The organism is Streptomyces yatensis (assembly GCF_018069625.1).
Taxonomy (GTDB): Bacteria; Actinomycetota; Actinomycetes; order Streptomycetales; family Streptomycetaceae; genus Streptomyces; species Streptomyces yatensis.
The window spans coordinates 4,129,054-4,185,568 of the sequence record NZ_CP072941.1 but is presented as its reverse complement, the minus strand read 5'-3'; the positions used below and the strand labels follow the sequence as shown (position 1 = coordinate 4,185,568).

47 protein-coding genes and 3 pseudogenes (2 of these 50 running past the window's edge) are annotated in these 56,515 nt (G+C 71.1%); 21 read left to right on the top strand and 29 right to left on the bottom strand.

Translation table 11 applies throughout. The features are described 5' to 3' along the window. Positions 1-134, bottom strand: partial view of a TetR/AcrR family transcriptional regulator gene (locus J8403_RS17070; protein WP_211123942.1) — the beginning only. 466 nt of this gene lie to the left of the window's left edge; 134 of the gene's 600 nt are visible here — the first part of the coding sequence; it begins with the start codon at positions 132-134; its stop codon lies off the left edge, out of view. A 71-nt stretch (positions 135-205) separates the two neighbouring features. Between J8403_RS17070 and J8403_RS17065 the strand changes: the two genes are divergently transcribed. Next, positions 206-1,045 carry a class I SAM-dependent methyltransferase gene (locus tag J8403_RS17065; protein WP_425519800.1) on the top strand — a complete coding sequence of 280 codons (840 nt, stop codon included), beginning with the start codon at positions 206-208 and terminating at the stop codon, positions 1,043-1,045. 28 nt (positions 1,046-1,073) lie between these two features. On the opposite strand, the gene J8403_RS17060 is transcribed toward J8403_RS17065, so the two are convergent. The 6 genes and pseudogenes from J8403_RS17060 to J8403_RS43680 form a co-directional block, all read right to left on the bottom strand. Then, the gene (locus J8403_RS17060; protein WP_211123941.1) at positions 1,074-1,565 is read right to left on the bottom strand and encodes a GNAT family N-acetyltransferase; all 492 of its coding nucleotides are present in this window, start codon (positions 1,563-1,565) and stop codon (positions 1,074-1,076) included. A gap of 89 nt (positions 1,566-1,654) precedes the next feature. Further along, complete coding sequence (locus J8403_RS17055) at positions 1,655-2,731, bottom strand: cobalamin B12-binding domain-containing protein (RefSeq protein ID WP_211123940.1); 1,077 nt, start codon at positions 2,729-2,731, stop codon at positions 1,655-1,657. Then, positions 2,728-4,362 (bottom strand): PP2C family protein-serine/threonine phosphatase, encoded by a 1,635-nt coding sequence (locus J8403_RS17050; protein ID WP_211123939.1) that lies wholly within the window; start codon positions 4,360-4,362, stop codon positions 2,728-2,730. The genes J8403_RS17055 and J8403_RS17050 overlap by 4 nt, the downstream gene beginning before the upstream one ends. 238 nt (positions 4,363-4,600) lie before the next feature. After that, the gene (locus J8403_RS17045) at positions 4,601-4,873 is read right to left on the bottom strand and encodes a hypothetical protein (RefSeq protein ID WP_211123938.1); all 273 of its coding nucleotides are present in this window, start codon (positions 4,871-4,873) and stop codon (positions 4,601-4,603) included. Then, positions 4,870-5,223 (bottom strand): DUF6247 family protein, encoded by a 354-nt coding sequence (locus tag J8403_RS17040; RefSeq protein WP_211123937.1) that lies wholly within the window; start codon positions 5,221-5,223, stop codon positions 4,870-4,872. The genes J8403_RS17045 and J8403_RS17040 overlap by 4 nt, the downstream gene beginning before the upstream one ends. Before the next feature lie 97 nt (positions 5,224-5,320). Continuing rightward, positions 5,321-5,444 (bottom strand): annotated as a pseudogene (locus J8403_RS43680) (peptide-methionine (S)-S-oxide reductase MsrA); the annotation flags it as partial. A 48-nt stretch (positions 5,445-5,492) separates the two neighbouring features. Here J8403_RS43680 and J8403_RS17035 point away from each other — a divergent pair. Beyond that, the gene (locus J8403_RS17035; protein WP_211123936.1) at positions 5,493-6,980 is read left to right on the top strand and encodes a recombinase family protein; all 1,488 of its coding nucleotides are present in this window, start codon (positions 5,493-5,495) and stop codon (positions 6,978-6,980) included. Between the two features lie 662 nt (positions 6,981-7,642). Here the strand turns inward: J8403_RS17035 and J8403_RS17030 are convergent. After that, a complete protein-coding gene (locus J8403_RS17030; RefSeq protein ID WP_211123935.1) occupies positions 7,643-7,927 on the bottom strand; it encodes a hypothetical protein in 285 nt (94 codons plus the stop codon). Between the two features lie 236 nt (positions 7,928-8,163). Here J8403_RS17030 and J8403_RS17025 point away from each other — a divergent pair, with 236 nt between their 5' ends. Continuing rightward, complete coding sequence (locus J8403_RS17025) at positions 8,164-9,513, top strand: NsdA family TPR-like regulatory protein (RefSeq protein WP_211123934.1); 1,350 nt, start codon at positions 8,164-8,166, stop codon at positions 9,511-9,513. A gap of 76 nt (positions 9,514-9,589) precedes the next feature. Here the strand turns inward: J8403_RS17025 and J8403_RS17020 are convergent, their stop codons facing one another. The 3 genes from J8403_RS17020 to J8403_RS17010 form a co-directional block, all read right to left on the bottom strand. Next, positions 9,590-10,006: a hypothetical protein gene (locus tag J8403_RS17020; RefSeq protein ID WP_211123933.1), complete on the bottom strand. Its 417-nt coding sequence runs from the start codon at positions 10,004-10,006 to the stop codon at positions 9,590-9,592. 181 nt (positions 10,007-10,187) lie between these two features. Further along, the gene (gene msrA / locus J8403_RS17015; RefSeq protein WP_211123932.1) at positions 10,188-10,847 is read right to left on the bottom strand and encodes a peptide-methionine (S)-S-oxide reductase MsrA; all 660 of its coding nucleotides are present in this window, start codon (positions 10,845-10,847) and stop codon (positions 10,188-10,190) included. Between the two features lie 237 nt (positions 10,848-11,084). Continuing rightward, the gene (locus J8403_RS17010; RefSeq protein WP_211123931.1) at positions 11,085-12,182 is read right to left on the bottom strand and encodes a hypothetical protein; all 1,098 of its coding nucleotides are present in this window, start codon (positions 12,180-12,182) and stop codon (positions 11,085-11,087) included. A 154-nt stretch (positions 12,183-12,336) separates the two neighbouring features. On the opposite strand from J8403_RS17010, the gene J8403_RS17005 reads away from it, so the two are divergent. Continuing rightward, on the top strand, positions 12,337-13,500 hold the full coding sequence (locus J8403_RS17005; RefSeq protein ID WP_059147877.1) for a cystathionine gamma-synthase: 1,164 nt from the start codon (positions 12,337-12,339) through the stop codon (positions 13,498-13,500). A gap of 245 nt (positions 13,501-13,745) precedes the next feature. Here the strand turns inward: J8403_RS17005 and J8403_RS17000 are convergent, their stop codons facing one another. The 3 genes and pseudogenes from J8403_RS17000 to J8403_RS16990 form a co-directional block, all read right to left on the bottom strand. Beyond that, positions 13,746-14,000, bottom strand: coding sequence for a hypothetical protein (locus J8403_RS17000; RefSeq protein WP_211123930.1), 255 nt, complete (start codon positions 13,998-14,000; stop codon positions 13,746-13,748). A gap of 212 nt (positions 14,001-14,212) precedes the next feature. Next, positions 14,213-14,695, bottom strand: a pseudogene (locus J8403_RS16995) (sigma factor-like helix-turn-helix DNA-binding protein); the annotation flags it as partial. A 151-nt stretch (positions 14,696-14,846) separates the two neighbouring features. After that, the gene (locus tag J8403_RS16990) at positions 14,847-15,347 is read right to left on the bottom strand and encodes a MarR family winged helix-turn-helix transcriptional regulator (RefSeq protein ID WP_203348515.1); all 501 of its coding nucleotides are present in this window, start codon (positions 15,345-15,347) and stop codon (positions 14,847-14,849) included. A 271-nt stretch (positions 15,348-15,618) separates the two neighbouring features. Between J8403_RS16990 and ilvA the strand changes: the two genes are divergently transcribed. Beyond that, a complete protein-coding gene (ilvA, locus tag J8403_RS16985) occupies positions 15,619-17,061 on the top strand; it encodes a threonine ammonia-lyase (RefSeq protein WP_246585870.1) in 1,443 nt (480 codons plus the stop codon). Between the two features lie 18 nt (positions 17,062-17,079). On the opposite strand, the gene J8403_RS16980 is transcribed toward ilvA, so the two are convergent. Then, positions 17,080-18,036 carry a helix-turn-helix transcriptional regulator gene (locus J8403_RS16980; RefSeq protein ID WP_211123929.1) on the bottom strand — a complete coding sequence of 319 codons (957 nt, stop codon included), beginning with the start codon at positions 18,034-18,036 and terminating at the stop codon, positions 17,080-17,082. Between the two features lie 154 nt (positions 18,037-18,190). Here J8403_RS16980 and J8403_RS16975 point away from each other — a divergent pair, with 154 nt between their 5' ends. Then, positions 18,191-19,165 carry an aldo/keto reductase family protein gene (locus J8403_RS16975; protein WP_211123928.1) on the top strand — a complete coding sequence of 325 codons (975 nt, stop codon included), beginning with the start codon at positions 18,191-18,193 and terminating at the stop codon, positions 19,163-19,165. 16 nt (positions 19,166-19,181) lie between these two features. On the opposite strand, the gene J8403_RS16970 is transcribed toward J8403_RS16975, so the two are convergent. Beyond that, positions 19,182-20,198, bottom strand: a complete 1,017-nt coding sequence (locus tag J8403_RS16970; RefSeq protein WP_246585869.1) for an aldo/keto reductase — start codon at positions 20,196-20,198, stop codon at positions 19,182-19,184. 84 nt (positions 20,199-20,282) lie between these two features. Here J8403_RS16970 and J8403_RS16965 point away from each other — a divergent pair, with 84 nt between their 5' ends. The 3 genes from J8403_RS16965 to J8403_RS16955 all read left to right on the top strand — a co-directional run bounded on the left by J8403_RS16965 (position 20,283) and on the right by J8403_RS16955 (position 23,402). Further along, positions 20,283-21,188, top strand: coding sequence for an AraC family transcriptional regulator (locus tag J8403_RS16965; protein WP_211123926.1), 906 nt, complete (start codon positions 20,283-20,285; stop codon positions 21,186-21,188). Positions 21,189-21,552: 364 nt separating this feature from the next. Beyond that, a complete protein-coding gene (locus J8403_RS16960; protein ID WP_211123925.1) occupies positions 21,553-22,539 on the top strand; it encodes an ATP-binding cassette domain-containing protein in 987 nt (328 codons plus the stop codon). Continuing rightward, the gene (locus J8403_RS16955) at positions 22,539-23,402 is read left to right on the top strand and encodes an ABC transporter permease (RefSeq protein ID WP_211123924.1); all 864 of its coding nucleotides are present in this window, start codon (positions 22,539-22,541) and stop codon (positions 23,400-23,402) included. Before J8403_RS16960 ends, J8403_RS16955 begins: the two co-directional genes overlap by 1 nt. Positions 23,403-23,515: 113 nt before the next feature. On the opposite strand, the gene greA is transcribed toward J8403_RS16955, so the two are convergent. Next, positions 23,516-24,013 (bottom strand): transcription elongation factor GreA, encoded by a 498-nt coding sequence (greA, locus tag J8403_RS16950; RefSeq protein ID WP_211123923.1) that lies wholly within the window; start codon positions 24,011-24,013, stop codon positions 23,516-23,518. Positions 24,014-24,200: 187 nt separating this feature from the next. Beyond that, positions 24,201-24,605, bottom strand: coding sequence for a DUF4307 domain-containing protein (locus J8403_RS16945; RefSeq protein ID WP_211123922.1), 405 nt, complete (start codon positions 24,603-24,605; stop codon positions 24,201-24,203). A 97-nt stretch (positions 24,606-24,702) separates the two neighbouring features. On the opposite strand from J8403_RS16945, the gene mca reads away from it, so the two are divergent. Beyond that, positions 24,703-25,575: a mycothiol conjugate amidase Mca gene (gene mca / locus J8403_RS16940; RefSeq protein WP_211123921.1), complete on the top strand. Its 873-nt coding sequence runs from the start codon at positions 24,703-24,705 to the stop codon at positions 25,573-25,575. Positions 25,576-25,582: 7 nt separating this feature from the next. Beyond that, positions 25,583-25,831, top strand: coding sequence for a hypothetical protein (locus J8403_RS16935; RefSeq protein WP_059147898.1), 249 nt, complete (start codon positions 25,583-25,585; stop codon positions 25,829-25,831). Between the two features lie 164 nt (positions 25,832-25,995). Here the strand turns inward: J8403_RS16935 and J8403_RS16930 are convergent, their stop codons facing one another. Next, a complete protein-coding gene (locus tag J8403_RS16930; protein ID WP_211123920.1) occupies positions 25,996-29,280 on the bottom strand; it encodes a tetratricopeptide repeat protein in 3,285 nt (1,094 codons plus the stop codon). A 268-nt stretch (positions 29,281-29,548) separates the two neighbouring features. On the opposite strand from J8403_RS16930, the gene J8403_RS16925 reads away from it, so the two are divergent. Further along, the gene (locus J8403_RS16925) at positions 29,549-30,940 is read left to right on the top strand and encodes a mercuric reductase (RefSeq protein WP_211123919.1); all 1,392 of its coding nucleotides are present in this window, start codon (positions 29,549-29,551) and stop codon (positions 30,938-30,940) included. A 24-nt stretch (positions 30,941-30,964) separates the two neighbouring features. Here J8403_RS16925 and fumC read toward each other — a convergent pair whose 3' ends face one another. After that, on the bottom strand, positions 30,965-34,108 hold the full coding sequence (gene fumC / locus J8403_RS44590) for a class II fumarate hydratase (protein ID WP_343245301.1): 3,144 nt from the start codon (positions 34,106-34,108) through the stop codon (positions 30,965-30,967). 309 nt (positions 34,109-34,417) lie between these two features. On the opposite strand from fumC, the gene J8403_RS16915 reads away from it, so the two are divergent. Continuing rightward, complete coding sequence (locus J8403_RS16915) at positions 34,418-36,454, top strand: thioredoxin domain-containing protein (RefSeq protein WP_211123918.1); 2,037 nt, start codon at positions 34,418-34,420, stop codon at positions 36,452-36,454. Positions 36,455-36,929: 475 nt separating this feature from the next. Here J8403_RS16915 and J8403_RS16910 read toward each other — a convergent pair whose 3' ends face one another. Further along, a complete protein-coding gene (locus J8403_RS16910; protein WP_211123917.1) occupies positions 36,930-37,670 on the bottom strand; it encodes a TetR/AcrR family transcriptional regulator in 741 nt (246 codons plus the stop codon). 1 nt (position 37,671) lies between these two features. Then, positions 37,672-38,382, bottom strand: coding sequence for a PAQR family membrane homeostasis protein TrhA (gene trhA, locus J8403_RS16905; protein ID WP_211123916.1), 711 nt, complete (start codon positions 38,380-38,382; stop codon positions 37,672-37,674). A 246-nt stretch (positions 38,383-38,628) separates the two neighbouring features. Between trhA and J8403_RS16900 the strand changes: the two genes are divergently transcribed. After that, a complete protein-coding gene (locus tag J8403_RS16900; RefSeq protein WP_211123915.1) occupies positions 38,629-40,464 on the top strand; it encodes a phosphoenolpyruvate carboxykinase (GTP) in 1,836 nt (611 codons plus the stop codon). 78 nt (positions 40,465-40,542) lie between these two features. Here J8403_RS16900 and J8403_RS43670 read toward each other — a convergent pair. The 3 genes and pseudogenes from J8403_RS43670 to J8403_RS16890 form a co-directional block, all read right to left on the bottom strand. Continuing rightward, positions 40,543-40,793 (bottom strand): annotated as a pseudogene (locus J8403_RS43670) (hypothetical protein); the annotation flags it as partial. 104 nt (positions 40,794-40,897) lie between these two features. Next, positions 40,898-41,311, bottom strand: coding sequence for an SCO4983 family protein (locus tag J8403_RS16895; protein WP_211123914.1), 414 nt, complete (start codon positions 41,309-41,311; stop codon positions 40,898-40,900). Between the two features lie 72 nt (positions 41,312-41,383). Further along, the gene (locus J8403_RS16890; RefSeq protein ID WP_211128287.1) at positions 41,384-42,595 is read right to left on the bottom strand and encodes a pyridoxal phosphate-dependent aminotransferase; all 1,212 of its coding nucleotides are present in this window, start codon (positions 42,593-42,595) and stop codon (positions 41,384-41,386) included. 321 nt (positions 42,596-42,916) lie between these two features. Here J8403_RS16890 and J8403_RS16885 point away from each other — a divergent pair, with 321 nt between their 5' ends. From J8403_RS16885 to J8403_RS16860, 6 genes are all read left to right on the top strand, one after another. Further along, positions 42,917-44,545 carry an ABC transporter substrate-binding protein gene (locus tag J8403_RS16885; RefSeq protein ID WP_211123913.1) on the top strand — a complete coding sequence of 543 codons (1,629 nt, stop codon included), beginning with the start codon at positions 42,917-42,919 and terminating at the stop codon, positions 44,543-44,545. A 5-nt stretch (positions 44,546-44,550) separates the two neighbouring features. After that, positions 44,551-45,510: an ABC transporter permease gene (locus J8403_RS16880; protein ID WP_211128286.1), complete on the top strand. Its 960-nt coding sequence runs from the start codon at positions 44,551-44,553 to the stop codon at positions 45,508-45,510. Continuing rightward, complete coding sequence (locus tag J8403_RS16875) at positions 45,507-46,406, top strand: ABC transporter permease (protein ID WP_211123912.1); 900 nt, start codon at positions 45,507-45,509, stop codon at positions 46,404-46,406. Before J8403_RS16880 ends, J8403_RS16875 begins: the two co-directional genes overlap by 4 nt. Continuing rightward, positions 46,406-48,385: an ATP-binding cassette domain-containing protein gene (locus tag J8403_RS16870; protein WP_211123911.1), complete on the top strand. Its 1,980-nt coding sequence runs from the start codon at positions 46,406-46,408 to the stop codon at positions 48,383-48,385. The genes J8403_RS16875 and J8403_RS16870 overlap by 1 nt, the downstream gene beginning before the upstream one ends. A gap of 701 nt (positions 48,386-49,086) precedes the next feature. After that, on the top strand, positions 49,087-51,099 hold the full coding sequence (locus J8403_RS16865; RefSeq protein WP_211123910.1) for a CocE/NonD family hydrolase: 2,013 nt from the start codon (positions 49,087-49,089) through the stop codon (positions 51,097-51,099). Next, positions 51,066-51,734 (top strand): TetR/AcrR family transcriptional regulator, encoded by a 669-nt coding sequence (locus J8403_RS16860; RefSeq protein ID WP_211123909.1) that lies wholly within the window; start codon positions 51,066-51,068, stop codon positions 51,732-51,734. The genes J8403_RS16865 and J8403_RS16860 overlap by 34 nt, the downstream gene beginning before the upstream one ends. Positions 51,735-51,809: 75 nt before the next feature. Here the strand turns inward: J8403_RS16860 and J8403_RS16855 are convergent, their stop codons facing one another. From J8403_RS16855 to J8403_RS16840, 4 genes are all read right to left on the bottom strand, one after another. Further along, on the bottom strand, positions 51,810-52,451 hold the full coding sequence (locus J8403_RS16855) for a hypothetical protein (RefSeq protein ID WP_211123908.1): 642 nt from the start codon (positions 52,449-52,451) through the stop codon (positions 51,810-51,812). 99 nt (positions 52,452-52,550) lie between these two features. Beyond that, complete coding sequence (locus J8403_RS16850; protein ID WP_246585866.1) at positions 52,551-52,943, bottom strand: VOC family protein; 393 nt, start codon at positions 52,941-52,943, stop codon at positions 52,551-52,553. Positions 52,944-52,977: 34 nt separating this feature from the next. Next, positions 52,978-54,594, bottom strand: a complete 1,617-nt coding sequence (locus J8403_RS16845) for an N-acyl-D-amino-acid deacylase family protein (RefSeq protein ID WP_211123907.1) — start codon at positions 54,592-54,594, stop codon at positions 52,978-52,980. A gap of 46 nt (positions 54,595-54,640) precedes the next feature. Next, on the bottom strand, positions 54,641-55,930 hold the full coding sequence (locus J8403_RS16840; protein WP_211123906.1) for an amino acid deaminase: 1,290 nt from the start codon (positions 55,928-55,930) through the stop codon (positions 54,641-54,643). A gap of 147 nt (positions 55,931-56,077) precedes the next feature. On the opposite strand from J8403_RS16840, the gene J8403_RS16835 reads away from it, so the two are divergent. Further along, a protein-coding gene (locus J8403_RS16835) for a sugar kinase (RefSeq protein ID WP_211123905.1) crosses the window boundary here: on the top strand, positions 56,078-56,515 show its start. The gene runs 753 nt beyond the window's last position; 438 of the gene's 1,191 nt are visible here — the first part of the coding sequence; the start codon lies at positions 56,078-56,080; its stop codon lies beyond the right edge, outside the window.

Genomic DNA, 56,515 nt, shown 5'->3' with positions numbered 1-56,515 from the left:
ACGCCCTTGGCGCAGCCCGCCTCCGTGGTGACCGCCCGACTGGTCAGCGCGCTCGGCCCGTCCCGGAGCAGGACGCGCTCGGCGGCGTGGAACAGCTGCTCGCGTACGTCACGCATGGCCACCCCTGTCGGCACCGTGCGTCCCTCCTCACCTCGTCGGGCCCGCTCCGTTGACGAGTGGGCATGTGCCCACTCATAGTGGGCGCATGCCCACTCTACCGTTTTCCGAGAACGAGCCTCATCAACACCGGCAGATGGCGGAGTCGTTCGGCTCGGATGCCGAACGCTACGACCAGGCGCGGCCCCGCTATCCCCAGGCCATGGTGGACCGGATCGCCACCGGCGGCCCCGGCCACGACGTCTCCGACGTCCCCGACGTCCCCGCCATCCTCGACGTCGGCTGTGGCACCGGTATCGCGGCCCGGCAGTTCCAGGACGCGGGCCGCACGGTGCTCGGAGTCGAGCCGGACGCACGGATGGCCGAGGTGGCGCGGCGGCTCGGGACGGAGGTCGACGTCGCGACGTTCGAGGCCTGGGACCCGGCAGGTCGCCAATTCGATGCCGTGATCGCGGGCCAGGCATGGCACTGGATCGACCCGGTCGCGGGAGCGGCCAAGGCCGCCCAGGTGCTGCGGCCCCACGCCCGACTGGCCGCGTTCTGGAACGTCTTCCAGCTCCCGTCCGACCTGGCGGAAACCGTCGCCACGAGCTACCAACGGGCCGTACCCGACGCGCCGTTCGACTTCCGGGCGATGACGCGGGGCGGCCTGGACGCCAATCAGCCGATACTCACCAAGGCCGCCGACGGGATACGAGAGACGGGCGCGTTCGGCGAACCGGAGCAGTGGCGGTTCGACTGGGAGCGGACCTACACCCGGGACGCCTGGCTGGACCAGATCCCCACCCAGGGCGCCTTCACCCGGCTCCCCCCGGCCAAGCTGGCGGAGGTGCTGGAGGGCGTGGGTGCGGCCATCGACGCGATGGGCGGCAGCTTCACGATGCCGTACGCAACGGTGGTGATCACCGCGACGCGAACCGCCGCGTGAGACAACCGGGCGACCGGCCTGAACGGGGTCAGGCACCCAGGTCGTGATACATGACGTGCAGTCCGACCGGCCCCAGCTCCGGATGGAGAAACGCGCCCGGCACGGTACCGATGAGGGCGAACCCGAGGCGTTCGTACAGCCCGACAGCAGGGGCGTTCGAAGCCGCGACCGCATTGAACTGCACACCGGCGAAGCCGCTGGCCGAGGCCCAGTTGAGCAGATACTCGCCCAGCGCCTGACCGACACCGCGGCCGCGCGCCTCGGACGCCACCATGAAGTTGCCACTGGCGATATGGGCACCAGGACCGGGCCGATTGGGGTACATATTCGAGGTGCCGAGCACCCGCTCGCCCTCCACGGCCACCACGACATGTCCCGGGGGCGGCACCACCCACATCTCGTGGGCCTGCGCCTCGGTCTGGTGCGGGTCGTAGCAGAAGGTATCTCCCTTACGGACAATCTGCTCGACGATCGGCCAGACCTGCGACCAGTCACGCTCCTCGAACGCCCGGATGTCCATCCGCCATACGCTAGCGACGGAGTTCGGCCCCTTCGACCGAATTTCTTGTGGCGAATCAGTCTGCTGAGACCGTCGCCGCCCCGCCCGTTTCATTCGCCCGGGCGGGAGCCCGCCTCCCGCTCCGTGAGCCATCGGCGCCCCGCCGCGAGGGTGGCCAGGGCTCGGGGGGACTCGCGTAGGCGATTGGTCAGGGCGTCTGTCAGGACGAGGAGGCAGTGGGGGCTCACCGAGCGGGCGGTGAGGTAGGCCGTGGCGAAGGCGAGGTGGCCGGTGAGGACGCGCTCGTCGTCCACGAATACGGCCGCTGCCAGGGAATCCAGCAGCCGGCCGAGGAAATCGGCGGCCTCCTCGTGCTCCATGCCCGAGCGGTTCCGCAGGCCGGGGAGTACGTCACGCAGCGCATGGGTCACGTGATCGAGCAGTTCGGGGCGTTGCCGGACGAGTACGGCGTACGCCTCCACGGCACCGGGCTGGACCGACGACTCCCCGCAGGTCACCGGGGGCCAGGGGCGGAGCAGCGCTTCCGCGGCGCTACGGGCGTCGGCCGCGTACAGGTCCGCGCCCAGGGCGTACGCCCATGTGCCCTCGGGGCCGAACCCCGGCCCGCCCGTCATGACGGGAACGCCGGCGCATCTGCAGGTCTCGATCTGCCGGTGGGCCAGCGGAAGGTTCCACGACAGGGTGCAGGACAGAGCGACGACGTCAGGGCCGCTCTGATGGACGTCCGAGAGAAGCTCGTGCGGGGAGACCGAGCCGCCGAGTGAACGCACCTGGAAGCCGCGCAGCCGCAGCACCTCGCTGAGGATGTGGGAGGGCAGAACGTGCCATTCGCCGTCGCTGCATGCCACCAGCACCTGGCGGGGTGAGCCGGCCCCCGCAGGGGTGGGGGCGGTGCCGCGGGTGCGGGCGGTGGACGCGATCGCGTCGACCGTCAGTCGGCTGACATGAGTGGCCGCGTGCTCCTGCGCCACCGTCCACTCGCCGGACTCCCACCGCTGACCGACCCTCACCTGGGCGGGTGCCACCAGGCCGAGCAGTACGTCCTCCGCGCTCACGCCGCTCGTCACCAGGCCGGTGGCCAGCTCCAGCGCTCCGTCCTCGTCCGCACTCGCCAGGCAGGTGTCGAAGTCCGCCCGGACGGCGTCGGTGATCCCGGTGCCGGTCATGGGGCCTCGGACTCCCCGGCATCGCCGGACGCCGAGCCACGGCGCGGAGGTGCCTGAAGCGTCAGGAGGGAGATGTCGTCGTGCGGGCGGCCGGCGAGCCATTCGGTCGTGAGGAGTTCCAGCCGCTCGGCGACCGACGGCGCCTGCATGCCGGCACAGCTCGCGAGCGCGTCGACGAGGCGTTCATCGCCGTAGATCTCCCGCCCGCTCGCGCCCCCTCGCGCCTCCGTGACCCCGTCGCTGTAGAGCAGCATCAACTCACCGGGTTCGAGACGGCACTCGGTACGGCCGAAACTGGGATCGGGCACCGCCCCCAGGAGCATGCCCTCGCAGACGATCTCCGCCACCTTTCCGTCGCCCCGCAGGACCAGCGGGGAGAGGTGGCCGCCGCTGGCGATCTCCACCTTCACCGAGCCGTCGTCGCAGGGGCGGGCGGAACCCGTGACCAGGGTCGTGAAGCGGTGGCCGGCACTGATGACGAGGTCGTTGAGCAGCCGGAGGTCACGCAGGGGCTCGGGCTCCGTCCGGACCATGGCCAGGGTGCGCATGCTCTGCCGTACCTGCCCTGCCACCACCGCGGCCTCCGCACCCTTGCCGGACACGTCGCCGAAGAAGAACGTGACCCCGCCCGCGGCGGAAGGGGCCACATGGTAGAAGTCGCCGCTGATGCGCAGCGCCTCCGCGGCCGGCCGGTAGGCGGCGCCGAGCCTGAGGCCGTCGGCCGACGGCAGCGGCTCGGGAGCCATACTGGTCTGCAGGACGGCGATGGTATGGGCCTGCTGCGAGTAGAGCGCCGCCGAGGTCAGCGCGAGTCCGGCCCGTATGGCGAACCGGTGCGCCAGGTCGATGTCCGCGTCGTCGAAGCGGGCACGCTCCGGGCCGCGCAGCATGATCAGCGCACCGGCCGGGACGCCCCCCGCGGTGAGCTGGACCACCAGCGCGGCCTCGTCCCGACCGAACTCACCGGGCATGACCTCGTCGAGCGCGTCCATCTCCTGGGGGCGTACGACAGTGGGGCGCGGTTGCAGCCCGTACAGCGCGTCCGCGACCTTGGGCACCCGCTCCAGCGTCTCGACCGCCACCTCCCCGGAACACCGGGCATCACCCGGACCCGCCCGGTGCCAGCGGGTACGCCGCCCGCTCACGGGCAGGACGACCACGGACGCGTCCGCCAGCTTAGGGATCACGATCTCGACCAGCGCATGAACGGTACGGCCGTGATGGAGCGAGGCGCCCAGGCGCCGGGTGGTCTCCTCCAGAAAGGCCGACCTGTCGCGCTCACGGGCCAGCGCGGCCTCGGCCTCCTGAGCGCTGCTGACCTGATGGACCAGCCACACCGTGAGCCCACCCGCGGTGTGCAGACGACCACTGAGCCCACGGCCCTCGTAAGCGGTGGAGAAGCGCTCCGCTTGCTGGGCGGCGGCCCGGGCGAGGGGCGCGGCCGCTGACATGCTGACCGGCCCGCCCGGGCGCAGCCGGGGGAAGAGGTGGGCGGCGGCGCGGTTGAACCCGCGGACGGGCCCGTCGGCCCGGTCGCAGATGACGACGGCCTCATCGAGAAGATCCAGCAGCTCGCCCAGCCGCGCCGGGGCGCACCCCCAGATACCCCCGCCGCCGCTGTCGTCCGTCATCGGCCACCGCCTCTTGCGCATGACGCCGCTACGCCCATAGTGCCCCGGTCGCTCCACCTTCCATTCTGTTTGTCCGGTGTGGTTGCCGCACGGGTGCTGCGCGGAGCGGGCCTGGAGGGCCGGAAGGCGTAGGGGCTGACCACGGGAGTGGACGTCAGCCCTCCGCCGGAGCCACCCCGATCGGGCAGGAGACGCCCGTGCCGCCGGGCCTGTGCTGCCGTGTGACCCCGGCGCCCGCCTAGAGGTCTTGGAACGGTGGCATGATCCGGACGATAACGATCAGCTGGTCGCGTGGTGCCACCAGGAAGAAGAAGTAGCCGCCTGCCGCGTCCATGCGGCGTATCCCCCCTGCCCGCGGGCCGTTGCCGTGGTCGCTGACATCGACACCCATGCCGGCCAGGTCGACCAGTTGCCCGGCGAGACGCTCCACTTCGGTCACCACGTGAGCGGGGATGCCGCCTGCCACGTGAGCGTGATCGGGGTCGTACTCCCAGCGCCAGCCGACGCTCATCGAGGTGGGAGTCCGAGCGCGGCATGTGCGTCGTCCAGGATCCTGCCGATCGCGGACGCTGCGCGTCGGGCCTGGGTCGCGTCGCCTGTCTCGGCAGCGTCCTCCCAGTGACGGAACTCTTTCGCGATCTCCGGCTGCCGCTGAATGTGTACGTAGACGGCCCACTGGGCGATGAATCGCTGGAGAGGGGCCAGGTCGGAAGCCTGCCGGGACTGGTCGGCCGCTTGATCCAGCTCCCGCGTGAAGGCGGGAAGGGCGGCGGGGGCGATCTGCGCGACGGCCTGGCGAAGGGCCGTGACAGTGGCAGGCGGCTGAGGAATGAGTGGCTGCCCAGTGGCGGAGGTGGTCATTGCTGCTCCCATGGGCGAGATTCTGATCCCTGGGAGCAGCGTATCGAGTGCGAGCGCGAGCCCGATCGCATCGCCCGAACGAGTGAGGCGGGGACCCTCAGCCTCCAGCGGGGGCGATCCCCGTCGGGCAGGTGCCCCCGTCGGACGGGTCACTCAGCTTGACGCCCGTGCCGCCGATGCCGCAGTAGCCGACCGGGGTTGTCCAAGTACTGCTGGTTATATTCCTATTTCTCGGGCAGTATTTCTCTGGGATGACTACAGGGGGCAGCATGACCAACGACGCTCAGTTAGTGCCGGTGGTGGCCTACGCGCGGATCTCCGCAGATCTGGCCAGGGATGGGCACGGAGTCGAAGATCAGCACAGGGTGAACGACGAGACGGCTGCAACGCTGGGCCTGAAGATCGTTCACTACTACACGGACAACGATCTTTCAGCGGCCAAAGCCGATCTTGTGCGGCCCGACTTCGAGGCCATGCTGAGGGCGCTCAAGGCCGGACATCTCCCGGATGGCCAGCCGGTGCGTGGCGCGATCGTCGTTGCGGATGACCGATTGGTGCGGCGCGTCGGCGACTACGAGCGCTTCGTGGATGCCCTGACCTATGAGGACGGGCGGGTGTACGCGGACGCCAAGGGGCTCAAGGACCTTTACAACGAAGACGTCGAATCCATGGGGCTCTTCGGGGTGGTCATCGCCAAGGCCGAAGTGCGCAAGATCAAGCGGCGTACTCGTCGCTCGCATCGGCGACGGGCAGAGGAGGGAATCCCCGTCGGGGGGAAACGCCCGTTTGGGTGGACGGATGACAAGCTAACGCTTGAGCCAGAAGAGGCCGCACTTCTGGCCGAAGCTGCACGGGATGTGATCGCAGGGAAATCCTTGCACTCCATTCAACTGCGATGGAATGACGCGGGGGTGCGGACGGTCCATGGCAACGAATGGCGAAGCCGGTCACTCAAGCTGGCACTATGGAATCCTCGGCTGTGCGGCTGGCGTAAACACAATGGGGAGTTGGTGCGAGATGCCAACGGCCTCCCTGTAGTCGGTAAATGGGAGTCCATTATTACGCCGAAGGAATGGATGGCCATCGACGCTCTCTTTTCGGCGCGGATTGGACCTAACATCAAAGCGGACGGTACGGTCACGGACTACCGCACTCCCTCGTACCTCCTCACGGGGATTCTTCGATGCGGGAAGCCAAAAGGGGACGGGCAGATATGTAACGCCCCTTTACGGGTGAGTGCCAGGCCGGATCTCTCAGGCGGATACGTTTACCAGTGCCCGAGCCGGTCCATGGGTGGCTGTGGTGGAAGTGCCCGGAACGGCGCCAAGGTCGACGAGTACATCACGGAATCGGTCCTGGCGAAGCTGGAGGAGCGTACTGCGGCCAAGACTCAGCTAGATGCCGAGTGGGGTGGGCAGGAGGAACTTGATCGCCTCATGGTCAAGCAGCGGAAGATGTTGCAGGCTTGGCAGGAAGACCAGATCTCGGATGAGCTGTTCTTTCCGGAGAACCACAAGATGGAGTCCCGGATCAAGGTACTTCGCAAGGAGCGGACGCAGCACGCCTTGCAGGTTCAGCGTGCTTCAGTGGTCACAGAGGACGTCCGGGAGCAGTGGTATTCGGGAAAGCTCGACATGGCCCAGAAGCGTGCTCTCATCCGCGAAGCACTGCATGCTGTGATCGTTCTTCCAGTCGGCGGAGGGGGTAGGCGCCCATTTAACCCCGACCTCCTCGTTCCCAAGTGGACGGAAAGCTAGCCTCAATACGGCGAAGAGGGGCGCGATGGTTGCGCCCCTCTTTGGTATTCGCTGCGTTACCTTCGTTTATGCTTCCCTCTCGATTTGTGATCTCGCCGATCGTCTTCCACGAGATCAACGCCGAGTATCCTGGATATGCGGCGCCATCGTTCTTCGCTCCAAGCGGGAGCGTTGGCCGCTTGCTTTCGTCCCCATTCGCGGGCGCTGATATGGGTCATGTGTCGCACCCCTGCTGCCCATGGAAGTTATGCGCTATTTCCTCGCTTGCCATGCGGAAACCGTCTTCACTTACTCAAGGGCGCGCCTTGCGGCGCGCCGGGCGGTCTGGCCGCCTCGCCGGGCTGCGGCCTGGCGGCCGGTCCCGCCGGGCGCCCACCGCCCGCATTGCCAGCGCATCTTGAGGAGCGCGGACACGCCCATCCGTCTGTCGGGGCTGGCGCTTTGTGGCTGGTGGCCGACGGCCTCCGAGGCTTTGGACAGCCACCACGGGGCGAGCCTCGAAGAACAGGGGGCCGATCGGTCGCAAACGCGGGCAGGATCACAGACCCGCCCGATTCGCCGGGCCAGCGTAAGGCCCCCTGTTCCCTCGCCCCGTGGCAGCTCCGGTCCAAAGCCTCTACGGCCGGCGGCGTGCCCACGGCGCACCGACCGGGCACCGCGCCTCACTCCTCGGGTTCGGGCAGCCGCTTGCCTCTGCTCTCGGCCACCCGCAGAGCATCGCGTAGCGCTTCGCAGAGACGGTTTCCAAGAAACCGTAATTCTCCGGCGCTCACCTTCTTTTCGTTCAGCATCTCCCGGCCGATAGCGAGGAGTTCCGTTCCTGTGCGGAGCTGTACGTCCTCCATCTCGTCGGCGACCTGCGAGACGTAACCGTGGTGATCGGTGGCGAGGTAGCACGGCTTGCCACTCGGATCGGACCAGGGGAGAAGTCGGGGGCGTGCGCTCATCAGCTCACCACCTCTGGCCCGGTACAGCGATGTGCGAACAACGACGACTGTTCGACCCGACCGGCGATACGCTCTCTCATGTTGGCGCTCCTCGCAGCGTTGACCACGCCCCCGGACCGTTCGCCCGGTCGCGGGGGTACACCTAGGCAACCCCTGTGGCACTTCAGCGGGTAGCGCCTGTAGGGGTGTTGAAAGGTGTTGGTTCCGCATTCGTTCATGACCGAAGGCCGTGAATCATGAAAACGCCGAACGAAAAGCTGTTCGATTGGCTGGATCGATCGGGAATGAGTCAAGGCGAGTTAGCCCGACGAACAAGAGTTCAAGCCAAGCAATGGGGACAGCCACATATTGCCCCGGATGCCACGAGCGTTCGACGCTGGCTGACCGGAGAACAACCCCGGCCCCCGGTACCCGACATCCTGACGGATGTGTTCTCAGCGGCCATGGGCTACCGAGTCACGACCTACGATCTGGGGCTCGGCGACAGCGCGACGGCGGACAGAGGGCTTGTGTACAGCCCTTCCTTCCTGGCTACCGTGGAAGCCGTTGCCGACTTGGGGAGGGCCGACGTGGACCGTCGTAAGTTCTTGGCCTCAGCACCGTTCGCCGCCGTGGCGGGCATCGGACCAAGCCGGGACTGGCTGTTGAGCACGCTCGACCAGCAGCCCAAGCCCGGACCCCGGGTGAGGCTGGAGGACGTCAGCGCCGTTCGGAACATGTTCAGCGTCTTCCAGGAGATGGACATCTTCCAGGGGGGCGGATCGGGCCGCCTCACCTTGGCCGCGTACATGAACGCCCATGTGTTCCCGCTGCTCCGTCGCACCCACACCGAGCGGGTTCGGCGTGCTCTCTGCGAGGCCGCCGCCGAGCAGACGTATCTGCTGGGTTGGATGGCGTACGACAACGGGGAGCACGGGGCGGCGCAGCGCTACCTGATCCAGTCGCTCCGTCTCGCCGAGGAGTCGCGTAACCCGGCCCTCGGCGCGCATGTGCTGGCCGGGATGGCGGATCAGGCCACGCTTCTTGGGCATCCCGAGGAGGGTCGAAGGCTCGCCCAGTCGGGCCGCGCAGGACTCACCAAGTCGGCATCCCCTGCATGCCTGGCCGATCTCTGGGCGCTGGAGGCTCGCGCTTGCGCCAAGCTCGGTGACAAGCGTGCGGCAGTGTCGGCGGTCGCGAAGTCGGAGACTTCGTACGAGAGCGTGCGCCCCGGGGAGGAACAGGAGTGGGCCACTTTCATCGACCCGGCGTACCTGCATGGGGAGCACGCCAACACCTTCCGCGATCTTGGTGAGCCGGAGGACGCCAAGGAGCATGCCCGCAGGTCAATCGACCACGCTCGTAAGCAGAAGCGTGCGCGCCGGGGCGCCATGTCCCATGCGGCGCTGGCTGCCTCGCATCTCCAGGGCAAGGACCTGGAAGCGGCGCACGCTGCGGGAGTACGGACGATCTCTCTCACGCAGCAGGTCAAGTCGTCGCGAGCGGTCGAGGCAGTCCAGGACTTGCAGAAGCGCATGAAACCGTTCGGCAGGCACCGTTTGGTTGCCGACTTCAACGAACGAGCGCGAGAACTGGTCGCCGCCTAAAGGCCGACGTGCGAGTAGCCGGACGCCCCACATCATCCGTGGCCAGGGGCGTCCGGCGCGGGCTTGTGCGTATTGATCAGTGCACGACGACACCGGGGACAAGGGCGACAAGGCCCGACACGAAGCTGCCTACCCCTGCCAGGGTGACGACGGTGGCCTTTCCGTCGGAGAACAGGCCCGCGCAGAATTGACGGACCTGACGACGGAGGATGAGCATTTTCAGCTTCTGCCAGCGGTGCTGACGGATGTGACATCCGAGAAGGATGCCAGACGCGTTGTTCCGGCAACCGTCGTCACGGCCGCGTACCGGAGCGCCACATGTCACAGGCGCCTGGAAGAGGCACCATGCGACTGTGAGCGCCGAGAGCGCGATCACTACGGCTGGCCCGGCAGAGGAGTTGATCCACGCCGCGATGAGCAGCAGACCTGCCAGAACTCCCCACCACTGGCCCAGCCCACCCAGCGCCTTGCTTCGTGCCCCCGAAGTCGCCATGCAGTGCATGTTGTGACGCGTACGTCACTGTCATGCACGCAGAGCCCCTCATCGGCCGGAACGCTGCGGAAACAGGCCAGTTCGCCAGTCAGGCACTCCGTGCCCGTTGCTGGGGCACTGCTGACGCACGATCTTGGGCCGTTGCGCGAACAGGCCAACACGGCCGTCCGTACCGGGCGGACTAGCCATCCGCCGGGGCCACGCCGATCGGGCAGGCAACACCAGTCCCACCAATGCCGCAGTAGCCGTTTTTGTTGCGGTCAAGATACTGCTGGTGATATGCCTCGGCCGGGTAGAAGGGGCCCGCCGGGAGGATCTCGGTGGTGATCTCGCCGTAGCCGGAGCCCGTCAGGACGGACTGGTAGGAGGCGCGGGAGGCCTCGGCCTCGGACTGCTGCTCGGGGGAGTGGGCGTAGATCGCCGAGCGGTACTGGGTGCCGACGTCGTTGCCCTGGCGGAAGCCCTGGGTGGGGTCGTGGGACTCCCAGAAGAGCTTCAGGAGGGCGGCGTAGGAGGTGACGGTCGGGTCGAAGACGACGCGGACGGCCTCGGTGTGGCCGGTGAGGCCGCTGCAGACCTCCTCGTACGTGGGGTTCTCGGTGTGGCCGCCCTGGTAGCCGACGAGGGTGGTCCAGACGCCCGGGGCCTGCCAGAACTTCCGCTCCGCGCCCCAGAAGCAGCCCAGGCCGAAGTCGGCGACGACCAGGCCCTCGGGGTACGGGCCGGCCAGCGGGTTGCCGAGGACCGTGTGGCGGTCGGGGACGGCGAAGCCCGGTTCGGCGCGGCCCTTCAGCGCCTCCTCGGGGGTGGGGAGGTGGTTCTTGTGGCGGCTGAACAACATCACTGGGCTCCCATGCGGATACGGCTGGCGGCTGTGGTCCCTCGGGCGGGTCTTCCCTCGGGGCGGGTGCGTTACCTCGGGCGGGTGCGGTCCCTGCGTTGGTGCGGCTCTTACGGCGCGGGGTGTCTCCCCGCGCCGTGTGCTTGGTACAACGGGCTTCGGGGTGTCTGAATTCCGCCGCCCGCCCCCTCTCCACGGCAGCGACTCACCGCGGCGGCGACTCACCGCGGCAGCGTCTCACCGAGGCAGCGTCGCCGGGGAGCCGCCCCCGCCCTCCCAGCCCGCGACCGCGAGCGCCCGGTAGACCGTGTACTCGGCCGCCGGATCCGCCCCGTACGACCACGGGACCGCGCCCACATGGCCGTCCACGTGGCGCAGCTGCTCCAGCGCCTCCGCGTACCGCTCCGCCCGGACCAGGAAGAAGACCAGCAGATGGCGGACGTGCGGCAGCACCGGGTGGTCGGCGGGGGCCTGGCGGACGGCGAAGAGCGCGCCCTCGATCGCCTTCACGATCACCTCGCTCCGGTAGAGCGTGCGCACGAGGTTGGCCTCCGGCAGGTGCTCGAAGACGCCGAAGAGGGGCAGCGCGGGCAGGAGGCTCTTCTCGGGGGCCGAGGCGGCGGCCGCGTGGGTGAAGGCGTCGGCGCGGTCCTGGGAGCCGTGCCACTTCTCGCACCAGTAGTGGAGGGCGGCGAGGTGGGCGCCCATGTGGTGCGGGGCGAGCTTGGTGACCTTGGACCACAGCTCCTCGAAGTCGGCCTGCCGGTAGGCCATACCGCGGGCGACGCCGAGCTCGATGATGTGCGGCACCGGGTCGTCCGGGGCCAGCCGGGCCGCCTCATGGCAGACGTCCCGGGCCTCCTCCAGGATCATCCGGAAGTCGACCGAGGACGGGTCGAGCAGCGCCTGCCGGACCAGGAACTCCGCCTGCACCGCCGCAGCCCCCGGGTCCTCGGGAGCCGCCACCCGCCAGGTGCGCAGCCACATCCCGCCCCGGCCGGGGGCCTGGGCGAGCTCGAAGGCCGCCGCCCCGGCCAGCGTCTGCACCCGCTGCCAGCGCAGCTCCGAGGTGGCGTCGGTGAGGGCGAGCAGGCGGGCGGCCGGCTGCCAGTCCTGCCGGGCCTGGACCTCCTCCAGGGCGTCGATCAGCTGCCGGTCCGGGCCGGGCAGCCGTACGTCCAGCCGCTCACGCGGTACGAAGCCGTACTCCTGCGGATCCGAGGCGCGCATCGCCCCCTGCATGGCCTCGCGGCCCCCGCGCCGCCGTCGCAGGGCCGGCATGACGATCAGCCCGCCGATCATGACGATGGCGATGAGGAAGATCAGAAGCTCCATGAGGTGTCCCCGTGTGAAGTTCCGTAACGGCTGGTGGTCCAGAACGGCTGGTGGTCCGTAACGGCTGGTGGCCCAGAACGGCTTGTGGTCCAGCCTATGCGCCTCGGCGGTCGTTGAATCCAGCACGGGCGCGTCGGGCGTTACGCTCGGGCTCATGAGCCACCAGCACCCCGAGGGGCATCCTCAGAGTTTCGAGACGCTCGCCATCCACGCGGGCCAGGAGGCCGACTCGCTCACCGGCGCCGTCGTCCCCCCGATCTACCAGGTCTCCACCTATAAGCAGGACGGAGTGGGCGGTCTGCGGGGCGGCTATGAGTACAGCCGTTCCGCCAACCCCACCCGCACCGCGCTGGAGGAGAACCTGGCGGCGCTGGAGGGTGGCCGCCGCGGCCTCGCCTTCGCGTCCGGTCTTGCCGCCGAGGACTGCCTGCTGCGCACGCTTCTGGTGCCGGGCGACCATGTCGTCATCCCGGACGACGCCTATGGCGGCACGTTCCGCCTGTTCGCCAAGGTCGTGGAGCGCTGGGGGGTGGAGTGGTCGGTCGCCGACACCTCCGACCCGGCGGCCGTGCGGGCCGCGCTCCGCCCCCGTACGAAGGTGATCTGGGTCGAGACCCCGAGCAACCCGCTGCTCGGCATCACCGACATCGCCGCCGTCGCCGACATCGCCCGCACCGCGGGGGCCCGGCTGGTGGTGGACAACACCTTCGCCAGCCCCTACCTCCAGCAGCCGCTCGCGCTCGGCGCGGACGTCGTGGTGCACTCCACCACCAAGTACATGGGCGGACACTCGGACGTCGTCGGCGGTGCGCTGGTCGTCTCCGACACCGGCCTCGGGGACGAACTCGCCTTCCACCAGAACGCGATGGGCGCCATCGCCGGGCCCTTCGACGCCTGGCTGGTGATGCGCGGCATCAAGACGCTGGCCGTCCGCATGGACCGGCACAGCGCCAACGCCACGCGGATCGCGGAGATGCTCACCGCGCACCCCAAGGTGACCCGGGTCTACTACCCGGGGCTGCCGGAGCACGCGGGCCACGAGATCGCGGCCAAGCAGATGCGGGCCTTCGGAGGCATGGTGTCGTTCCAGGTCGCGGGCGGCGAAGAGGCGGCGGTCGAGGTGTGCGACCGGGCCCGGCTGTTCACGCTCGGGGAGTCGCTCGGCGGCGTCGAGTCGCTGATCGAGCACCCGGGGCGGATGACGCACGCCTCGGCGGCGGGCTCGGCGCTCGAGGTGCCGGCCGATCTCGTACGGCTGTCGGTGGGCATCGAGTCGGTCGACGATCTGCTGATGGACCTGAGCCAGGCGCTGGGCTGATGGCTGGGGCGGCTGGGGTGGGTGGCCGCCTGGCGGCCACCCTCGCCTGACGCCGGACCGTGTGGGCTGCGGCCTTTTGAGGGCGGTCACCGTCGTTCGGCGGGTGACCGCCCTCATCCGGCGGTGACTGCCCTCCTCCCGCATTGACCGCTTTCCTCCGGCGGTGACTGCCGTCATCCGGCGGTCACCGTGGTCCTCCGGGGGTTCACCGTCTTCCTTCGGCGGTCACCGTGCTCCTCCGGCGGTCACCATCCTTCGAGGGGTGGCGTGGTGTCGGTGGGCGGCGGCGCGGTCCACGGTTCGACGATCGCCGCCCAGACGGTGAAGGCGACGACCGCGGCGAACAGCAGCAGCCAGCCGATGGTGCGTACGAACTGGTGGCGGCGGAGCATCCGCCGCCCCCGTTCGGTCGCCCGGCCCGCCAGATCCGGCGGCAGGACCGGATGCGGGCCCTCCAGCATCCGGCGGACCTCGGTCTCCTTGCGGTCCGGAAAGCTCATGGCGCCACCCCGGTCCCAGCTCCGGCTCCGGCTCCGGTCCCTGCTCCCGTTCCGGGCCCGGCTCCAGCTCCGGCTCCCGTCCCGGCTTCGGCCGCGTCGGTGACCGTCCGGTGGCCGGCGGACGGGGGCGTTCCGGAGGGCGGGGGCGCTCCCGGGGACGGGGGCGTTCCAGCGGCCTGAGGCTGTCCCGCGGACGCGGGCGTTCCGGTGGACGCAGACGTTCCGGCGGACGGGGGCCTTCCGGTGGCACCGCGTCGCGGCGCCGCGCTGCGCATCGCCGTCACCGCGCGGGTGCAGATCGCCCGGACCCGCTCGACCGGGAGGCCGAGCGCCGCCGCCGTCTGCTCCTCCGCGACCCCCTCGTACAGCCGCAGCACCAGCACCAGCCGTTCCTGTGGGGTGAGCCGGGCCAGGAGGCCGCCGCGCGGATGGCGGTAGCGGTGGCCCCGGTGGGCGAAGAGGGCGGCCAGCGTCCGGCGGGTGTGGTCGTACGGATCTTCGCCGCGCAGCCGGTCCCAGCGGGCGTACGTGCGCGCCAGCGCGGCGGTCAGCAGGCGCTCGGCGGCTTCGGTGTCCCCCGTCGGCTCCGCCGTGAGCAGCGCGGCCGCATGCAGCAGGCGGCCACCCGCGCCCGCGACGAATACCTCGAACTCCCGGGCCCGGCGGCCATCCCGTGCTGCCCGCCGCTCTCGCACCACGTCCTCCGCCTCCCGTTCCTTTAGGACACGGCAGGCACGGGCACCCGGTCAAGAGGTCTGCCAAGAGGTCTGCGAGGTCTGCCAAGAGGTCTGCGAGGTCTGCCAAGAGGTGTGCGAGGTCTGTGCGGTCGATGAGGCCGCGCCGGGGTCAGGTGGCGGGCGTCGCCTGGGGCACCGTGCTGTGGGCGGCGGAGAGGGCGACGTTGAACCGGGTCAGCAGATCGCAGAAGAGATCGCGCTCCTCCGCCGTCCAGTCGTCGGTCACGCGGGCCATCAGGTCGCGCCGTGAGGAGCGCACTTCCTCCAGGCGGGCCTTGCCGCGCGGGGAGAGCTGCAGCACGACCGCACGGCCGTCCTCGGGGTGCGAGGTGCGCTTGACCATGCCGGAGTCGACCAGTGGGGCGACCTGGCGGGTGACGGTGGACGAGTCGATGCCCATGCTCCCCGCGAGCGCCTTGACCCCCATCGGGCCTTCCTGGTCGAGCCGGTTGAGCAGCAGATACGCGGCTCGGTCCATGGAGTTGCGGGCCTGGCCGACGCCGCCGAGCCGGGTCTGTTCCGCACGGCGGGCGAAGACGGCGACCTGATGCTGGAGCGTGTCCAGTACGCCGGTGTCGAGTTGAGTCGTCATGTCCGATTGGGTGGGCATGGCCTAGGGCTCACTTCATGCGGTGGTCTGTGGGATGTGGCACAGAGTACGCGGCCGGGGCCCTGCCCGTACGGGGGCTGCAGAAACCTGACGACCTCCGAGCCACAACCTGCCGTTCTGTGCCGTTCTCCGTCGCCGCGGCCCGCCGGTGGGCGTTGGCCCGTACCCGACCGACACCGGCCCGGCATCAGCCCGGCATCCGCCCGGCACCCGACCGGCACCGGCTCGGGCCGCGGGGGTCCGCCGGGGGTGAGCTGCCAGACTGGGGACCATGGCTGCACGACACGGCGACGAGGACGGGCCCGGCTCCGGGTCCGGCCCGGCCTCGCACCCCGCCCCCTCCGCTTCTGCTTCCGCCTCCACCGGTTCCGCGGGGTCTGGCCTCGCTTCCGGCCCCGCTTCCGGTTCCGTGGGGTCCGCCTCCGCTTCTGGCTCCGAGGGGTCCGGCTCCGAGGGTTCCGCCTCCGGGGGCTCTGCTTCCGCTTCCGGCTCCGAGGAACCCGAGACGACCAAGGCGATCACTCTCGACGACATCCGCGGGGCGCAGAAGACGCTGTCGGGGATCTCCCGGCTCACCGCGCTGGAGGGCAGCCGCTATCTGTCCGGTCTGGTCGGCTCGCCGGTCCACCTCAAGTGCGAGAACCTGCAGCGCACCGGGTCGTTCAAGCTGCGCGGCGGCTATGTGCGGATCTCCGGGCTCAGCCCGGAGGAGCGGGCGGCCGGGGTGGTCGCGGCGAGCGCCGGGAACCATGCGCAGGGCGTCGCCCTCGCGGCCTCCCTGCTGGGGGTGCGCTCGACGGTCTTCATGCCCGAGGGCGCCCCGCTGCCGAAGATCGCGGCCACCCGGGACTACGGCGCCGAGGTGCGGCTGCGCGGCCAGATCGTGGACGAGACGATGCGGGCGGCGCAGGAGTACGCCGAGCGCACGGGCGCGGTCTTCATCCACCCCTTCGACCACCCGGACATCATCGCGGGGCAGGGCACGGTGGGGCTGGAGATCCTGGAGCAGTGCCCCGAGGTGCGCACCGTGGTGGTGGGCATCGGCGGGGGCGGGCTGGCGGCCGGGATCGCGGTGGCGGTGAAGGCCCTGCGGCCGGATGTGCGGGTGGTGGGGGTGCAGGCGGAGGGCGCCGCGGCGTATCCGCCGTCGCTGGCGGCCGGGCGGCCGGTCTCGATCGAGGCGCCCGTGACGATGGCGGACGGCATCAAGGTGGGGCGGCCGGGCGATGTGCCGTTCCAGATCATCGACGATCTCGTCGACGAGGTCCGTACGGTCACCGAGGACGAGCTGTCCAGCGCGCTGCTGCTCTGCCTGGAGCGGGCGAAGCTGGTGGTGGAGCCGGCGGGCGCGAGCCCGGTGGCCGCGCTGCTGTCGGCGCCGGAGTCCTTCGAGGGTCCGGTGGTCGCGGTGCTGTCGGGCGGCAACGTCGATCCGCTGCTGATGCAGCGCATCCTGCGGCACGGCATGGCTGCGGCGGGGCGCTATCTGTCGCTGCGGCTGCGGCTCACCGACCGTCCGGGGGCGCTGGCCACGCTGCTGGGGGTGCTGTCGACGCTGGACGCCAATGTGCTCGACGTCAGCCATGTACGCACCAATCCGCGGCTCGGGCTGAGCGAGGCCGAGGTGGAGCTGCACCTGGAGACGAAGGGGACGGACCACTGCGAGGAGGTCCGGGAGGCGCTGCGCGGGGCCGGCTACACGGTGATGGCCTGACGATGTGGCCGGTCGGTGCTACCCGATCGGTCCGTGAGAGGGGTTTCCCCGCGGGCCCCGGGCGTGGTCGTCGTCCCGGTCCGGGGCTCGGCCCTTCTCGTCGGAGATCCGAGCGGACCACTGGAGGAGGAAGCGCAGTGCTTCGTTTGAGGGGGTGTCGGGCCGTGCGGTGTAGGTCGCGAGGAACTGGTCCGGCTGGGTGTCCACGGAGAGCTGCTGGACGTCGAGGGTCAGGGTGCCCGCCACCGGGTGGTGGTAGGTCTTGGTGAGCCGGTGGGGGCCGCGGACCTGGTGGCTTGCCCACCAGGTACGGAAGTCGGGGTCCCGCATGCTCAGTTCGCCCACGAGCGCGGTCAGGGCCGGGTCGTCGGGATGGAGGCCCGCTTCCCTGCGCAGCACCGCCACGCACCTTCGTGCGACGCCTGTCCGGTCCGCGAACAGCGATCGGTAGGCGGTGTCGAGGAACGTCATCCGGATCAGGTTGCGCTCGCCCGGCGGTATCGCGGCGAAGTCGGCCAGCAGGGCGGCTGCGGCCGTGTTCCAGGCCAGCACGTCCAGGCGGCGGTTGAGGATCATCGCGGGGATGTCGGGCATGCCGTGGATCAGCTGCTGCAGCTGGGGGTCCACCCGCTGCTGCGCCGGCTGTCGCCGTGCGGGGGCGGGTGGTGTGGCGTCGGCGAGGGCGAACAGGTAGGCGCGCTCGTCGGTGGCGAGGTCCAGCGCGTCCGCGAGCGCGTCGAGGACCGGGCGGGACACCCGGCGGGTGCGGCCCTGCTCCAGACGCACGATGTATTCGGTGCTCACGTGCGCGAGCTGGGCCAGCTCGTCCCTGCGCAGCCCTGGCACCCGGCGCAGACGGCCGTCGTCCGGCAGGCCCACCTGGTGCGGACCGAGGGCGGCGCGGCGGGCGCGCAGGAAGTCGCCCAGTTCGTTGCTGCCGGCAGGGCCGCTGGAGGGATTGACGTGCTGCTCCATGATCCCAGTATTGCGCCGGACCGCAGTCACGTGCCTGGTACTGGTCTGCATAGCCAGCACTCGCCCTGGCACCGCCTGCCACGCGGTGTGACGGTGGAAACAGGTCGGCAGACGACCGGCCGCCGGAGCGGACTGAACAGGGAGGATCTCTGAAATGGGCAGCGTCTCCAACATCATTTTCGGCACGATGACGCTGGGTTACGAGGGGTACGGAAGTCGTGTCCACGACCCCGAGACAGCCAGGGCGATGTTCGATGCCTTCGCCGCCGCGGGTTACCGCAACGTCGATACGGCCCACGGCTACGGGAACGGATCGTGCGAACAGATGCTGGGCGATCTGGGCGTTCCGAAGGACTTCTCGGTGGCGACGAGGTTCGAGCCGGTAGTGACCCCGCACGGGCATGATCCGGATGTCCTGAAGCGGAGTGCCCGCACGACGCTGGAACGGCTGGGGACCGACTCCGTCGCCCTTCTGTACCTCGCCTACCGTGACTCGCGCATACCGCTGGAGGACACCCTGCGAGCCGTGGACGAGCTTCACCGTGAGGGGCTCTTCCGCGAGTTCGGCCTCAGCAATGTCAGTGCGGCGGATGTGCGGACGGTCCTCGACGTCTGCTCGACGAACGGATGGGTCCAGCCGACGGTCTATCAGGGGTTGTACAACGCGGTTTCGCGCCGCGCCGAGGACGAGCTGTTCCCGGACCTGGCCGAGCTCGGCATGCGGTTCCACGCCTACAACCCGCTCGCGGGCGGCGCCTTCGCCCCGACCTTCGCCGCCAGGGAAGCCGCACCGGGCTCCCGGTGGGACCCGAACCTGCCCCAGGGGCAGTTCTACCGTTCGCGCTACCTGAACCCGGCTTACCTGGCCGCACTCGACGCGATGCGTGAAGCCTGCGGGCAGGCCGGAGTGTCGCCGATCTCCGCGGCACTGCGCTGGCTGGTGCACCATTCGCAACTGCGCGGCGAGGCGGGAGACGGGATCATCCTCGGGGCTTCCTCACCGGCGCACTTGACCCAGAACCTCGCCGTGGTGGCCGAGGGCCCGCTGCCGGCCGCCGTTGTCGGCGCCATCGACGACGCCGCCGAGATCGCCCGCCCGAACTGGGCCGAGGTCTCGCGCGTCGTCTGACCGAACGCCCTTTACGTCACCGAGCGGACCAGCTGGGCATGCGCTCCTGCGGGTAGCGCGAGCCGGCGGCGCCGTGCGGCACAATCTGTTGGATGCGGGCGAGCTCGTCCGCGGTGAGGTCGATCCGGGCAGCGGCGACGTTCTGGGCCAGCCGGTCCGGATCACGCGTGCCCGGGATGGGCACGATGTCGTCTCCCTGAGCCAGCAGCCACGCCAGGGCGAGTTGGGTGACCGTGACGCCCCGTTTCTGCGCCAGTGCCGTGAGGGATTGGATGGCGGCCAGGTTGCGCTCGTAGTTGCCGGGCTGCCAGCGGTCATCCCGGCTGCGCATGTCGTTGGCCGGGTACGCCGTGGCCGGCTTTACGTCGCCGGTGAGGAACCCGCGGCCCAGGGGCGAGTACGGCACGAATCCGATGCCGAGTTCGCGGATCACCGGGAGGATCTGCGCCTCGACGGAACGCTCGAAGACGGAGTACTCCGTCTGGAGCACCGAGACGGGCGTGACCGCGTGCGCGCGGCGGATGATGTCCGGCCCCGCCTCGCTCAGGCCGAACCAGCGCACCTTGCCTTCGGCGATCAGCTCACCGACGGTTCCCGCGACGTCCTCGATGGGCACGTCGGGGTCGACGCGGTGCTGGTACAGGAGGTCGATGTGATCGGTGCGCAGGTAGCGCAGGCTGTTCTCGGCGACCTCCCGGATACGCCGCGGCCGGCTGTCCAGACGGGTGCCGATGTCTGACGGATCGCTCATGTCGAAGCCGAACTTCGTCGCCAGTACGACCTCGTCCCGGAACGGTTCCACCGCCCGGCCCAGCAGCTTCTCGCTGCTGCCCTCGCCCAGTCCGTACATCTCTGCCGTGTCGAAGAGGGTCACGCCCAGCTCGTACGCGCGGCGGATGGTGGCCTCGGACCGGGCGCTGTCCGAGTCCCCGTACGCCACGGTCATTCCCATCGTGCCCAGCCCGACGGCTCCGACCTGCAGGCCCTGGGATCCGAGGTGCCGCTGAGGAAGTGCTGTTTTCTCGCTGTTCATGCCGTCAACGCTAGGCATCACGCCTCAGGAAAGCATGGGCACGCGCTGGCGTATTCTTGCCTGAAACTCCCACCGGAGGGTGCATTGTCAGCCGATCTCGCCGAGCTGATCAGCCGCCACCGCACCCAGCCGCGAACCCCCAGCGCGGTGCCCCGGCTGCGCGTCGTCGCGCTGGACACGCCGGTCCCGCCCACCGATCTCACCTACACGCCGATGGTCTGTCTGGTGGCCCGCGGCGCCAAACGCACCGTGGTCGGCGCCCGCAGCCGGGTGGCACGAGCGGGCGAGATGTACCTGAATCCGGTGACGATGCCGGTCGTCGCCGTGTTCGAAGAGGTTCCGTATCGCTCAGCGGTGCTCCACCTGGACGCGCGCCTGCTCGCGGACGTGGCGGCCGATGCGAGGCCCGCGCGAGGCCCTTACGAGCCCGAGGCCCTGGGAAGCGTGCGGGCCGACCCCGCCGTACTCGACGCACTGGCACGCTGGGCCGGCCTGCTCGACACACCCGAGGACATTCCCGCGCTGGCGGAACACCGGGAGGCCGAGCTTCTGTACAGGCTTCTGGAGAGCCCCCTGGGCGCGCAGCTGCGTGCGTGCGTGCTGGAGGACTCGGCCACCGGCCGGATGCGCCAGGTGGCCCGGTGGATCACCGAACACGCGGCCGAACCGCTGCGCGTCGAGGACATCGCGCGTGAGGCCCGGATGAGCGCCACCACCCTGCATCGCCAGTTCCGGGCCGTCATGGGCACAAGTCCGCGCCGATTCCAAAAGGGCGTACGCCTGCAGGACGCGCGCCGTCGCATCCTCGCCGAGGGAAAGACAGCAACCGAGGCGGCGACCGCCGTCGGCTACGTCAGCACCTCCCAGTTCAACCGCGAATACCGTCAGGCGTACGGCCTTCCGCCCCTTCAGGACGCCGTACGAATCCGTCGGCACCTCGCCGGCCTCGCCGCCGCGGCCCACGAGGGAGAACCGGACACCATGGGGTGACAGGCACGGTGCCCGCACCCGGCACGAGGTGCGCGAAGGCGAAAGCCACCGCCGGCGCGGACAGGCGCCGACACGGCTTGACGTCCACCACCACCGGGCCGTGCTGCCATCGACTGGCACCTACCGTGAGATGCGGACACGCATCTTGAGACCCCGCACGCCCCCGGAAAGCCTTGTCGACCGCCGCCTACGGACAGCCATGCCGTCGGCCGCGCTGTCCTGTCCTACGTTCTTTGCCTCGCGTATGTCGCGATGTATCGCGTTCCCGGTACCATTGCCGTCCAGTTGCTGCCGAGCGCTGCCCATATGGGCGGACTTATGCCTTGATTGAGTGTGGAACGGCCCCAACCCCGGGAGTGCCAACATGCCAGGCGCTATTCACGCCGAGGGTCTGGTGAAGACCTTCGGCGACGTAAGGGCTCTGGACGGCGTCGATCTCGACGTACCGGAAGGAACCGTGCTCGGACTGCTCGGCCCCAATGGCGCCGGCAAGACCACCGCGGTGCGCGTGCTCACCACGCTGCTGCGCCCGGACAGCGGAACGGCGGTGGTCGCGGGGGTGGACGTGCTGAAGAACCCCGACGAGGTCCGCCGCTCCATCGGGCTGTCCGGCCAATTCGCCGCCGTGGACGAGTATTTGACCGGCCGCGAGAACCTCCAGATGGTCGGCCAGCTCTACCAGATGGGAGCGCGGGCGGCCAAGTCCCGCGCGAGTGAGCTGCTGGAGCGGTTCAGCCTCGCCGAGGCGGCCGACCGTACCGCCAAGACGTACTCCGGCGGGATGCGCCGGAGGCTGGACCTCGCCGCGGCCCTGGTGGTCAGCCCGCCCGTGATGTTCATGGACGAGCCGACCACCGGTCTGGACCCGCGCAACCGGCAGGCGCTGTGGGAGGTCATCCAGGAGCTGGTGGCCGGTGGCACGACGCTGCTGCTGACCACGCAGTATCTGGAGGAGGCGGACCATCTGGCGCATGACATCTGCGTGATCGACCGCGGCCGGGTCATCGCCCGCGGCACCTCCGACCAGCTCAAGGCCCATACGGGCGGGGAGCGGGTGGAGGTCGTGGTGCATGAGCGCGAGCACATCGCGGTCGCCGAGGAGGTCCTGCGGGTCCTGGGCAAGGGCGAGACGACCGTGCAGCAGCACACCCGTCAGGTCACCGTCCCGGTCGTGGGCGGCGCCAAGCTGCTCGCCGAGGTCATCCGGGAGCTGGACACCCGCGGTGTGGAGATCGACGACATCGGGCTGCGCCGCCCGACCCTGGACGACGTGTTCATCTCCCTCACCGGCCATGGGACCGAGGACGGGCTCCAGGGCGGCGGCGAGGCCGAGAGCAAGGGAGTCGAGTGATGGCCGTCGTCGAGGAGACCGGTGCCACCGTCGCGGCGGCCCCCCGGCCGCGCGGCGGACCGCTGCGTTCCGTCCGGGACTCGCTGGTGGTCGCCAAGCGCAATCTGCTGCGGATGATGCGCATCCCGGAGATGGTGATCTTCGGCCTGGTGCAGCCGATCATGTTCGTGGTGCTGTTCAGCTATGTCTTCGGTGGCGCGATCATGGTTCCGGGGCAGGCCAGCGCGGATGCCACGGTGTATCGCGAGTTCCTGATGGCGGGGATCTTCGCGCAGACCGTGACGTTCGCCACGGCGGGCGCGGGGGCGGGGATCGCCGACGATATGCACAAGGGGCTGATCGACCGCTTCCGCTCACTGCCGATGGCGCGTGGCGCGGTGCTCACCGGCCGTACGCTCGCCGATCTCGTGCAGACGGCGCTGACGCTGGTGGTGCTGGCGATCGTCGCGGTCATCGTGGGCTGGCGGATCCATGACGGCGTGCTGAAGGCGCTGGGCGCGTTCGCCCTGCTGCTTCTGCTCGGCTACGCCTTCTCGTGGATCGGCGCGCTGATCGGCCTGTCGGTACGGACGCCGGAGGCGGCCACCTCGGGCGGGCTGATCTGGCTCTTCCCGCTGACGTTCATCTCGAACGCCTTCGTGCCGTCCAGCAAGATGCCCGCCGTGCTGGGCCATATCGCCGACTGGAACCCCTTCAGCGCGACGGTGCAGGCGTCCCGGCAGCTGTTCGGCAATCCGGAGGGCGTGGTCTCGGATGCCTGGCCGATGCAGCATCCGGCGCTGGCGTCGGTCCTCTGGTCGCTGCTGATCATCGTGCTCTTCCGGACGCTGGCGGTGCGCAAATACCGCTCGGCGACCGCCTGAGCGGCCCGGCCGGGGCCCGCTGGAGGGCGCCGGAGATCGTTGCGGAGCTCCGCCGGGGGTGTGGCGATCGTGGAGGAGCCCCGGCCGTCCGGCCGGGGCTCCACACCGGGCGCTCAGCCCTGGTACGGCTTGGCCTCCAGGATCCGCACTGAGGCGGTGCGGCCATTGGGCAGCTCGTATTCCGCGTCCTGGCCGACCTTCTTGCCGTTCACACCCGAGCCCAGCGGGGACTGCGGCGAGTAGGTCTCGATGTCCGCGCTCGCGTACTCACGGGAGGCGAGCAGGAAGGTCAGGGTGTCGTCCGGATCGCCGTCGAACGCGATGGTGACCACCATGCCGGGGGCGACCACGCCGGTGTCCGCGGGGGCCTCGCCGACCTTCGCCTGCTGGAGGAGCTGCGTGAGCTGACGCACTCGGAGCTCCTGCTTGCCCTGCTCCTCCTTGGCTGCGTGGTAGCCCCCGTTCTCCCGGAGGTCACCTTCCTCCCGGGCAGCCTCGATCTTCTTCGCGATCTCGACACGTGCGGGACCCGACAGGTACTCCAGCTCTGCCTTGAGCTGGTCGTACGCCTCCTGGGTCAGCCAGGTGACGTTCTCGCTGGTCTGGGTCACAGGTGCTCCTCGTCGGTGCTGGGAATACAAATGAACGCCCTACTCAGAAGGGTGCGCCTTCAAAGCGGGGCGAAACCACGAGCCTAACAATTCCGGCAAGAAACGGGGAGGAGGGAACTGGGCGCAATGCGCAGGAAAGCCGTCAGTGCTGGTCAGATCGGGGCAGCCGCCGACACGTCCGGTTCGGTTATCGTCCCGGCTCGCAGCCGATCAGCTCGGCGGTGGTCGCCCGGGCCGTGGTGCGCACGGTCACCACCTTGACCAGGTCGTCCTCGCGCTGGTCGAAGGTGAAGTCCTTCCGGCCCACCTCGTCGTGGTACTCATCCAGGGTACGCACGGTGCAGACACCGGTGGCGTCCTTGTCCTTGGTGATCTCCAGCCGGACGTCGACGGCGTCGTCGGCGACCACCTTGAAACCGGTCAACCGCCCGCTGACGTCCTGACCGGCGATGTAGTCGTAGCCGAACCACGCGATCAGGGCCAGCAGCCCGGCACCGAGCACCGCGCCGACGATCTTCAACGTGCGGTCGGCACGTGCGTCAGCGGACCGGCCGTAACGCCCGTCGGGAAGACCCTCGCGCACGGCGGCCATGGGCGTTCCTCCTGCTGGGAGAGACATCGGAATTATTTGTCCCTGGTTTAGGTCACTATAGAAGCCGTCTCCCACGACGAATCACTGAGGATCGAACTTGACTGAGCAGCTGCGTTTGATGGCCGTGCATGCGCACCCCGATGACGAGTCGAGCAAGGGCGCGGCCACCATGGCCAAGTACGTGTCTGAGGGGGTGGACGTGCTGGTCGCGACCTGCACAGGCGGAGAGCGCGGCTCCATCCTCAATCCCAAGCTCCAGGGCGACCCCTACATCGAGGCGAACATCCACGAGGTCCGCGCCAAGGAGATGGACGAGGCGCGCGAGATCCTCGGCGTCAAGCAGGAGTGGCTGGGCTTCGTGGACTCCGGACTGCCCGAGGGCGATCCGCTGCCGCCGCTGCCCGAGGGCTGCTTCGCGCTGCAGGACGTCGAGGCCGCGGCGGAGCCCCTGGTGAGGTTGATCCGCTCGTTCAAGCCGCACGTGATCACCACCTATGACGAGAACGGCGGCTATCCCCACCCCGACCACATCATGACCCACAAGATCACGATGGTGGCCTTCGAGGCGGCGGGTGACCCCGAGAAGTACCCGGAGGCGGGGGAGCCCTGGCAGCCGCAGAAGCTCTACTACAACCAGGGCTTCAACCGGGCGCGCACCGTCGCCCTGCACGAGGCGCTGCTGGCCCGCGGGCTGGACTCGCCGTACGAGGAGTGGCTGGAGCGCTGGAAGACCTTCAACCGGCCCGAGCGCACCCTGACCACCTATGTGCCCTGCGCCGACTTCTTCGAGATCCGCGACAAGGCGCTGATCGCGCACCGTACGCAGATCGATCCCGATGGCGGCTGGTTCCGGGTGCCCATGGACGTCCAGCGGGAGGTCTGGCCCACCGAGGAGTACGAGCTCGCGAAGTCTCTTGTGGACACCTCCCTCCCCGAGGACGACCTCTTCGCGGGCATCCGCAACAATTGAGGCCATGATGAGCGCCACCAGCACCCTCGCCATGACGCATCTCGTCCCGCTCGCCAAGGACCTGGACGAGAACAAGGTGACCCCGGGCGTCCTCGGTTTCATCGTCTTCGCCGTGATCGGCGCGGCGGTGTGGTTCCTGATGAAGTCCATGAACAAGCACATGAAGCGGGTGGACTTCGAGGAGGGGCCGGAGCCCGGCAAGGCTCCGGCGACGGCCTCCGCCGAAGCCACCAAGGGCGAGGAGCGCACGGCCTGAACCACTGGCCGGGCCCGACCGCGTGCCGCGCGTGAGCGGGGCCTCACGGCCCGGCCGACGGGATCTCGCGTGCCCCGGTCGACGGGATCCCGCGTGCCCCGGTCGACGGGATCTCGCGTGCCCCGGCCCCTCTCCGCGCTCTTGGTGACCAGGCCCGGTCCGGCCTAGCCGCGAGGCTCCGGCAGCACGGCCATGACCTCGCGCGAGTGGCGGCTCGGCACCATGCCGAGCTGCCATGCCTGCCACCCCGTTTCCGGCTCGACGCCGCGCTCCAGCACCAGCGCGAACGCCTCCGCGCACCCCTCCAGCCGGGAATCGCCCGCCGTGCCCTCCTCGCGCATCTCCCGGGCCAGCTCCGCCAGCTCCTCCTGGGCCACCGCCGTGCCGATGACCGAGCCGCCCGCGGAGGCGAACGGCAGCAGGGTGCAGCGCAGGAACCGGGCCCAGGAGCGGCCGCGCCGGTCCCCATACCCCGCGAACAGCGCGGCCGCCTCGTCCACCAGCTCCAGCGCCTGCGCCGCCTTGCCGTTTCCCGCGTCGATCACCGCCAGCTCGACGCAGGACCATGCCTCGCCATGGGCCACGCCCACCCGCCGGAAGTCATGCCGCGCGTCCTGGAGCAGCTGCCGGGCGAAGCCGCTGTTGCGCAGCGAGCCGGTCTGCGCCGCCCGCAGATCACGGGTGACCCGCGCCGAGTGATGCCGGGAGCACGCCAGCCCGTACACATCCCGCATCCGGTTGAACATCAGACGGGCCCGCTCCAGCTCGCGCAGCGCCGAATCGTGGTCGCCGCGCTCCTCCAGGGCCTGGCCCAGGTAGTACAGCGTCCAGGCCTCACCGCGCGCGTCCTCGTTCTCCCGGTGGCGGGAGAGGGCCTGGCGCAGCTGGTCGACGGCCGCCGACGCCTCTCCGGCCACCAGCCGGGCCCGGGCGAGCTGGGTGAGCGCCCATGCCTCACCGCGCTGGTCATGGGTGCGGCTGTAGGCGTCCAGCGCGCCCCGCAGCTCGGCCTCGGCGCGCGGCACATCGCCCATCCGCAGACATGCCTGGCCGAGCTGGAAATGGGCCCACGCCTGGCCGTGCAGGCTCTCGTTCTCCTGGTGCAGCTCCAGGGCCGCGTCCAGCAGCTCCAGCGCCTCGGCCAGCCCGCCGCGGTCGCGCTCCACCGCCGCCAGGGCGTGCATCGTCCAGCCCCGGTCACCGCGCAGCTCCTCGGCCTGCTGGAGCTCCAGCGCCTCGCGCAGCTTGGCCGCGGCCTCCCCGAGATTGCCCTGGTGATGCAGGGTGATGCCGAGGCTGCACAGGGCACGGGCCGCGCCCGCCTGGTGCTGCGCCTCGAAATACAGGTCCACCACCGAGGACAGCGTGGTGCGCGCCTGGTCCAGCTCGCCGAGCTGACGGGCCGCGATACCGGTGCGCCACTGCACGGACCGCATCAGCAGCCCCTGGTCCACCGCCTGGGTGAGCTCGCTGATCTCGCCCAGCCGGTAGAGATCGCCGCGCAGCAGGCAGTAGTCGCACAGGGCGCCCAGCAGGTGCAGCACCGCGGACTGGTCCACGCCCTCCGCATGGCGCAGGGCCGCGGTGATGAAGCTCGATTCGTCGTCCAGCCAGCGCAGCGCCGCGTCCAGCGAGGTGAAGCCGTGGCCGCCCGCCGCGCCCTTGCCGAACATATCGGCGCGGGTGGAGGTCTTGCCGTCGACCAGCCGGATCACCGAGTCGGCGAGCTCGGCATAGCTGCGGATCAGCCGCTCCTGCGCGGCGGTGCGCTGCTCCGGCCGCTCCTCGTCGAGCAGCCGGCCATGGGCGAAGGAGCGCACCAGATCATGGAGGCGGTAGCGGCTGCCGCGCACATGCTGGATCAGCCCGGCCCGGCCGAGCGCCTCCAGATGGCGGCCGGCCTCCTGCTCATCGGTGTCCAGCAGGGCCGCGGCCGCCGCGCCGCCCAGGCTGGCCCGCCCGGCCAGCGCCAGCCGGCGCAGCAGCCGCCGGGCGCCGTCCTGCTGGTCGGTGTAGCGCAGCCACAGGGCGCGCTCGATCGCGCCCACCGGGCCGTACGCCTCCAGCTCGGTGACCAGGGCGGCGGGGGTGCGGGGGCCGAGCGAGGAGCCCGCGATCCGCAGCGCCAGCGGCAGCCGCCCGCACAGCTCGGCGATCCGCTCCACGGACTGCCCGTCGTACGGGCCCGCACCGGTGGGCTCCTCGGCGGAGGTCCGCAGCAGCTCCTCGGCGCCCGGCTCGTCCAGCGGGCCCACCTCCATCCGGTGCACCCGGGCGGCGAGATCGGCCGGCAGATCCAGCGGAGTGCGCGAGGTGATCAGGACCAGGCTGTCGGAGCGCTCCGGGATCAGCGTGCGCACCTGCTCGGCGTCGCGGGCGTCGTCGAGCACGATGGTGACCGGCAGCCCGGTCAGATACTGGTGATACAGCTCGGTGAGCCGTCTGATGTGCTGGTCCTGCGAGGACCGCTCCCGGAAGAGCAGCTGGTCGCGGGGTGCGCCGAGCCGGTTCAGCAGATGCAGCAGCGCGTCGCGGGTGGGCAGCGGGGCCTGCTCGGGGCTGTCGCCGCGCAGATCGACCAGGCAGGCACCGCGGAACTGATCGCGCAGATGGTGGGCCGCCCGCACGGCCAGCATGGTCCGGCCGGAGCCCGGCGGGCCCTCCAACAGCACCACCGTGGGCTGGGTCTCGGTGGACGCGCGGGCCTGCTGCACCCACTGCGAGATCTGGGTGAGCTGCGCCCGGCGCCCGGCGAACGGGCCCTCCGCCTCGGGGAGATGGGCGAAGGACTGCTCCAGCACGGTGCGCCTGCGGGCCGCCTGGCTGCGGTCCGCCCCGCGCAGCCTCGGCGCCTGACCGGTGGCGGAGGCCGAGCGCCTGGCCGAACCGCCGCCCTGGCGGGTGGCGGCCGAGGTCATCCGGTGCTGGTCGATGAACGGCCGGATGCCGCGCACCTCGACCGCCGTGAGCCACTGCAGCCGCAACTGCTCGGGCCCGCCGGGCTGGTTGCGCAGCGCGGCCTGGCGGTGGGCGGCGGGCCAATGGCGCGCGGTGAGCTTCACGACGGCCGCGGCCGAACCGGCCACGGCGGCCGTCACCCCCGCACCCAGCGCCGTGCCCGCCGAGGTGCCATAGGTGAGATCCGCGCCGAAGGCCGCCGCCGCGGCGACCGTCGCGGCCAGCGCCGGGGTGCCGAGCTGACCGCGAGACAGCCGCGCCGAGAGCGGACTGCTGCCCGCGTCGGATGCGTCCAACGCGCGCACGTATTCCCCGTACTCCTCCGCGGCGGTCGCGGCCATCTCGTCCAGCGCGCCCCGCGCCCGGCTGAGCAGCACCTCGCCATCGGTGCGCCCGCCCGAGCGGCGCACCTCCTCCTCCACGGCCCGCGACAGCAGCCGCTCAACTTCTGTCCGGTGGCTGTCCCGCAGCACCGCCAGTGACCCCGGCATGTGATCCCCCTCCTGCAGCAGTGCCCTCAGTCTTCCGTTTCTGGCTCTTTTCCGGCAGCCCTGTGGATAACTCCCCTGTGGACAACTCCGCCCGCCCCGCCGGGCGGTGACGCCCGGGCTTCAGCCCGCCGCGGGCCGGAGCGCGCACGGTGTGACCGCGGTGGCGTCAGCGCCGACGAGTGCCCGCGACGCGTCCGCCGGAGACGCCCACCCCCGCTCGCCGGACACTCTCGGTGCGCAATCAACCGCACATGGTTACGATCGTCGTGTGGCAGACGAGAGCTATGACGTGATGGTGATCGGGACCAGCCAGGGCGGCCGGTTCCTGCCCATCGATCTCGCGAAGGCGGGCAGGAAGGTGGCGCTCGTGGAGCGCGGCCACCTGGGCGGCGTCTGCGTGAACTCCGGATGCACCCCGACCAAGACCATGGTCGCCAGCGCACGCGTCGCCCACCAGGCGCGGCGCGGCGCGGAGTACGGCGTGCGGACCGGCCCGGTGTCGGTCGACCTCGCCGCCGTGCGGGAGCGCAAGCGGGCGATGGTCGCGGGCGCGCGGGAGAACTACGCGAGCCGCCTGCCGCAGGCCGGGCTCGACCTGGTCGAGGGCGAGGCCCGTTTCACCGGGCCCAAGACGGTCGAGATCGCCCTGCCGGACGGCGGGACGCGGGAGATCGGCGCGTCGGTGATCGTCATCGACACGGGCACCCGGCCCAGGCAGCTGACCATCAGCGGCGCGCAGAGCGTCCCTGTCCTGGACTCGACATCGATCATGGAGCTGGGCGAGCTCCCCGAGCACCTGATCATCCTCGGTGGCGGTTACATCGGGCTGGAGTTCGGACAGATGTTCCGCAGGTTCGGCAGCGAGGTCACGATCGTCCAGACCGGCCCTCGTCTGTTGATGCGCGAGGACGAGGACGTGGCCGACGAGGTCGCCACGCTCCTGCGCGACGACGGGATCACGGTCCTGACGTCGGTGACGCCGGAACGGGTCGAGGAGGCGGGCGGCGGCCGGGTGCGGCTGACCGTGCGCACGCCGGACGGTGAGCGCCAGCTCGAGGGCTCCCACCTGCTGTCGGCCATCGGCCGCGTCCCCAACACGGAGGCGCTCACGCCGGTGGCGGCGGGCATCCGGCTGAGCGACAACGGCTTCATCGAGGTCGACGAGTACCTGGAAACCTCCGTCCCCGGCGTCTACGCCATGGGGGATGTCAAAGGCGGCCCGGCCTTCACCCACCTCTCCTTCGACGACTACCGGATCCTGCGCACCAATCTGCTCGGCCAGGGAAAGGCGAGCACGCGGGACAGGGTCGTCCCGTACGCCGTCTTCATCGACCCGCAGCTCGGCCGCGTCGGCATGACCGAGCGACAGGCCGCGGAGCAGAACCGCTCGGTCCGGGTCGCGAAGCTGCCGATGAACGCCGTCATCCGGGCCCTCGAAACGGGGGAGACGCGCGGCTTCATGAAAGCCGTCATCGATGCGGACACCCAGCGGATCCTCGGCGCCGCCGTGCTCGGTGTGGAAGGCGGCGAGATCATGACGATCATCCAGGTCGCCATGCTGGGCGGGCTCCCGTACACCGCCATGGCGAATGCCATTTTCACGCACCCGCTGCTGGCGGAGGGCCTGAACAGCCTCTTCATGAGCCTCGACGCCCAGTAGGAGAGGGGTCAGGGTGCTGGCGGGTCAGGTGCGGTCGTCGTCGGATCGGTCGAGCCCCAGGTCGCTCCGGGGCCGCCCGACCATGGTGGTGGGGTCGGCGAGGCGGTCGAAGTCGGCGGCGGAGACGCCCGAGGCGAGGGCGGCCTCGCGCAGGGTGGTGCCCTCGTCGTCGGCCTTGTGCGCGATCGCGGATGCCTTGTCGTAGCCGATGGTGGGGCTGAGCGCGGTCACGAGCATGAGGGACCGGTCCACGTACTCGTCGATCGTGGGTCGGTCGAGTTCGGTGCCCTCGACGCTGTAGCGGCGCAGCTTCTCGCAGGCGTCGCCGAGGATCCGGGCCGAGTGCAGCACGTTGTTGATGACGATCGGGCGCATGGCGTTGAGCTCGAAGTTGCCCTGTGCCCCGGCGGAGGCGATGAGCGCGTCCTCCCCGAGGACCTGCAGGCAGACCATGACCATGGCCTCCTGCTGGGTCGGGTTGACCTTCCCGGGCATGATCGAGGAACCGGGCTCGTTGGCCGGCAGCTTGAGTTCATGCAGCCCGGCGCGGGGTCCGGAGGCCAGCCAGCGCATATCGTTGGCGATCTTCATCAGCGCGACGGCCAGACCGCGCAGCCCGGCACTGACCGCGACCATCGCGTCCAGCGAGCCCTGGGCCGCGAACTTGTTGGGCGCGGTGACGAAGGGATGGCCGACGAGCTCGGCGAGCTGCGCGGCGATCTCCTCGTCGAACCCTTCGGGAGCGTTCAGCCCCGTGCCCACGGCGGTGCCGCCGGCGGCGAGCCGGCTGACGGCATGGAGGCTGTCGGCCAGCCTGGTGCGTGCGTCGTCCAGCTGTGCGGCCCAGCCGGACCACTCCTGGCCGACGGTGAGCGGGGTGGCGTCCTGCAGATGGGTGCGGCCGATCTTGACGACGTCCACCCAGGCGTCGGCCTTGGTGCGGATCGCCTGGGTGAGCCGGTCGACCCGGGGCAGCAGATGCCCGGTGACCTCCAGCACGGTGGCGATGTGCATCGCGGTGGGGAAGGTGTCGTTGGACGACTGGCCCATGTTGACATGGTCGTTGGGATGCACGGGGGCCTTGGAGCCGAGGGTGCCGCCGAGCAGCTCGCCGGCCCGGTTGCCGATCACCTCGTTGACGTTCATGTTCGACTGGGTGCCCGAGCCGGTCTGCCACACGTACAGCGGGAACTCCGCGTCCAGGTCACCGGCGATGACCTCGTCGGCGGCCCGGATGATCGCGTCGGCGCGCCGCTCGTCCAGGCGGCCCGCGCGCCGGTTGACCATCGCGGCGGCCTTCTTGACATAGCCGTAGGCGTGGTAGACGGCCTTGGGCATGTGGTCGTCACCGATGGAGAAGTGGATCAGGGAACGCTGGGTCTGCGCGCCCCAGTAGTGATCGGCGGGCACCTCGATCTGGCCCATCGAATCGCTCTCGACGCGGGTGCCGGCGGTCGTGGCTCTGTCCGCGGCGGTCGTCGTCCCACGGCCTGCCTCGGAGGAGGCGGGGTATTCGGGCTGCCACATCGCCTGCTGCACGGCCTGTACGACGTCATCGATCCTGGCCCGGGCGACGCCCTCCTCGAGTGCCTGGCGTACGACGGCGACCGCGACGGTGGCGGAGGAGGCGCGGAGGTCGGCCACCCCGGGGAGCAGCGAGGCTCCGGGGACGGTGGTGTCGACCAGGCCGGCGACCGCCTCGGCGGCGGCGCGGATCATGCCGGGGGTGACGTGCTTCGCGCGGGAGACCACGGTGCCCAGGCCGAGGCCGGGGTAGACCAGGGCGTTGTTGGCCTGCCCGATCTTGTAGTCGACGCCCTGGTACGACACCGGATCCCACGGGGTGCCGGTGCCGATCAGCGCCCGCCCCTCGGTCCAGTGGATGAGGTCGGCCGGGTGGGCCTCGATCTTCTCGGTCGGGTTCGAGAGCGGGAAGATCAGGGGCCGGTCGACATGCGCGGCCATGGTTCGGATGATCGGCTCGGTGAAGGTGTCACCAGCCGTCGAGGTGCCGATCAAGATGGTCGGGTGCACCTCGGCCACCGTGGTGGCGAGGGAGATCCGGCCTTCGCCGTCCCGTTCGTAGCTTGTGGCCTCGCCCGCCGACCGCGCGAACGGGGTCTGGAAGTCGCGCAGGTCGCTCATGTCGTCCAGCAGCAGGCCCTGCCGGTCGACCAGCCAGATCTGCTGGGACGCCGTCTCCTGCCGGGCGCCGGCGCGGACCATCGCGTCGCGGATCTGGTCGGCGATGCCCACTCCGGCGGTGCCGGCGCCGAAGACGACCACCCGCTGCTCGGCCAGCGGTGTGCCGGCCGCCCGTACGCCGGCCAGGACGGCGGCCAGGGTGATCGCGCCGGTGCCCTGCATGTCGTCGTTGAAGACGCAGGCCTTGTCCGCGTACTCCAGCAGGATCCGGCGGGCGTTGGACGGGCCGAAGTCCTCGAAGTGCAGCAGCGCCTTCGGGAAGCGCCGCGAGGCGGCCGTGACGTAGGCGTCGATGAGCCGGTCGTACGCCTCGGCGCGGTCGCGGGAGTGCCGCAGCCCGACGTACATGGGGTCGTTGAGCAGGGCCTCGTTGTTGGTGCCGACGTCGAGCATGACCGGGATGACCCGGGCCGGGTCGATGCCCGCGGCCGCCGTGTAGACGGCGAGCTTGCCCTGCGAGATTCCCATGCCGTTGCTGCCCCAGTCGCCGATGCCGAGGATCTCCTCGGCGTCGGTGGCCACCAGCAGGTCGACGTCGTCGGCGCCGAGCCCCAGGTTCGCGAACGCGGCCTCCACGGAGTCGGGGTCGTCCACCGACAGGTACACGCCGCGTGGCCGCTGGTACTCATGGCTGTACTGCTCGATGGCCTGCCCGACGACCGGGTCGTACACGATCGGCAGCATCTCGGGCAGGTGATCGACGAGCAGTTTGTAGTACAGCGTCTCGTTGCGGTCCCGTAGCGATTCCAGGAACGTGTTCTGGGCCAGCGGAGTCGGCTGTGCCATGAACTGCTCGTACGCGCGCACCGCCTGCTGCTCTTCCGACAGCACCCCCGGTGGCACCAGACCGGTCAGCCCGAACCGCGTGCGCTCCTCCTCCGTGAACGCGGTCCCGCGATTGCGGATCGGGTCACGCAGCACGGCGACCCCTGCGGAGCCGCGCGTTCCCTTCTCCGTGCTCATGGCTTTCCATCCTTCTCGAGCGGCCGTTGTAAGGACTGATCCGTGCAGTCCTGACGCCCGGCTCCGCACCAGCGCGAACGCCGCACACGGGGATCAAAACCCCACATAACCATCGTGGCGCCGCCGGGCCGTATGCGACCACTCCGCACTCCCGGCCCCCCGGACGCGCTCATAGACTTGCCGCCGTCCGCATCCCCACGCGGGGCGGACCGGACGGGTCCGCTCCGGTCCACCGTGCATACGGCGGCCTGTTGGTCACGTGCTGTGGATAACTTCGGTCTGCCTCGCCGGGTGGGGGAGGATGGACCCATGCCGAACCGTCTGGCGCACGAAACGTCCCCCTATCTGCTGCAGCACGCCGAGAACCCGGTCGAATGGTGGCCGTGGTCGGACGAGGCGTTCGAGGATGCGCGTCGCCGCGGGGTGCCCGTGCTGCTGAGCGTCGGCTATTCGAGCTGCCACTGGTGCCACGTCATGGCCCATGAGTCGTTCGAGGACAAGGAGACCGCCGAGTACCTCAACGCCCACTTCGTCTCCGTGAAGGTCGACCGCGAGGAGCGGCCGGACGTCGACGCGGTGTACATGGAGGCGGTGCAGGCCGCGACCGGTCAGGGCGGCTGGCCCATGACGGTCTTTCTGACCCCCGAGGCCCAGCCGTTCTACTTCGGCACCTACTTCCCGCCCCGGCCCCGGCCCGGCATGCCGTCCTTCCGGCAGGTGCTGGAGGGGGTGAGCGCCGCCTGGGCGGACCGCCGCGAGGAGGTGGTCGATGTCGCCGGGCGGATCGTGGAGGACCTGGCCCAGCGCACCGGGATCGCCCTGGGCGCGGATGCGCCCGCACCGCCCGGCGAGGAGGATCTGCACGCCGCGCTCATGGGGCTGACCCGAGAATTCGACGCCACGCGCGGCGGCTTCGGCGGTGCGCCGAAGTTCCCGCCGTCCATGGCGCTGGAGTTCCTGCTCCGCCACCACGCCCGCACCGGCTCCGAGGGCGCGCTGCAGATGGTGTCGGCCACCTGCGAGGCGATGGCCCGCGGCGGTATCTATGACCAGCTCGGCGGCGGTTTCGCCCGCTATTCCGTCGATGCCGGCTGGACCGTGCCGCACTTCGAGAAGATGCTGTATGACAACGCGCTGCTGTGCCGGGTCTACGCCCATCTGTGGCGCGCCACCGGCTCGGACCTCGCGCGCCGTGTCGCCCTGGAGACGGCGGACTTCATGGTCCGCGAGCTGCGCACCGCGCAGGGCGGCTTCGCCTCCGCGCTGGACGCCGACAGTGACGACGGCACCGGCAGGCATGTCGAGGGCGCGTACTACGTGTGGACGCCCGCGCAACTGCGCGAGGTGCTGGGGGAGGCCGACGCGGAGTTCGCCGCCGGGTATTTCGGCGTGACCCAGGAGGGCACCTTCGAGCAGGGAGCCTCCGTGCTGCAGCTGCCCGACGGGGAGCGGCCGGCGGACGCGGGCCGGGTCACCTCCGTACGGGAGCGGCTGCTGGCCGCCCGGGAGCGGCGGGCCCGCCCCGGCCGCGACGACAAGATCGTGGCCGCGTGGAACGGGCTGGCCGTCGCGGCTCTCGCCGAGACCGGTGCCTATTTCGACCGCCCCGACCTGGTGGACGCCGCGACCGAGGCCGCCGACCTGCTGATGCGCCTCCACATGGACCAGCGCGGGCGGCTGGCCCGCACCTCGCTCGACGGCACCGCCGGCACCCACGCGGGCGTGCTCGAGGACTACGCGGATGTGGCCGAGGGCTTCCTCGCCCTGTCCGCCGTGACCGGCGAGGGGGCGTGGGTGGACTTCGCCGGGCTGCTCCTGGACACCGTGCTGACCCGGTTCACCGCCGAGGACGGCACGCTGTTCGACACCGCCGATGACGCCGAGGCGCTCATCCGCCGCCCCCAGGACCCGACGGACAACGCGGCGCCGTCCGGCTGGACGGCCGCCGCCGGGGCCCTGCTGTCCTACGCCGCCATCACCGGCAGCTCCCGCCACCGCGAGGCCGCCGAGCGCGCCCTCGCGGTGGTGCGGGCCCTCGGCCCCCGGGTGCCCCGCTTCATCGGCTGGGGCCTGGCGGTGGCCGAGGCCCGGCTCGACGGTCCGCGCGAGGTGGCCGTGGTCGGCCCCGGCGACGACCCGGCGACCCGCGCCCTGCACCGCGCCGCGCTCCTGGCCACCGCTCCCGGGGCGGTCGTCGCGGTCGGCGAGCCCGGCTCCGGGGAGGTCCCGCTGCTGCGGGACCGCCCCCTGCTGGAGGGGCGCCCGGCGGCGTACGTCTGTCGCGGCTTCACCTGCGACGCACCCACGGCCGACGTCGAGGCCCTGACGGCGAAGCTGGGGGGCTGAGCCGGAGGGCGGGCCCGACGGGGAGCCGGAGCAGGTCCCGGGTCGGCTTCGGCCGCCCCGGGCCGGGCCCTGGCTGAGCCGCGGGTCCGCCTGCGGCTGGGGTCGGGCCGGCTTTTGCCATCCCCGGCCAGCCTCGGCCATCCCCGGCCGGCCTCGGCCATCCCCGGTTGGGTCCTGGGCCAGTCCCCGTCGGCGCCGGGGTCAGCCTCGGGCCAAGCGGCCTCGATGAAGTCCGGTGCGGTTCGGGTGCGCCCCGAAGGGGCGCGGGGAACTGCGCGACCGGCCACGACACAGCCGCGGATGAACGACCGCGCCTCGTGGCCCTTCCCGCGGAGCGCTCAGCTCTGGTTGGCGTCCCGGGCCACCCTCCGGCTGGCTCCCGGGGCCTCCCGGGGTCGGCTCGCTGTCAGCCCCAGCGGCCCACGCGGAAGCGTCTGGCAGGGCACACCCGCCTCCGCTTCGCGGTCATGCGCGGTCAGAGCGGGATGCCTCGGGAGAGGAGGTCCAGGGCCCGGTCGATGGCCGTCGCCATGGCGTCGGCGCGGGTGGCGGTGGCCTTCGCGGTGCTCGCCGTGGTTGCCGGCGGGCGGTGGTGGTCCAGGCAGTGGAAGACGGCTTCGCGCAGGGCGCCGAGGACGGCGCCCACCGCGACCCGCACCTCGAAGTCGTCCGGGGCCCGGCCGCTGCGCTCGGCCAGCGCCTCGCCCAGCAGCGTTCCGCTGTCGGCCAGGCCGCCGCTCATCCGAGCGCGCAGCGCCGGGACCTGCCGTACGAGGGCGAGCCGGGCCAGCAGTTCCTCGCGCTCCGCACCCGCCGCGGGCCCCAGCAGTCCCACGACGGCATGGCGCAGGGAGACGGCCGGGGATTCGTCCCGCGGGCGCTCGCGGATCGCCTCCGCCATGAGCGCGTCGTACTCATCGGTGAGGACGATGTCCTCCTTGGCCGGGAAGTAGCGGAAGACGGTGCTGGTCGAGACGTCGGCGGCCGCCGCGATCCGGTCCACCGGAGTGGCGTCGTAGCCCTGCTCCGTGAAGAGCCGCAGGGCGGCGCGCCGGATCGCCTGCCGGGTCTTGGTCTTCTTCCGTTCGCGCAGCCCCGGCCCTGGCCTGCGCTCCGGCTGTGACGGCTCAGACGGCTGCGACGGCTCAGCAGGCTCAGCCGACTGTGATGGCTGCGAGGGGCGCGAGGGCTGCGACGTGGTGGTGGCCTTGGGCATCTCAGGCGTGCTGATACGCCACCAAGGAGATGCCGACGTAGTGCACGACGAAGGCGGCCAGCGTGAAGCTGTGGAACACCTCGTGGAAGCCGAACCAGCGGGGCGAGGGGTTGGGGCGCTTGGTGCCGTAGATCACCGCGCCCACGCTGTAGAGCAGCCCGCCGACGATGATCAGCGTCATGACGGCGGCGCCGCCGGTGCGCAGGAAGTCGGGCAGGAAGAAGACGGCCGCCCAGCCCAGCGCGATGTAGCACGGGGTGTACAGCCAGCGCGGGGCGCCGACCCAGAAGACCCGGAAGGCGATGCCGGCGAGCGCCCCGGCCCACACCAGCCACAGCAGCAACTGCTTCTTGCCGTGTGGCAGGAGCAGCATCGTGAAGGGCGTATAGGTGCCCGCGATGATCAGGAAGATATTGGCGTGGTCCAGCCGCCGCAGCACCGCGGCGGTGCGCGGTCCCCAATTGCCGCGGTGGTAAAGGGCGCTGGTGCCGAACAGCGCACATGCGGTGAGCGTGAAGATGGCGCAGGCCAGCCGCCCGCGCGGACTGTCGGCGAGGGCCGTCAGCACCACCCCGGAGACCAGGACCGCGGGAAACATGCCGGCGTGCAGCCAGCCGCGGAGCATCGGCTTCAGGGGGAGCGGCGGGGCCGTTGGGGGCCCTGGGGGATTCTCAACGGCGGCATCGGGCGCGGCGGCAGTCATGGCGCTCATGCTACCTACGCCACCGTAAGTTACCGGTTCATGTCGAGTGGTGATGGTCACCAAAGCGCCCACTGGACAGATGGCCCACACAGTCGGATGATCAAATGAGCGCGGTCGGCACCGGATGAGCTGAGCATCCGGGTCGCAGCCCCCAAGGGGTAGCTGTCTCCATAAACGAATATGAGTGCACATATTCGTCCAAAACCCTCAATCAAGACGCCGGAGCGAGTGCGGTTCCGGCGGGATGGAGCGATCGTGGCGCCCAGCAATGTGGCTTCCTCCCTCACGACCACCCCGAGCCCCACGAACCACCAGGAGCTCGTCTCCTGGGTCGGCGAGATCGCCGCCCTCACCCAGCCCGATCGTGTGGTGTGGTGCGACGGCTCGGAGGCGGAGTACGACCGCCTGTGCGCGGAGCTCGTCGAAAAGGGCACCTTCACACGCCTTGATTCGATCAAGCGCCCCAACTCGTACTACGCCGCCTCCGATCCGAGCGATGTGGCGCGCGTCGAGGACCGTACGTTCATATGCTCCGAGAAGGAGGCGGACGCGGGCCCGACGAACCACTGGAAACACCCCGACGAGATGCGCGAGATCTTCGCCGGGGAGCAGGGCGTCTTCCGGGGCTCCATGCGCGGCCGGACCATGTACGTCGTGCCCTTCTGCATGGGCCCGCTCGGCTCGCCGCTGTCCGCGATCGGTGTCGAGATCACCGACTCCGCCTACGTCGCCGTCTCCATGCGCACCATGACCCGCATGGGACAGGAGGTCCTCGACGTCCTCGGGGACGAGGGCTTCTTCGTCAAGGCCGTCCACACCCTCGGCGCCCCGCTGGAGCCGGGCCAGGCCGATGTGCCCTGGCCGTGCAACTCGACCAAGTACATCTCGCACTTCCCGGAGGCGCGGGAGATCTGGTCGTACGGCTCCGGCTACGGCGGCAACGCCCTGCTCGGCAAGAAGTGCTACGCCCTGCGCATCGCCTCCGTGATGGCGCGGGACGAGGGCTGGCTCGCCGAGCACATGCTGATCCTCAAGCTCACCCCGCCGCGCGGCGAGTCCAAGTACGTGGCCGCGGCGTTCCCGAGCGCCTGTGGCAAGACCAACCTCGCGATGCTGGAGCCGACCATCCGCGGCTGGACGGTCGAGACGATCGGCGACGACATCGCCTGGATGCGGTTCGGCGAGGACGGCAGGCTGTACGCGATCAACCCCGAGGCGGGCTTCTTCGGCGTCGCGCCCGGCACCGGTGAGCACACCAACGCCAACGCGATGAAGACCCTGTGGGGGAACTCGGTCTTCACCAATGTCGCGCTCACCGACGACGGCGATGTGTGGTGGGAGGGCATGACCGAGGAGCCGCCCGCCCATCTGACCGACTGGAAGGGCAACGACTGGACCCCGGCGAGCGAGACGCCCGCGGCCCACCCCAACGCCCGCTTCACCGTGCCGGCCGGTCAGTGCCCGATCATCGCGCCCGAGTGGGAGGACCCCAAGGGCGTGCCGATCTCGGCGATCCTCTTCGGCGGCCGCCGGGCCAGCGCCGTTCCGCTGGTGACCGAGTCCTTCGACTGGCAGCACGGCGTCTTCCTCGGCGCCAACGTGGCGAGCGAGAAGACCGCCGCGGCCGAGGGCAAGGTCGGCGAGCTGCGCCGCGACCCGTTCGCCATGCTGCCGTTCTGCGGCTACAACATGGGCGACTACATGGCCCATTGGGTGAAGGTCGGCAAGAACGCGGACGCCGCCAAGCTGCCGAAGATCTACTACGTCAACTGGTTCCGCAAGGACGCCGACGGGCACTTCGTCTGGCCGGGCTTCGGCGAGAACAGCCGGGTGCTGAAGTGGATCGTCGACCGGCTGGACGGCAAGGCCGAGGGCGTGGAGAGCCCGATCGGGGTGCTGCCGACGCCCGAGGCGCTGGACACCGAAGGTCTTGACCTCGACGACGCCTCGCTCGAGCTGCTGCTCACGGTCGACAAGGAGGTCTGGCGCGAGGAGGCCGGGCTGGTGCCCGACCACCTCAACACCTTCGGTGAGCACACGCCGAAGGAGATGTGGGACGAGTACCACGCGCTGGTCAAGCGCCTGGGCTGAGCACGGCCAAGGAGCACGGCCCAAGGAGTACAGCCCGAGGCCCGGGGCCCGCACGCAGGTGCGGGCCCCGGGCCTTTTCGCCGGCGGCAGGTCGATCCGCGCCAGATACTCCCTGAGGGTCGCGAAGTCGCCCCGCGGCCCGTCCAACTGCTCGGCGCGTCGGGGAAGTCGGGGGCGGCAGGGCGCTCCGGCGGGGCGATCAGGGCGCCCGCGCCGTACAGGCCCGCCACCACCACCGGCCAGTAGGCGCCCGCCAGACCGGTGAAGGTGAGGGCCAGGCCCACCAGCCCGGCCGCGCCTCCGGCCAGGGTTCTTTCGCGATTCCTCATCGCGGTCCTCAACCGGAATGAGGCATTCGGCAGTCGGAACGAGTCATTCTGGTCCGAGAGTTGAGTGCTGCGCTCAGGCCGCGTCCGCTCCCGGGCGGTTCCGGCTACGCCTCCGTGAGCCCCAGCGCCGCCGCATGCGCCTCCAGTCGCTCGGCCGCCAGCGTCGAGGCCGCCGTGTCCTCACGGGACGTGGCCACGACCAGGGCCCATCCGGCCAGGGTGTGGGCGCGCTGGTGGAGGGCGGCGATATGCGCCGCGTCCGGCTCCGTGGTCGAGGGTGCCGCGCGCAGCGGGGCGCGGCCGTCGCGCAGGCGGGTGACCTGCTCGGCGAGGCGCTGGGCGGCGTCGTCGAGGCCGGGGTGCGGGGTGTGGGCGCGCAGCTCGTCCGTCACGGTGAGCAGCGCGGTGAGGTGTCCGGCCAGCCGGATGTCCAGCTCTTCCCCGCGGGTGCGGTGCGGGAAGTCGGGCGTGGGCTCGGCCATGCTGTGGACCGATTTGGTGCGGATCGGCTCGTACATGGATGGCCTCCAAGGGGTCAGGAGACCATCCTAACTTAGACTCTGTCTAAAGTTGAGCCGAGACTAAAAAGATCAGGGCTGGCCGTATCCGTCCAGGAAGTTCCCGATCCTGGTCACCGCGTCCGCCAGATCCTTCTTGGCGGGCAGGGTGACGATGCGGAAGTGATCCGGCTCCGGCCAGTTGAACCCCGTGCCGTGCACGATCATGATTTTCTCGGTCCGCAGCAGATCCAGCACCATCTGCCGGTCGTCCTTGATCTTGTAGACCTTGGGGTCCAGCTTGGGGAACGCGTACAGCGCGCCCTTGGGCTTCACGCACGTGACACCCGGGATCTGGGTCAGCAGGTCGTAGGCGGTGTCCCGCTGCTCCAGCAGCCGGCCGCCGGGGAGCACCAGGTCGTTGATCGACTGCCGGCCGCCGAGCGCCGTGGCCACCGCGTGCTGCGCCGGCATGTTGGCGCACAGCCGCATATTGGCCAGGATCGTCAGGCCCTCCAGATAGCTGGCGGCGTGCGCCTTGGGGCCGCAGACCGCGAGCCAGCCGCTGCGGTAGCCCGCCACCCGGTACGCCTTGGAGAGCCCGTTGAAGGTGAGGGTCAGCAGATCGGGGGCGACGGTGGTGGTCGGGGTGTGGGTGGCCCCGTCGTAGAGGATCTTGTCGTAGATCTCGTCGGAGCAGACGATCAGCTGATGGCGGCGGGCGATATCGGTGAGCCCGCGCAGCGTCTCCTCGCCGTAGACGGCACCCGTGGGGTTGTTGGGGTTGATGATGACGAGCGCCTTGGTGCGGTCGGTGACCTTGCGCTCGATATCGGCGAGATCCGGCAGCCAGTCCGACTGCTCATCGCAGCGGTAGTGGACGGCGGTGCCGCCGGCCAGGGAGACCGCGGCGGTCCACAGCGGATAGTCGGGGGCCGGGACGAGGACCTCGTCGCCGTCGTCGAGCAGCCCCTGCATCGACATCTGGATCAGCTCGGAGACGCCGTTGCCGAGAAAGATGTCCTCGACATCGAGGTCGATGCCCTGGGTCTGGTAGTGCTGCATCACCGCGCGCCGCGCGGACAGCAGCCCCTTGGCGTCGCCGTAGCCGTGGGCGTCGCCGAGGTTGCGGAGCATGTCCTCGAGGATCTCCGGGGGACATTCGAAGCCGAAGGTCGCCGGATTGCCGGTATTCAGCTTGAGGATGCGGTGTCCTGCCGCCTCCAGTCGCATCGCCTCCTCGAGCACCGGGCCACGGATTTCGTAGCAGACGTTGGAGAGCTTCGTGGACTGGATCACCTGCATGTCGGCCACCATACGGCGGAGTATCCGGGGCCGCTCGGTGTTTTTCGCCACGTGGACGGTGCGCGGGCAGTGCGCGGACGGAGTGCGGGGGCGCCGTGGGGCGGGGTCCGCGACCCCGTGCGCCGTCCCCGGGCCGCTCTCCGTGCCGGTTCCGTGTCGCTCTCCGTGCCGGGTCCGTGCCGGGTCCGCGCCGGGTAACGACTCTGTTTCCGGCGTTAATTTTCGCGAACGAAGGGTTGGCCCGAACGGGTGTCCTGGCTATCGTTCACGCACTTCACCCAATCGTTCCGCTGAACGAGTAAGGGAAGGGTGCCCCCGTTCATGCCCCCGTTCACATCCGAGACCTCCCACCGAACAGCCCCCGCCGCGGCCGGGCTGCCACGGAGGTCGCTGCTCACCACCGCGGCGGCGATCGGCGGTGCGCTCGGCGGCTCCGCCCTGCTGAGCGGCTGCTCCGGAGCCGCCTCCGCGTCCCCGACGAGGGCCGTGCCCACCCGCGGCCCCGCCGGGCGGCCCGACCGCGGCGGCACCCTGCGCATCGCCCGGCCACCCGCCTCCGACGCCGAGACCCTCGACCCCGCGAGCGCACTCTCCGCGTACGAATACCTCGGCGCGCTCTACAACCGGCTCGTCCGGATCGGGCCCGACGGCACCGTCGCCCCCGACCTCGCCGAATCCTGGGAGCCCGACGCCAAGGCGACCACCTGGACCTTCCGGCTGCGCCGCGGCGTCACCTTCCACGACGGCCGCGCCTTCACCTCCGCCGACGCCGCCTACACCCTGCGCCACATCCTCGACACCGCGACCGCCTCCCCGCAGGCCCCCGTGCTGACCCCGCTGGTCGACCCGAAGCGGCTGCGCACTCCCGACGCCCACACCCTCGTCGTCCCGCTGAAGAGCCCGCACGCCGAGTTCCCCAGCCTGCTCACCCACTACAACTGCTATGTCGTCCCGGACGGCAGCGCCCGCTCCATCGGCCGCACCGGCATCGGCACCGGCCCGTTCCGGCTGGAATCCTTCGCCGCCGCCGGGCCCGGCCGGGTCACCGCCTACCCGGACCACTGGGCCGGGCGCCCGGTCCTGGACGCCATCGACTTCTACTCCGTCGCCGATATGCAGGCCCGCTCCAACGCCCTGCTGGCCGGACAGGTCGATCTGCTCTCCCAGACCAACCTCGACTTCGCCACCGCCCGGGTCATCGCCGCCTCCGACCGCGCCACCATCGCCCGCGCCGAGAACGCCCAGTGGTACGTGCTGCCGATGCTCACCACCGAGAAGCCCTTCACGGACGTGCGGGTGCGGCAGGCGATGAAGCTCGCCTACGACCCCGAGCACATCCTGAAGGCCGCCCTCCAGGGCGCGGGCACCGCCGGCTGGGACAACCCCGTCCCGCCGAACGACCCCGCCCACACCGCCGCCCACCCCGCCCACGACCCCGAGCAGGCCCGCCATCTGCTGAAGAAGGCCGGGTACGAGCGGCTGGCGGTGGACCTCTACACCTCCTCGTACGACCCGATCTTCACGCCCATGGCCCTCGCCTACCAGGAGTCGGCCGGGCGGGCCGGCATCCGGATCCGGGTCAAGACCGCGGCCGCCGACTCGTACTACACCCAGATCTGGATGAAGAAGCCGCTCATGGCCACCTACTGGTACACCGGGCGCCCCGTCGACCAGCTCCTCAACCAGGTCTTCCGCGGCGGCTCCTCGTACAACGAGACCGCCTGGGCCGACAAGGAGTTCGACGCGCTGCTCGACCGGGCCCGCCGGGAGACCGACGCGGGCCGCAGGCGCGAGCTGTACGGACAGGCCCAAGCGCTGGTGATCGAGCGGGGCGGGGCCATCACCCCGATGTTCGCCGACCGGCTCGTCGGGATCTCGCGGAAGGTGCGCGGCTACGCCGAGCACGGCTTCGAGTTCGACTACCTCCGCATCGGTCTGAAGGGGGCATGAGGCGCATGCTGACCTTCCTCGTCCGCCGCGTGGTCTCCGCGCTGGGCACCCTGCTGCTCTCCTCGGTCCTGGTCTTCCTGGCCGTCCAGGCGCTGCCCGGCGATGTCGCCACCCAGGTGCTCGGCAGGGACGCCACCCCCGACGCGGTCGCCGCGCTGCGCCACCAGATGGGGCTCGACCAGCCCGCCTGGGAGCGCTACGGCCACTGGATCGACGGCGCCCTGCACGGCGACTTCGGCACCTCGCTGGTCACCACCAAACCGGTGGGCGGCGAGGTCGCCCAGTATCTCGGCAACTCCGCCCTCATCGCCGTCGTCACCATCCTCTTCGCGGTCACCGGCTCCCTCGTCCTCGGCATCGTCGCCGGGCTCTACCGCGACCGCTGGCCCGACCACCTGATCTCCACGGTCAGCCTGATCGGGATGAGCGTCCCCGAATTCGTCGTGGCCACCGTGCTGGTGCTCGCCTTCTCCGTCACCGTGCCGGTGCTGCCCGCCGTGGTGCTGTACGGACCGGGCGCCAGCACCGGGCAGCTCCTCCCGGCGGTCTGGCTGCCCGCCGCCTCGCTCGCGATCGTCATGGCCGCGTACATCGTGCGGATGGCCCGTACCTCGGTGATCGACGTCATGGCGAGTGAATACGTCACCACCGCCCGGCTCAAGGGCCTGTCCACCTGGCGGGTGGTCACCCGGCACGCACTGCCCAGCGCCCTGCTGCCCACCCTCCACGTCATCGCGCTCAACGTGGCCTGGCTGGTCGGCGGCGTCGCCGTGGTCGAGAACGTCTTCAACTACCCCGGCATCGGCAAGCTGATGCTCTCCTCCGTCCAGAACCGCGACCTGCCCGTCATCCAGGCCATCGCCCTCATCAGCGCCGTCGTCTACGTCCTGTGCAACCTCGCCGCCGACCTCGGCTCCATGGCCCTCAACCCCAAGCTCCGCACCCGAGGAGGGAGGATCCGATGAGCTCGCCGAAAGCGTCTGCTGCCGCCGTGCCGCCCGCGCCCGTCCGGCCCGGCGTGGCCGCCCGCACCTGGCGCGCCGTGCGCTCCTCCCGGCCCACCGCCATCGGGCTCGCGATCGTCGCCGTGCACCTCGTGGTCGCGCTGCTCGCCCCGCTGCTCACCCCCTACCACCCCACCACCGGCGACGCCTCGCACGCACTGCTGGGGCCCGGCGCGGACCACTGGGCGGGCACCGACAGCTACGGGCGCGATGTGCTGACCCGAGTGCTGTACGGCGGGCGGTACGCGCTCGGCGTCTCCGTCACCGCGACCGTCCTCACCGTCGCCCTCGGCGCCGTCCTCGGCTGCGCGGCCGCCCTGCGCGGCGGCTGGCTGGACGATCTGCTGATGCGGGTCCTGGACGCGGTGCTGTCCATCCCCGCGATCCTCGTCCTGCTGGTGATCGTCACCGCGCTGGGCACCGGATCCTCGGTCATCGTGCTGGCCATCGCCGTCGTCTGTGTCCCCCAGGTGGTACGGGTGGTGCGCGGCGCCGCGCTCGCCGTCGTCCCCCAGGACTACGTCACCGCGGCGCGCGCCCGCGGCGAGAGCACCTGGGCGATCCTGCGGCGCGAGGTGCTGCCCAACATCACCGACGTGGTGTGCGTCGAGTTCGCGATGCGCGCCTCCTGGGTGGTGCTGCTGATCTCCTCGCTGTCCTTCCTCGGCTTCGGCGCCGACCCGCCCACCCCCGACTGGGGGCTGATGGTCTCGGAGAACCGCACCGCCATCACCGTCGTCCCGATGGCCAGCCTCGCGCCGATCATCGCCCTGGCCACGCTGGTGGTCGGGCTCAACCTCGCGGCCGACGGCCTGTCCAAGGCGTGGGGCGTGGACCGGATCCGGGAGGGCTCCTGATGACGGCTTTCAGTTCGGCGGAAGCGACTGTTCCGGCGGAGACGGCGCCCATCGTCTCGGTGGAGGCGTTGTCCGTGGCCTACCGGTCGGGCGGGTCGGGCGGGTCTGGCGGGAAGGGCGGGCGCGAGGTGCCCGTCGTGGAGGAGGTGTCGCTGGAGGTGCTCCCCGGCCGGACGCTGGCCCTGGTCGGCGAGTCGGGCAGCGGCAAGTCGACGGTCGCCGCGACGCTGCTGGGGCATCTACGGCACGGATCGCGGCTGACCGGCGGACGGGTCGCCGTCGAGGGCAGGGACGTCTTCGCGCTCTCCGCGCGGGAGTTGCGGCGGCTGCGCGGCGGTACGGTCGCGATGGTCTCCCAGAACGCGGGCCAGGCCCTGACGCCCAGCATGCGCATCGGACGGCAGATCGCGGAGGCGGGTGGCGAGGTGCCCGTCACGGATCTGCTGGAGCAGGTCAGGCTGCCGCATCCCCGCGAACTCGCCCGCCGCTATCCGCATGAGCTCTCCGGCGGACAGCAGCAGCGCGTGGCCATCGCCATGGCCATCGCGGCCCGCCCCAAGGTGCTCGTCCTGGACGAGCCCACCACCGGCCTCGACGTGATCACCCAGCGCGGGGTGCTGGACCTGGTCGGTGCCCTGCGCGAGGAACTCGGCCTCGCCGCCGTCCTGGTCAGCCATGACCTCGGCGTGGTCGCGCACATGGCCGACGAGGTGTGCGTCCTGCGCGCGGGTCGGGTCGTCGAGTCCGCCCCCACCCGACGCCTCTTCGCCGCCCCCGCCGACCCGTACACCCGCCGCCTGCTGGCCAGCGTCCCGCGCATCGCGGACGCGGGGCTGGCGCTGGTGGGGGAGGACGGCACGCGCGAGATCCGCCCCCGGGCCGAGGTGCCCGCGGTCGCGGGCGGGGACTCGGCCCCGGACGCGGACGCGGACGCGCCCGAGGCGCTGGACGTACGCGAGGTGACGATCGACTACGGCACCAGCCGCGCGGTGGACGGGGTCTCCTTCAGCGTGCGGAGGGGGGAGGTGCTGGCCCTGGTCGGCGAATCGGGGAGCGGCAAGTCGACGATCGCGTGGGCGCTGGCGGGGCTGCGGGGGCTGTCGGGCGGGACGATGAGGGGTGGGGGGTCCGGAGGGTCCGGTGTGTCGGGTGCATCGGGTGCATCGGGTGCATCGGGTGTGTCTGGTGCATCGGGTGTGTCTGGTGCGTCGGGTGGTGCGTTGGGTGTGTCCGGTGCGTCGGATGTGGCCGGGGGTGCGACGGGGGCTGTGTCGGACGGTGGGTCCGGCGGTGATCTGGGTGTCCCCGCGCGGCGGCGGCCGCTTGCGCTGCGGCGCACCGTGCAGCTCGTCTTCCAGAACGCCGACACCTCGCTCAATCCGCGGCGTTCGGTGGGCGATGCGATACGGCGGCCCCTGCGCTTCTTCGGTTCGGCGGGGTCGCGGAGCGAGGCGGCCTCGCGGGCCCGGCAGCTGATCGCCGACGTCCGCCTCGACCCCGACTTCGCCGACCGGCTGCCCGCGCAGCTGTCGGGCGGCCAGCGTCAGCGGATCGGGATCGCGCGGGCGCTGGCCGGGGAGCCGGAGGTGCTGATCGCGGATGAGATCACGACGGCGCTGGACGTGTCCGTACAGGCCGATGTGTTGCGGCTGCTGGACGATCTGCGCCGGGAGCGGGAGTTGGCGTGCCTGTTCATCAGCCACGACTTGGCGGTGGTGCGGGGGATCGCGGACCGGGTGGTGGTGCTGCGGCACGGGGTGGTGGTGGAGGAGGGGCCCACGGATGCGGTGTTCGAGGGGCCGGGGCATCCGTATACGCGGGCGCTGATGGGGGCGGCGCTGGAGCCGGATCCGGAGGCGGAGGGATTGGCGGCTTCGGCCCCGGCGGAGGAATGGGCGGACGCCGCCGAGCCGGGGGCGGTGTGGGATGAGTTGGGCGGGGGGCACCGGGTACGCAGGTGGCGGCCGGCGGATGGCTAGCCCCCACCCCGCCCCTCCCCGAAACCGGGGCCGGCCCCGGCCCCCGTGGGGGTTGTCCCTTGGCGTATCGCCGCCGGGTGCGGGCCGGTGGGCGGGTCGTGCCCACCCGTTCCGCCGGGGGGCACCTCCCAGCGGTAGCTGGGGGAGGAACGATTGCCCACAACCTGGCAGCCGCATGCCTGCCCGAGGGGCGGCCGGGGCCGTGCCCCTGGGCCTCGCCGGGCGGGGGCTTCCGCCCCCGGGCGAGCTACGCGAGGCGCAGTTCAAGCCCCGCCAGCGATTGATCGCAGTTCAAGCCCCTCCGGCGATTGAGGAGCGGGGTCCGGGGCGGAGCCCCGGTTCCGGGAAGGGGCGGGGTGGGGGCTTGCCCGCCGCAGGCGCACCCCGACTTGCGGGCGCACCGGACCTGCAGGCGCACCCCGACGCGTGGGCGCACCCCGACTTGCGGGCGCACCCCGCTCTGCGGGCGCACCCCGACGCGTGGGCGCACCCCGACTTGCGGGCGCACCCCGCTCTGCGGGCGCACCCCGACGCGCGGGCGCACCCCCCACCCGCAGGCGCACCCGACCCGCAGGCGCACCCGACCCGCAGGCGCACCCGACCCGCAGGCGCACCCGACCCCCAGACGACCCACCCCCAGACGACCCACCCCCAGACGACCCACCCCCAGACAAGACCTACCCCACCCCCCAAGGAGCAGCGTGAAGTACCGCGAGACGTTCCCCCGCAAGGTGCGGACCGAGGACGTATGGATCCCCACCCGGGACGGGCAAACGCGGCTGCACGCACGCATCTGGCGCCCCACAGACGCCGAAACCGCCCCCGTACCCGCCCTCCTCGAATACCTCCCGTACCGCAAGAGCGACTGGACCGCACCCCGCGACGCCCAGCGCCACCCCTGGTACGCCGGGCACGGCTACGCCTCCGTACGGGTCGATCTGCGCGGCAGCGGCGACTCCGAGGGCGTGATGCTCGACGAGTACACCGCGACCGAGCTCGCCGACGGCGTCGACGTCGTCAACTGGCTCGCGGAGCAGCCCTGGTGCACCGGCAAGGTGGGGATGTTCGGGATCTCCTGGGGCGGGTTCAACTCGCTCCAGATCGCCGCCCTGCGCCCCGCCCCGCTGAAGGCGATCGTCACCGTCTGCTCCACCGACGACCGTTACGACAACGACGTCCACTACACCGGCGGCGCCGTCCTCGGCATCGACATGCTCGCCTGGGCCGGGACGATGCTGGCGTTCACCGCCCGCCCCCCGCATCCCACCTCCGTCGGCGAGGACCGCTGGCTGCCCATGTGGCGGGAGCGGCTCGACGCGCTCGAGCCGTATCTGCACACCTGGCTCGCCCACCAGGAGCGGGACGACTACTGGCGGCACGGCAGCGTCTGCGAGGACTACGGCGCGATCGAGGCCGCCGTGCTCGCGGTCGGCGGCTGGGCCGATCCGTACCGGGACACCGTGCTGCGCCTGCTGGAACACCTGGACGCGCCCGTGCGCGGCCTCATCGGCCCCTGGTCGCATCAGTACCCGGACCGGGGGCTGCCGCCGGGCCCGGCGATCGGCTTCCTCCAGGAGACGCTGCGCTGGTGGGACCACTGGCTCAAGGACGAGCCGACCGGCGTGCTGGACGAGCCGCCGCTGCGCGCCTGGATCAACGACCCGGTACCGCCCGCCACCTCGTACGCGACCATGCCCGGCCGCTGGGTCGGCGAGGACGGCTGGCCGTCGCCGACCGTCATGTGGGACGAACGTCCGCTCGGCGGCCCCGCCGACGAGCCGGTGATCGTCCGCTCTCCGCTGCACACCGGCCTGGACGCGGGCCGCTTCTTCCCCTTCGGCAACGCCACCGATCTGCCGCCCGACCAGCGCGAGGAGGACGGCCGCTCGGTCTGCTTCGACTCGTCGCCGCTGACCGATCGGGTCGAGATCCTCGGCCGTCCCCGCGTACGGCTGCGCCTCGACAGCGCCACCCGGCGCGCCCATGTCATCGCCCGCGTCTGCGATGTGGCGCCCGACGGCTCGTCCACCCTGGTCACCCGTGGAGTGCTCAACCTGCTCTCCCGCGAGGGGCGGGACAAGGCCGTCGAGTGGGAGCCGGGGCGAGAGGAGGACGTGGAGTTCGAGCTGAACGCCACTGGCTACGCCTTCCCGCCCGGCCACCGCGTCAGGGTCGCCGTCTCCGACGCGTACTGGCCGTGGGTCTGGCCGCACGGCGAGCGCGGCCGGCTGACCGTACGGCCGGGGGACAGCGCCCTGCTGCTGCCGGTACGGGACCCGGGTGCCGACGCGGGCCGCCCGCCCATCGTCTTCGAGGAGCCCGAACAGGCCGCACCGCTCGCCGTGACCGTCGACCCGCCCGCCGAACCACGCCCCGAGCGGACCCTCACCCACGACGTGGCGACCGGCGAGTGGGTGCTGGACGTGGACCCCAACTACGGCGGCTCCCGCACCTACCCCGACGGACTCCGCTACGAGGAGAGTGCCCGCGAGACCTACCGCATCCGCTCCGACGATCCGCTGTCGGCCGTGGCAAGCTCTCGGTGGACCATCCGGCTGCGGCGCGGGGCCTGGCACACGGAGGTCGTCACCGCCGTGGAACTGCGGGCCACGGCGGAGGAATTCATCATGGACAGCAGCATCGAGGCACGGGCGAACGGAGAGACAGTGGCCACGCGCGCATGGCACCACACCACGCCGAGGACATCCGCGTGACGTCCCCCGCCGAACGCCGCCCTCCGCGCCGCGCCGTCGACGCCTCGCGCCGCACCCGGCAGCCGACCGAGGTGCGCCGCCGCCTCATCGTGGAGGCCGCCGTTCCGCTCATCGCGGAGCGCGGCACCAAGGGGGTCGGGGTGCGCGAGGTGGCGGCCGCGGCCGAGGTCTCGGTCGGCACGGTCACGTACCACTTCGAGAGCGTGCAGGAGGTCCTCTCCGAGGCGATGGTCCTGCACATCGAGCGCTACTACGCCGCGCTGAGCGAGGCCGCCGCGAAGGCCACCAGCGGCGCGGAGGGGCTGCGGCTGCTCATCGACGCCCTCTTCACGGACGACACGGACCAGCACTGGCGCATGTGGTTCGACTACTGGAACGCGGGCGAACGCGACGAGTCCTTCGCCCGTGGCCAGGCCGAGCGCTACGAGGCATGGCACGGCGAGATCCAGTCGCTGGTCGAACGGGGCCGCGACGAGGGCGACTTCGCCTGCGAGGACCCGGCCGACTTCGCCCTCCGCTTCTCCGCCCTGGCCGACGGCCTGGCCCTGCGGCGCCTGCGCCAGGCCCCCGCCCTGACCGTGGCCGACGCCCGCCGCCACCTGCGCCGCTTCGTGGCGGCGGAGCTGGAGGGCTGAGCGGCGGCGGAGCGGGAAGGCTGAGCGGCGGTGGAGCCGCCCCAGGCAACTCCACCGCCGCGGTCGGGCAGGTGCTTACTGGTGGGCGCTGATCACGCCGCCGGCGCTGAGCACGATGTACACGCCGTTGGCGACCATCCCGGCGTCGTGCTGGTTGGCCTCCAGCGTGCCGTCCACCGAGCCCTCGTTGCCGATGATGTCCGCGCGGAAGTGGGCGTCGCCGAGCTTGGTGACCTTGGCCGTCCAGCCGCCCGCGAGCTTGTAGGTGCCCGCCCCGCTGTGCTCGCCGCCCATCCAGGAGTGGACCTCACCGCCCAGCGTGAGCACGACGTACATGCCGTTGGCGTCGAGCCCGGCATCGCGCTGGTTCGCCTCCAGCGTGGCCAGGACGGCGCCGTCGTTGATGATCTTGAGGCGGTAGTGCTGGGTACCGAGCTTGTCGATCTTGGCCGTGCTGCCGTCCGCCAACTTCTGGTCGCCGGTCGAGGATGGCGCCTTGTCCGTATCGCCCGTTTTGGCGTCGGGCTTGGCGTCGGAGCCCTGCGCTCCGGTGGAGGAGCCCCCGGTGCTGGCCTCGGCGGAGGCCGCCGGCTTCTTGGTGCCGGTGTTGTCCGTGTCGTTGTTGCAGGCGGTCAGGCTGAGGCCGGCGGCCGCGATCAGGGCAGCGGCGGCGATGCGCATGGTGCGGCGACGGCGGACGGTGGTGGTGGCGTTCATGTCGAGTCCCCCCGGGGGCGGTCGGTGACGTTGTTCTCGGTACGTCACCCACTCTGGCCGGGGCCGCTACCGCAAGCCTGCCGCTCCGCTAACACCCGGCTAACGGGGTCGCCCTCCGGCGCGTTGCCACTGCGCCTCGTCCCACTCGACGTACTCGATCTGGACGCCACCGGGTAGCTCGGCCGTCAGGTTCCTCCCGGTGGGAACGGTCTGCGGGCCGCGCACGATCCGCGCTCCCGTCTGGTCGAGGCGTGCCCGGCACTCGTCGAGGTCGTCCACGATCAGCGTTGCCGCCGTTGCCCGGTACGGCTCCAGCGTTCGCTCGTCGCCCGCCACCACCAGAATCTGCCCGATGGTCGCCAGCTCCAGGCCGTTTGGCATGGTGAAGCGGGTGGTGATCGGCTCACCGGTAACGGCGCTGAGCGGTGCCAGCGCCGCGTCCAGGTCGGCGGCGTAGACGCGGGCGTAGGTGCGGAAGATGCGCATACTCATCAGCAAGGCGCTGATGAACCGCGGCATTCCCAGGTCAGCCCGTGTGCCGCCGCACCGAACGCCCCGCCAGGACGTCCGTCCGCCGGCCGTGCTCGATGACGAAGCGGCCGTCGATGAGGACGTGGGGGATGCCGGTCGGCAGGGTGCGGGGGGTGTCGAAGGTCGAGCCCGCGGCCACCGTGTCCGGGTCGAAGAGGACGAGGTCGGCGCGGTAGCCCTCGTGGATCCGGCCGCGGTCGGGGAGGCGGAGGCGGGCCGCGGGGCGGGAGGTGAGGTGGGCGACGCACTCCTCCAGGGTGAGGACGCCCAGCTCGCGGACGTAGCGGCCGAGGTACTGCGGGAAGGTGCCGTAGGCGCGGGGGTGGGGCTTGGCGCCCTGGAGGATGCCGTCGCTGCCGCCCGTGTGGACCGGGTGCTTCATGATCGCCTGGACGTTCTCCTCATGCCCGACGTGCTGCAGGATCGTCGGGCCGAGGTGGTCCTCCAGGAGGAGGCGGCGGGCGGTGGTCCAGGGGGCCTCGCCGCGTTCGCGGGCGCTCGCGGCGATGGTCCGGCCGACGTAGCCGGTGAGGGACGGGTCGTTCACGCCGGAGATCTCGATCGTGTCCCAGTCCATCGGCACGCCGTGGCAGCCGTCCGCTCCCTCCACCTCCATCACGTGGCGGATGCGCTCGGCCGTCGCGTCGTCGCGCAGCCGGGCGAGCGCCGCCTCGGGGCCGCCCTCGGCCGCCCAGCTCGGCATCATCGCGGCCAGCGTGGTGCAGCCGGGGAGGTAGGGGTAGGTGTCGAGGGTGATGTCGGCGCCGTCGGCGAGGGCGGTGTCGAGGAGGGCGAGGAGCTCGGGGGCGCGGCCCTTGTTGAGGCCGAAGTTCATGGTGGCGTGGGCGAGGTGGAGCGCGCAGCCGGCCTCGCGGGTGAGGGCCACCATCTCCTCGTACGCGCGCAGGGCGCCGGCGCCGTAGGAGCGGTGGTGCGGGCAGTAGTAGCCGTCGTAGGCGGCCACGACCCGGCACAGCTCGGTGAGTTCGGCGTCCGAGGCGTACATCCCGGGGGTGTAGGTGAGGCCGGAGGAGAGGCCGACGGCGCCCTGCCGCAGCCCCTCGGCCACCAGCTCCTTCATCCGGGCGACCTCGGCCGGTGTCGCGTCGCGGTCCTCCCAGCCGACCGCGAGCATCCGCACGGTGCCCTGGGGGATGAGGTAGGCGGCGTTGACCGCGATGCCCTGGCCGTCGAAGCCCTGGTCCAGGCGGTCCAGGAACTCCCCGACGGTGCGCCAGGTGAAGTCGATGTCGGAACCGTCGCCGTTCCAGCCGGTGATGGCGGTACGGATCTGGGCGAGGGTCCGGTCGTCCACGGGGGCGTACGAGAGCCCGTCCTGGCCGATGACCTCCAGCGTCACGCCCTGCGCGGCCTTCGCCGAGTGGTCGGGGTCGCGCAGCAGCGCGAGGTCGCTGTGCGCGTGCATGTCGATGAAGCCGGGGGAGAGGACGAGGCCGTCCGCGTCCACGGTGCGGCGGGCGGTGGGGCGCGGCCCGCCGCCGTCCTCGCGGACGACGGCGGCGATCCGGCCGCCGTCCACGGCCACGTCGGCCCGGTAGGCGGCACCGCCGGTGCCGTCGATGACGCGTGCGTCGCGGATGACCAGGTCCATGGGGTGCGTCTCCCTTCGCGCGGGGTGGGGCGGTGCCCCGGAGGGGTCAGAAGAAGGTGCGGATGTAGTCCGTGACCGTGCCGTCCGCCTCCGCCACCGGAATCAGCTGCCACTTGTCGAAGCTGGTGCACGGATGCGAGAGCCCCAGGGCCACCCAGTCGCCGACCTCCAGCTCCGTGCCGTCCGCGACGGTGACCCAGGCGTGCTGGTCGGACAGGGCCGTGATGGCCAGGCCCGTGGCGGGGCGGGTGGCGCCGTCGCGGGCGGAGCGGATGAGCTGGGGCGCGGGCAGATCGAGGTCGTACGCCGCGTCCCGCTTGCCCGCGTTGAGGAACGCCTGGCCGGGCTCGGGGCGGGAGACGACCTGGGCCCACAGGCGGAAGGCCGGGTGCAGCTCGCCCTCCTCCGGGACGCGGTTGAAGGGGGTGAGGTGCCGGTAGTGACCGTCGTCGTGGGAGACATACGCACCCGAGCGCAGCAGCTTCAGCACCGGCCGGGACAGCGTGGGCAGCTCCGCGAGGACGTCGGCCACCGCGTCGAACCACGCGCTGCCGCCCGCGCTGACGACCACCTCGTCCACGCCCTCGAAGCGGCCCGCCGCGTCGAAGTCCGCGGCCAGCGCGGTGAGTCGGCGAAGCCAGGCCCGCACCCGCTCGCCGTCCGGCTTCGGCACCTCGCCCTCGTAGCCGGCGACGCCGACAAGACGCAGGGTCCCGGTGGCCGCGACCGCGTCGGCGACCGCCGCGCACTCCGCCTCCGTACGGACCCCGGTACGCGCCCCCTCACCGCCGCCCAGCTCGACCACGACCTCGACCGGCCGCCGCGCGCCGGCCTCCCGCAGCGCCGCGTCCATCAGCTCGACGCCGCGCACCGAGTCGACGTAGGCGATGAAGCGGAAGTCGGGGTCGGCGTCGAGCTCGGCCGCGAGCCAGTGCAGGGCGGCGGCGTCGACGAGCTCGTTGGCGAGGAAGATCCGCTGGATGCCGAAGGCCCGGTAGACCCGCACATGGGCGGGGACGGCCGCGGTGATGCCCCAGGCCCCGTGCGCGAGCTGGCGCTCGAAGAGCTGCGGGGCCATGGAGGTCTTGCCGTGCGGGGCGAAGGCGAGCCCATGGGCGGCGGAGTAGCGCTCCATCGCCACCAGGTTGTGCTCCAGCGCCTCGGCCGACAGGGCCAGGACGGGCGTGGTGAAGCCGCCGGTGAACAGGGAGCGCCGCTCGGCGGCGAGCTCGCCGACCGTCAGGCCCTCGGCGCTCGGAGGCAGCCCCTTGAAGCGGTGGTCCACGCGCTCCCGCGCGAGAGCGGCGACGGCCTGGTCGCTGTGGTCGGTGGCCATGGAGGCGCCTCCATTACGGATTCCGGTTGCAATCTCTGCAACGTTCATTGCGCATATCGCTTAGCGCTGTCTAACATCCCGCCCAGCACCGGGTCAACGGTGTGTGGCTGACCCCCATCCGTCCATCCACGAGGAGCGAGACCCAACGTGTCCCCTCTCCCCAGCGTCGAGACCGCCGATGGTGTCGCTGATGCCGTCGATGACATCGACGTCGTCTGCCTCGGCGAGTCGATGGTGACCTTCGTGCCGTCCCGCCCGGGCCGGCTGGCGGACGTCCCCTCCTTCGCCCGGGGCATCGGCGGCGCCGAGTCCAACGTCGCCTGTGGCCTGGCCCGCGCCGGGCACCGCGCGCGCTGGATCAGCCGGGTGGGCACGGACGGCTTCGGCGAGCACCTGGTGCGGGAGATCGCGGCCACCGGCGTGGACACGGCCTACGTCCAGCGCGATCCGCACCGCCCCACCGGCATCTACTTCCGCACGGCGGGCGAGCGCGCCGTCGGCCCGGAGACGGTGGACGGGTCCGGTGGCGCCGACGGGGACGGGGACGGCGGCGCGGAGCCGCTCGCCGAGGTGGTCTACTACCGG

What these genes read in the sequence shown, in the direction of transcription:
- J8403_RS17065 (WP_425519800.1), top strand. Translation starts at nt 206, where the DNA reads ATGCCCACTCTACCGTTTTCCGAGAACGAGCCTCATCAACACCGGCAG.
- J8403_RS17060 (WP_211123941.1), bottom strand. Translation starts at nt 1,565, where the DNA reads ATGGACATCCGGGCGTTCGAGGAGCGTGACTGGTCGCAGGTCTGGCCG.
- J8403_RS17055 (WP_211123940.1), bottom strand. Translation starts at nt 2,731, where the DNA reads ATGACCGGCACCGGGATCACCGACGCCGTCCGGGCGGACTTCGACACC.
- J8403_RS17050 (WP_211123939.1), bottom strand. Translation starts at nt 4,362, where the DNA reads ATGACGGACGACAGCGGCGGCGGGGGTATCTGGGGGTGCGCCCCGGCG.
- J8403_RS17045 (WP_211123938.1), bottom strand. Translation starts at nt 4,873, where the DNA reads ATGAGCGTCGGCTGGCGCTGGGAGTACGACCCCGATCACGCTCACGTG.
- J8403_RS17040 (WP_211123937.1), bottom strand. Translation starts at nt 5,223, where the DNA reads ATGACCACCTCCGCCACTGGGCAGCCACTCATTCCTCAGCCGCCTGCC.
- J8403_RS17035 (WP_211123936.1), top strand. Translation starts at nt 5,493, where the DNA reads ATGACCAACGACGCTCAGTTAGTGCCGGTGGTGGCCTACGCGCGGATC.
- J8403_RS17030 (WP_211123935.1), bottom strand. Translation starts at nt 7,927, where the DNA reads ATGAGCGCACGCCCCCGACTTCTCCCCTGGTCCGATCCGAGTGGCAAG.
- J8403_RS17025 (WP_211123934.1), top strand. Translation starts at nt 8,164, where the DNA reads ATGAAAACGCCGAACGAAAAGCTGTTCGATTGGCTGGATCGATCGGGA.
- J8403_RS17020 (WP_211123933.1), bottom strand. Translation starts at nt 10,006, where the DNA reads ATGGCGACTTCGGGGGCACGAAGCAAGGCGCTGGGTGGGCTGGGCCAG.
- msrA (WP_211123932.1), bottom strand. Translation starts at nt 10,847, where the DNA reads ATGTTGTTCAGCCGCCACAAGAACCACCTCCCCACCCCCGAGGAGGCG.
- J8403_RS17010 (WP_211123931.1), bottom strand. Translation starts at nt 12,182, where the DNA reads ATGGAGCTTCTGATCTTCCTCATCGCCATCGTCATGATCGGCGGGCTG.
- J8403_RS17005 (WP_059147877.1), top strand. Translation starts at nt 12,337, where the DNA reads ATGAGCCACCAGCACCCCGAGGGGCATCCTCAGAGTTTCGAGACGCTC.
- J8403_RS17000 (WP_211123930.1), bottom strand. Translation starts at nt 14,000, where the DNA reads ATGAGCTTTCCGGACCGCAAGGAGACCGAGGTCCGCCGGATGCTGGAG.
- J8403_RS16990 (WP_203348515.1), bottom strand. Translation starts at nt 15,347, where the DNA reads ATGCCCACCCAATCGGACATGACGACTCAACTCGACACCGGCGTACTG.
- ilvA (WP_246585870.1), top strand. Translation starts at nt 15,619, where the DNA reads ATGGCTGCACGACACGGCGACGAGGACGGGCCCGGCTCCGGGTCCGGC.
- J8403_RS16980 (WP_211123929.1), bottom strand. Translation starts at nt 18,036, where the DNA reads ATGGAGCAGCACGTCAATCCCTCCAGCGGCCCTGCCGGCAGCAACGAA.
- J8403_RS16975 (WP_211123928.1), top strand. Translation starts at nt 18,191, where the DNA reads ATGGGCAGCGTCTCCAACATCATTTTCGGCACGATGACGCTGGGTTAC.
- J8403_RS16970 (WP_246585869.1), bottom strand. Translation starts at nt 20,198, where the DNA reads ATGAACAGCGAGAAAACAGCACTTCCTCAGCGGCACCTCGGATCCCAG.
- J8403_RS16960 (WP_211123925.1), top strand. Translation starts at nt 21,553, where the DNA reads ATGCCAGGCGCTATTCACGCCGAGGGTCTGGTGAAGACCTTCGGCGAC.
- J8403_RS16955 (WP_211123924.1), top strand. Translation starts at nt 22,539, where the DNA reads ATGGCCGTCGTCGAGGAGACCGGTGCCACCGTCGCGGCGGCCCCCCGG.
- J8403_RS16945 (WP_211123922.1), bottom strand. Translation starts at nt 24,605, where the DNA reads ATGGCCGCCGTGCGCGAGGGTCTTCCCGACGGGCGTTACGGCCGGTCC.
- J8403_RS16935 (WP_059147898.1), top strand. Translation starts at nt 25,583, where the DNA reads ATGAGCGCCACCAGCACCCTCGCCATGACGCATCTCGTCCCGCTCGCC.
- J8403_RS16930 (WP_211123920.1), bottom strand. Translation starts at nt 29,280, where the DNA reads ATGCCGGGGTCACTGGCGGTGCTGCGGGACAGCCACCGGACAGAAGTT.
- fumC (WP_343245301.1), bottom strand. Translation starts at nt 34,108, where the DNA reads ATGAGCACGGAGAAGGGAACGCGCGGCTCCGCAGGGGTCGCCGTGCTG.
- J8403_RS16915 (WP_211123918.1), top strand. Translation starts at nt 34,418, where the DNA reads ATGCCGAACCGTCTGGCGCACGAAACGTCCCCCTATCTGCTGCAGCAC.
- J8403_RS16910 (WP_211123917.1), bottom strand. Translation starts at nt 37,670, where the DNA reads ATGCCCAAGGCCACCACCACGTCGCAGCCCTCGCGCCCCTCGCAGCCA.
- trhA (WP_211123916.1), bottom strand. Translation starts at nt 38,382, where the DNA reads ATGAGCGCCATGACTGCCGCCGCGCCCGATGCCGCCGTTGAGAATCCC.
- J8403_RS16895 (WP_211123914.1), bottom strand. Translation starts at nt 41,311, where the DNA reads ATGTACGAGCCGATCCGCACCAAATCGGTCCACAGCATGGCCGAGCCC.
- J8403_RS16890 (WP_211128287.1), bottom strand. Translation starts at nt 42,595, where the DNA reads ATGCAGGTGATCCAGTCCACGAAGCTCTCCAACGTCTGCTACGAAATC.
- J8403_RS16885 (WP_211123913.1), top strand. Translation starts at nt 42,917, where the DNA reads ATGCCCCCGTTCACATCCGAGACCTCCCACCGAACAGCCCCCGCCGCG.
- J8403_RS16880 (WP_211128286.1), top strand. Translation starts at nt 44,551, where the DNA reads ATGCTGACCTTCCTCGTCCGCCGCGTGGTCTCCGCGCTGGGCACCCTG.
- J8403_RS16875 (WP_211123912.1), top strand. Translation starts at nt 45,507, where the DNA reads ATGAGCTCGCCGAAAGCGTCTGCTGCCGCCGTGCCGCCCGCGCCCGTC.
- J8403_RS16870 (WP_211123911.1), top strand. Translation starts at nt 46,406, where the DNA reads ATGACGGCTTTCAGTTCGGCGGAAGCGACTGTTCCGGCGGAGACGGCG.
- J8403_RS16860 (WP_211123909.1), top strand. Translation starts at nt 51,066, where the DNA reads ATGGCACCACACCACGCCGAGGACATCCGCGTGACGTCCCCCGCCGAA.
- J8403_RS16855 (WP_211123908.1), bottom strand. Translation starts at nt 52,451, where the DNA reads ATGAACGCCACCACCACCGTCCGCCGTCGCCGCACCATGCGCATCGCC.
- J8403_RS16850 (WP_246585866.1), bottom strand. Translation starts at nt 52,943, where the DNA reads ATGAGTATGCGCATCTTCCGCACCTACGCCCGCGTCTACGCCGCCGAC.
- J8403_RS16845 (WP_211123907.1), bottom strand. Translation starts at nt 54,594, where the DNA reads ATGGACCTGGTCATCCGCGACGCACGCGTCATCGACGGCACCGGCGGT.
- J8403_RS16840 (WP_211123906.1), bottom strand. Translation starts at nt 55,930, where the DNA reads ATGGCCACCGACCACAGCGACCAGGCCGTCGCCGCTCTCGCGCGGGAG.